The following is a 54,799-nucleotide window of genomic DNA, read 5'->3' as shown; positions in this document are numbered from 1 at the left end:
AACACCCAGGTGCGGGCGGGCAGTGGTCCCTCCGCGATCGAGCGGTTCCTGAAGCAGAAGGAAGGGTTCTGCGTCCACTTCTCCTTCGCGATGGCCTCCATGGCGCGGACCCTGGGGATCCCGGCGCGGGTCGCGGTGGGCTTCACGCCGGGCACCGCGCGGGGGGACGGTTCGATGTCGGTCGGGCTGCGGGACGCGCACGCCTGGCCCGAGCTGTACTTCGAGGGCGTGGGCTGGACCCGTTTCGAGCCGACACCGAGCCGGGGCACGGTGCCCGAGTACACCCGCTCGGACGTCCCTTCGGGCGACGCCGGCGACCCGGACTCCCCGGAGCCCACCGAGTCCGCCGAGCCGTCCACGGCGCCTTCCGCGTCGGACACCTGCCCGCCCGACATGAAGAAGCAGGGCGGCTGCTCAAGCGCTGCCCCGCAGGTCGCGGCCGGGTCGGGCGGTGAAGGACCGCCCCTCGGGATGATCGTGGGCATCGGTCTGGCGGCGCTGCTCGTCCTCGGGGTGCCGCTGCTGCCCCTGCTGTGGCGGACCCGGACGCGGGCGGTCCGGCTGGGAGCCGGCGGCCGCACCGAGGCGGAGGCGGCGGCGCGGACGCTGGCGGCCTGGCTCGAAGTGACCGATACGGCCTGGGACCACGGCATCGCCCCGGACGAGTCGCTGACTCCCCGGAAGGCGGCGGCACGCATCGTCCGTGTCGGTCAGCTGACCGCGGGTCCCGCGGAGGCCGTCCAGCGGGTGGCGGCCGCGGTGGAACAGGTGCTCTACGCCCCGCGCCCGCAGCCCGCAACCGGACTGGCCGAGGACGTCCGGCGGGTCCGGGACGGTTTGAACGTCTCGGTGGGCCGGGCCACCCGGCTGCGCGTGACGCTCGCGCCGCGTTCGGCCGCCCGGGTGGTGTGGGCGGTCTCGGACCGGTGGACGGCGTTCGGCGCGCGCTGGCGGGAGCGGGCCGCCGAGCGGTGGGCGGCGGTCGCGCGGAAGCTGCCGCGGCGGGCCGGTCAGCAGGGCTGAGCGCGGGGCGGGGACGGGGGCGCGGCCGGTGGCGGTGCCTCCGCTTCGCCCCGGGGAGCCTCGTCAGCGGGTGCGCACACATGTGTGAGGGGTGACCGCCCCACCGGGCGGTCACCCCTCACACATTGCTGCAAGTCTGCTCGGTCAGCTCTGAGCGGCTTCGCTCACTGACCGCCCTGCTGTTCGTCGCGGCGGCGCTGCCACCGCTGCTCGATGCGGTCCATCACGGAGCGGCGCTGCCTCGCCTGCCGTGGGGCCGCGGCCCCGCCCGGCGCGGCGGCCGTACCCGAAGGTTGTTCGCCCGGCTTCGGCGCTTTGCGCCAACCGGTGACGGCGAGCACCGCGCAGCCCAGCATGACGAGGAACCCCACCACGCTGATCCAGATCTGCTGGGCGACCATTCCGGCCATGAGAAGGGCGATACCCACCAGGAAGCCCGCGACCGCTTGGTAGACCCGCTTCCGGGTGTACGTACGCAGCCCGCTTCCCTCAAGCGCTGTCGCGAACTTGGGATCTTCGGCGTACAGCGCTCGCTCCATCTGCTCGAGCATGCGCTGCTCGTGCTCCGAGAGCGGCACGGAGTCCTCCTCATCGTGCAGTCGCCGGGGCGACCGGGGGTCCCCTTCAGGATAGGCAGGGAATCGCCCCCGTGAAACCCGCCCCTCTGCGCCAACTTCGCCAAACCGGACCTTCACACCGATCCGGCTCGCTGAAGCGTGCATTCCCCAGCGGCCGAACCCTCATGCAGAACGGTGTCCCTCGATCATACGGCGCCCGTAGCCCGTTCGGGGGGCCTGTGGCGTACTCCATGTGCGGCTGCGGCCCTGATCAGCCGGTCAGCCGCCGGAGCGCCTCAGGTGCCGGTCGCGTCCCGCGCCTCGCCGAGCACGTGCAGCTGGGTGGCCACGGCGTGGAAGGCGGGCAGCTCCGCGGCGGCGGCCTCCAGCTTGAGGAGGGCGTCCAGGGCGCCCGGCTCGGTGTCGACGAGGACGCCGGGGACCAGGTCGGCGAAGACCCGGACGCCGTGCACCGCGTCAACGCGCACGCCCGCGGCCTCGACGAGCCCGGTGAGCTGCTCGGCGGTGAAGCGCCGCGGCACGGGGTCGCCCGCGCCCCAGCGGCCCGCCGGGTCGGTGAGCGCGGTCTGCGCCTCCGTGAAGTGCCCGGCGAGGGCCCGCGCGAGCACGGCGCCGCCGAGGCCCGCGCCGAGCAGGCTGAGGATGCCGGCGGGGCGCAGCGCGTCCACGGCGAGGCGCACGCCCTCGGCGGGGTCGTCCACGTACTCCAGGACGCCGTGGCACAGGACCGCGTCGAAGCCGCCGCGCTCGACGACGTCGAAGAGGCCGAGCACATCGCCCTGGACGCCGCGCACACGGTCGGCGACGCCGGCCTCGGCGGCCCGGCGCTCCAGCGCGAACAGGGCGTTCGGACTGGGGTCGACGACAGTGACGCGGTGACCCAGGCGGGCGACCGGCACCGCGAAGTTGCCGCTGCCGCCGCCGGTGTCGAGCACGTCCAGTTCGGTGCGGGACTCCCGGCCGGTGACCTTGACGCGGCGGTCGAGGGCGTCCTTCAGGACGTCCCAGACCACCGCTGTGCGAAGAGAAGCGCGCGGACGAGGGGGGTCGGAGCGCAGCGACGCCTGTTCAGCGTGGTGGTGGGAGACGGGCGGGCGCATCGGGTCCGACACGGCAGTTGACTCCTCGGCGCGTGGGGTGCGAACGACTCCACCCTATTGCCTGCGGAACCGTGCCCCGGCCATGCCTCCCGGGGCCCGGGAGCCGCCGGTCAGCCCGCGTCCGGCGGCTCCCGGCCCGCGTCCTGCGGCTCCTGCCGGGGCTGGGGCAGCACGGGCTGGAGCACGAGCATCCGCTCGACGAGGCGCAGGAACATCGCGACGTCGCGGAGCAGGTCGTCGGCGTCGCGGGCGGTGGCGGCGGCCGCTATGCCGGCCTCGGCGCGGGCCCGCTTGGCGGCGCCGGAGGCGAACAGGGCGCTCCACTCGGTGAGTTCGGGAGCTATTTCGGGGAGGACTTCCCAGGCGCTGCGGATGCGCTGCCTGCGGCGCGGTGTCGGCTCGGGGCGGCCGCGCGCGGCGAGGACGGCGGCGGCGGTGCGCAGGGCGGCGAGGTGGGCGGTGGCATAGCGCTCGTGCGGGGCGTCGAGGCGGGTGGCCTCGTCGATTCCGGCGCGGGCCTGGGCGAGCAGTTCGAGAGCGGCGGGCGGGGCGGTCGCGCGGCGCAGGACGGGGTGGACATCGCTCGCCGGGCCGGTCAGTGAGGGAGCAGGGCCGACGGCGCGGTGCCGGCGGGCGGCTGCTGCGGAAGTGCTGGCCATGACGAACCTCCTGTCGTCGTGTGACGGCGCAGTGGCCGTATGTGCCCATCGTGGGGTACGCCACTGACAATCGGCGCTGACCTGGGGCTTTGCCTCGATCGCCGGTTCGGGCTTACTTTTGTACTGACCAGTCAGTTCAAAAGCCGGTCCGTTGTCGGCCGGCTCGATGGAGGGGCAGGGGGGACTGTGGACGGTTCGACCGACGGCGCGCGCGGAGCCGCCGTCACCGCCGAGGAGTTCGGGCTCGAGGGACCGCGGGGCTGGGCGTTCCGCGGCATCGGGATCGATGCGGGGCCCGGGGCGCTGATCGCGCTGGAGGGCCCGTCCGGTTCCGGCCGCACCTGTCTTCTGCTCGCGCTCACGGGACGTATGCGTGCCACCGAGGGCCACGCGTCCGTGGGCCGCTTCCGCCTGCCCGGGCAGTTGGCCGCAGTGCGCCGGATCAGCGGGCTCGGGCCCGTGCCCGGCGTCACCGACCTGGACCCGGCCCTGACCGTCGCCGAGCACCTGCACGAACGGGCGCTCCTGGAGCGGCGGTTCGGCGGGTCGCTGCGCGGTCTGCTGCGGCCCCGCGCCGAGCGGGCGGCAGAGACGCGGCTGCGCGTCGAGACCGCGCTGGCCGCCGCCGGGCTCGACACGGAGAGCCTGCCCAAGGGGCGGCGGACCTCCGTGCGCGACTTGGAGCGGCTCGAGGCCCTGCGGCTCTCCGTGGCCCTGGCCCTGATCGGCCGGCCGCGCGTGCTCGGGGTCGACGACACCGACCTGAAGCTCTCGGACGCCGAACGGGCCGAGGCGTGGGGGATGTTGCAGTCCCTCACGGAGCGCGGCACGACCGTCATCGCGGTGTGCAGCGAGGCTCCCGAGGGCGCGGTCGTGGTCCGCACCGACACCACCCGCCGTACCGACGACGACAAGGAGACGGCGGATGCGCTCCCCGAAACTGGCCGCGCTTGAGCTCAGGCGCTTCGGCAGGGGGAAGCTGCCGCGGGCCGCGCTCGGCGCCCTCCTGCTGCTCCCCCTGCTCTACGGCGCGCTGTACCTGTGGTCGTTCTGGGATCCGTACGGCCACCTGAACCGCATCCCCGTGGCGCTCGTCAACGACGACAAGGGAGCCACCGCGCAGGGCAAGAAGCTCGCGGCGGGCGACAACATCGTCGAGGGGCTGCGCGACAGCAAGACCTTCGAGTGGCACGAGGTGAGTGACGCCGAGGCGCGCAAGGGCGTGGAGGACGGGACGTACTACCTGTCGCTGACCATGCCCACGGACTTCAGCAAGCGCATCGCGTCGAGTTCGGGGGACTCTCCGGAGACGGGCGCCCTGCGGGTGCGCACGAACGACGCCAACAACTACATCGTCGGGCAGATCTCCCGGACGGTCTTCTCCGAGGTGCGCTCCGCCGCGTCCACGAAGGCGTCGCGTTCCTTCCTCGACAAGATCTTCATCTCGTTCTCCGACATCCACGGAGCGACGCAGAAGGCCGCCGACGGCGCCGACAAGCTGGACGACGGCATCGGCAAGGCGAAGAAGGGCACCAAGGACCTCGCGAACGGCCTGAAGGACGCCAAGAAGGGCAGCGGGGACCTCGCCGGGGGTGTGAAGAAGCTCCACACGGGCGCGGGCAAGCTCGAGGACGGCTCGAAGAAGGTCGCGGACGGCACGCAGAAGTTGGCCGACCGGGTCAACGGCGCGGCGGACAAGGTGCGGCCCTTCCTGAAGGACAACGGCAGGAGCATCGGCCACACGGCCCAGCTCGTCGCCGACTCCTCCAAGGCGATGCGCCGCCACCTGGGCACCTGGGTCAAGGTCGCGCCCGGCGCGGCCGAGGGCGCCGAGAAGGCCTCGCGGGTCATGGACGACTTCTATACGAAGCAGTGCGTCAAGGCCCCTGTTCCCGACCCCGGCTGCCCGGCGTTCAAGGAGGCCAAGAAGGCCGCGGAGAACGTGTCGACCATCGCGGACGACATGAACGCCGTGATCAAGGACCAGAACAGCGACGTCAAGAAGCTCGACAGGCACCTGGCCACGCTGCAGAAGAAGTCCCAGGACCTCGCCGACCGCGCCCCGCACCTCGACGAGGACCTGAACACCGCCGTCACACAGATCAACGACCTCAACAAGGGCGCGGGCAAGGTCGCCAAGGGCGCCAAGAAGCTCCACACCGGCCTCGGCACCGCCAAGACCGGCGCGGACGACCTCGACACGGGCATCGGCAAGCTGGAGACGGGCGCGGGCGATCTCAAGGGCGGCATGTTCAAGCTGGCCGACGGCTCCGCGAAGCTGTCCGGCGGGCTGCACGACGGCGTCAAGAAGATCCCGGACTACGACAAGAAGGACCGTGACGAGCGCACCGGAGTCATGTCCGACCCCGTCCAGCTCGCCTCCCAGTCGATGCACAAGGCCCCCAACTACGGCACGGGCTTCGCGCCGTACTTCATCCCGCTGTCCCTGTGGGTCGGCGCGATGGTGGCGTACATGCTGATCCAGCCGCTCAACCGGCGCGCGCTCGCGGCGGGCGCCTCCGCGTGGCGCATCGCCATCGCGGGCTGGCTGCCGGTGGCCGCCCTCGGCGTGCTCCAGACCGCGGCCCTGCTCTCGGTCCTGCACTGGGGGCTCGGCCTGGAGATGGCCAGGGCGGCCGGGACGGTGGGCTTCCTCTGCCTGGTGACCGCGTGCTTCGCGGCGATCGTGCAGTGGCTCAACGCCCGCTTCGGAGCGGCCGGGCGGATCCTCGTCCTCGCCGCGCTGATGCTGCAGCTGACGTCGGCGGGCGGCACGTACCCCGTGCAGACGAGCCCCGGCTTCTTCGGCGCGATCCACCCCTTCTTGCCGATGAGTTACGTCGTCGAGGCTCTCCGGAGACTCATCACGGGCGGTGGCCTCGGCCCCGTCTGGCAGGGTTGCGCGGTCCTGTCGGCCTTCACCGTGGGCGCCCTCGCGCTGACCGCCCTGTCCGCGCGCCGCAAGCAGGTGTGGACCCTGGACCGGCTGCACCCGGAGCTGACCCTGTGAGTGTGAGAATCAGGACCATGGACAGCAGTGCAGTCAGCACCCGCCGCGAGGCCACTCGGCAGAAGCTCTACGAGGCCGCCGTCACCCTCATCGCCGAGCAGGGTTTCTCGGCCACGACGGTCGACGAGATCGCCGAACGGGCCGGCGTCGCGAAGGGCACCGTCTACTACAACTTCGCGAGCAAATCGGTCCTCTTCGAAGAGTTGCTGCGGCACGGCGTCGGTCTGCTGACCGCCTCCCTGAAGGAGGCCGCGGAGGACGCCGACAGGAGCGGCGGCAGCAGGGTCGACGCCCTGGACGCGATGATCCGCGCGGGTCTGGTCTTCATCAACCGCTATCCGGCCTTCACCCAGCTGTACGTCGCCGAGCTGTGGCGCACCAACCGCGCCTGGCAGTCCACGCTGCTCGTGGTCAGGCAGCAGGCCGTCGCGGTGGTCGAGGACGTGCTGCGGGCGGGCGTGGACAACGGCGAGCTGAGCGAGGAGATCGACATCCCGCTGACGGCCGCCGCGCTCGTCGGCATGGTCCTGGTGGCCGCGCTGGACTGGCAGGCCTTCCAGCCGGAGCGCTCGCTGGACGACGTGCACGCGGCCCTTTCGCGGCTGCTGCAGGGCCGGGTCAGCGGCACGCGCGCGTAGGGACACGAAAACTCCGCACGACGGCGCCGGTCCGGTGTCCCCCCGTTCCCGGGCGGCACCGGACCGGCGCTTTCTTCGTGTCCCCCCGTGACCCCCGTGCGACCCCCGTTTGGTCGTCCCCCCGAGTCACCCCCGTACCTCGCTCCCGCCCGTTCGGCGGGAGGAGCGGCCAAGGGCGCGGCACCGTTCCGCCGCCCCGTGTCGGCGGTACCCGTACCGCGCCCTTCTCCGTGCCCCATACTCTTCCGTCTCCGCAGGTGGAGCCCCATCCGCGCACGTACTCATCTCACCCACTAGGTACGGATACTCAGGCGTACGCACTCATCTCCAGGCCGCTTCGCCCCCGACTGGTTACGATCACGTCCGTGTCCGTACTCCCCCTGGTGTTCACCAGCGGCTGGGCGAGCGGGATCAACGCGTACGCCGTTGTCCTGCTGCTCGGCGTCTTCGGCGCGACCGGAGTCAGCGACGAGGTCCCCGAGGCGCTGCAGCGGCCCGATGTGCTGATCGCGGCCGGTGTGCTCTTCGTGTGCGAGGCCGTCGCCGACAAGATCCCGTACGTCGATTCGGTCTGGGACACGGCGCACACCGTGATCCGGCCGGTCTCCGGCGCCGTGGTGGGTGCGCTCCTCGCGGGGCAGAGCGGGTCCCTGCCCGACCTGGCCGCGGGCGCGGTGGGCGGCACGACCGCGCTGGCCAGCCATGCGGTGAAGGCCGGCACCCGGATGGCGATCAACACCTCGCCGGAGCCGTTCAGCAACGTCGTGATGAGCACGGCCGAGGATCTCGGCGTCGGCGGCGTCATCAGCTTCGCGATGTTCTACCCGGAGGCCGCCGCGATCATCGCGGCCGTGCTGCTCCTGCTCGGCCTGTTCCTGCTGTTCTTCCTCGTCTCGCGGATCCGGCGGTTCCTGCGGCGCAGGGCGCAGCGGCGCGAGGAGAAGCGTCTCGCGGAGCGGACCGGGCCACCGCCGCCGTGACTGTCGGTGGCTGCCGATAAAGTCCCTGGCATGGCACGGATTGTGGTGATCGGCGCCGGTCTCGGCGCGATGACGGCGGCCGCCCGGCTGGCCGTCGCTGGCCACCGGGTGGTGGTGTACGAACGCGGTGGGACGTACGGCGGCGCGCTCGGCCGCGTCGAGCGGGACGGCTTCGCCTTCGACACCGGACCGGGACTGCTCCAGCTCCCCGCGGTCTACCGCGACTTGTTCGTCAAGACGGGCAAGGAGCCTCTGGAGAAGTGCGTCGAGCTCTCCCAGGTGGAGCCCGCCGTGCGCCACGTCTTCGCGGACGGCACCGCGGCCGACCTGCCGAACGCCTCGCGGGCGGGCGTGGGCGAGGCTCTGGACACGGCGCTCGGCGAGGGCGCGGGCGCGCGCTGGTCGGCGTTCATGAACCGCGCCAGGGAGGCCTGGGACCGCACCCGCCGCCCCCTCCTGGAAGAGCCCCTCTGGCCGAACTGGGAGGTGCTCGCCGATCGCGAGCCGTATCCCTCGGTGCCGCTCAAGCGCCTGCTGCGCCGCGAGCGCCGCGCGGTGACGCTCGGCGAGGTCGGCGAGCTGGAGCTGGGCGGCGACCCGCGGCTGATCGCGCTCCTGGAGCAGTTCGCCCTCGCGCACGGCCTGGATCCCCGCGCGACACCGGCGAGCGCGGCCGTCCTGCCCTATCTGGAGCAGACCTTCGGCACCTGGTCGGCGCGGGGCGGCATGCGCGCCCTGGCCCGTGCGGTGTACGAGCGGTGTGTGACCCGGCGGGTCGAGTTCGTGTTCGGCTCGGCGGTGACGCGGATCGTCGAGAAGGACGGTCGGGCGGCGGGCGTGGAGCTCGCGGACGGCACCGTCGTGGACGCGGACTTCGTGGTCGCCGGCGTGGCCCCCACGCTCTTGGACGGCATGCTGCCCGGCAGGGACCTGCGGGCGGCGGGCGACGTCCCCGCGCGCTCGGGCATGCCCAGCCGGCTGACGGTGCTGCTGGCGCTGTCCGGGGCGCGCCCCGAGGGCACCCCGCTGCGGACGGTGCTGCACTCGGCCGACCGGCAGGACGAGCTCGACCGCCTCTTCGGCGAGCGGCCCGGCCTCCCCGCCTCACCCACCGTCGCCGTGCTGCGCCCCGACGACCCGGAGCTGACGCCGGACGGCGCGCACGAGGCGGTGACGCTCACGGTGACGGTGCCCGCGCACCTGGAGGTCACCCCGGCGGACGTGGAGCGGGTGATATCTCGCGCCGAGACCGTGGTCCCGGACCTCCGGAGCCGCCTCCTCTGGCACGAGGTCCGCACCCCGGCCGATGTCGCAGAGGCCACCGGCGCCGACGGCGGCGCGGTCCCGGCCCCGGCGCTCGCGGCGGCCGGCGGGAAGCTGCTGCACCCCGCCAACAGCACGCGTCTCCCGGGCCTGTTCGCCGTGGGCGGCTGGGCACACCCCGGCGGCGGCCTCCCGCACGCGGGCATGTCGGGCACGCTCGTCGCGGGCCTGATCGTGGAGGGCCCGGAGTTCCGCGGCTCCCAGTGAGCCCCGCGCCTCAGTAGCGGTACTGCTGCTCGTTGTAACCCTGCCCGTCGTACCCGGCCGCTCCGTCCTGGTACGGGGGGTGCGGCTGCTCGGGCGGCAGTTCGCCGCCGTACTGGTCGTCGGTGGTGCGCTGCTGCGGCACCCAGACACCGCCGGGCGGCGTGTCCTCGTACGTACCGCCGAGGGAGCCGCTGTAGGTGTCGCCGCCGTACGGGGCGTACTGCTGCGGGTCGCCGTAGGTGTCGTAGCTCTGCCGCGCGCCGTAGGTCTGCGTGCCGATGTACGGGTCGGAGTAGGCGGCGTACTGCTGCTGGCCGGTCTCGTCGTACGCGTAATTCTGCTGGGTCTGCTGCTGGGTGTGGAGCGGGTCGAAGCCCGTGTAGGCCGCGGCGTCGTAGCCGTAGCCGTCGCTCTGGTGGGGGTCGCCCGCGCTCGGCGGGGCATAGGCCGCGTCGCTGTACACGCCGTACTGCCCGGTGTCGTCGGGCAGCGGCTCCGGTTCGTATATCCCGCCGACGGGGATGTCCGGGCCGTGCGCGGGCGGCGGCGGAACCTGGTCGTAGGCCGGGCCGGAGACGTCCGGATCGGCCGCTCCCCGGTCGGAGACCTCCAGGTCGGAGACCTGGAGCGTCGGTTCCTGCACGGCCGCCGCGGCCCGCGTCGGCCGCTTGCGGCGCTTGCTCGGGCCCGGCCGCCCGCCGAGCGCCCAGCCGGTGGAGAAGCCCTGGCGGAACGACATCGTCACGTACGTCTGGCCCGTGGCGAACGCGATGGCGCCGATCCCGATGATCCACACCTCCGGGATCAGCACACCGACGACGACGCCGAGGAAGCCCACGAAGGCGAGCAGGCGCCAGCGCAGCCTCGCCTTGTACTGCAGCAGCACCTCGCCGAGCAGCCACAGCGCGACGCATCCGAACGCGATGTAGAGGACCGTCCAGCCCATGTACGCCCCTCTCCCCTACGGCCGCCGCCCCTCGGGTGCGGGTACGACCGTTCAGGCCTGGTGGTGCAGGCCCAGATTCTCGTAGATTTCCAGCGTCGCCGTGGAGTTGTTCAGCGTGATGAAGTGCAGACCGGGCACGCCTTCGGCCAGCAATCGCGCGCAGAACTCCGTCGCGAACTCGATGCCAATGGAGCGTACAGCGGCGGGATCGTCCTTGACCGCGAGGATCCGCTCTTTCAGCTCGGCCGGGAACACGGCGTTGCTGAGCTGCGGCAGCCGGTCGAGCTGGCGGACGTTGGTGACCGGCATCATCTCGGGGATGATCGGCGTCCGGCAGCCCGCCGCCTCGACGCGGTCGCGCAGCCGCAGATATTCCTCGGGGTCGAAGAACATCTGCGTGATCGCGTAATCCGCGCCGGCCCGGCACTTGTCGATGAAGTGCCGGGTGTCGGACTCCCAGTCGGGCGAGCGCGGATGCATCGCGGGGAAGGCGGCGACGCCCACGCAGAAGTCGCCGGACTCCTTGATGAGCTCGACCAGTTCGGCGGCGTAGGTGAGGCCCTCGGGGTGCGCGATCCAGTCGCCGAGCGGGTCGCCGGGCGGGTCGCCGCGGACCGCGAGCATGTTCCGGATCCCGGCGTCCGCGTACTGCCCGATGATGTTGCGCAGCTCGGCCACGGAGTGGTCGACCGCTGTCAGGTGCGCGACGGGCGTCAGGGTCGTGTCGGCGACGATCTGCTGGGTCTCCTTGACCGTGCCGGTGCGCGTCGAGCCGCCCGCGCCGTAGGTCACGGAGACGAAGTCCGGTGCGACCGCCTCGACCCGCCGCAGCGCGTTCCAGAGGTTCCGCTCGCCCTTGGGGGTTTTCGGGGCGGAGAACTCGAACGAAAATGTCGTTTTCCCGGTCGCGAGCATGTCGCGCACCGTGCGCGCACGGTCAGTCCTGGTCGAAGCTGTGCCTGAGGCCATACGGGCAGGTTAGCCAGGCCGCGACGGTCCCCCAACCAGACCTGGGAGATTCAGCCGATTTGCCGCTTTGTTGTCCACGGATCGGACACTCCCGGGCTGTTGCTCAGACAGATGTGCGGAGCCGCTTCGCGAACTCCGCGGCGGCGGCTCCGGGGTCGTCGGCCTCGGTGATCGCCCGCACGACGACGACGCGCCGCGCACCGGCCTCCAGCACCTCGTCCAGATTGCCCGCGTCGATGCCGCCGATGGCGAACCAGGGCCGGTCCGTGCCGAGCGAGGCCGTGTACCTGACCAGGTCGAGGCCCGGGGCGTGGCGGCCCGGCTTGGTGGGCGTGGGCCAGCACGGTCCCGTGCAGAAGTAGTCCACGCCCTCCTGGACGGCGGCCGCGGCGGCCTCCGACTCGGCGTGCGTGGAGCGGCCGATGAGGACGTCCTCGCCGAGCAGGGCGCGGGCCGCAGGGACGGGCAGATCGCCCTGGCCGAGGTGCAGCACGTCGGCGCCCGCGGCGTGCGCGACGTCCGCGCGGTCGTTCACCGCGAAGAGCTTGCCGTGCCGCCGTGCGGCGTCGGCGAAGACCTGGAGGTGCGCCAGCTCCTCGCCTGCCTCCATGCCCTTGTCGCGCAGCTGCACGATGTCGACGCCGCCCGCGAGGACGGCGTCCAGGAACTCCGGGAGGTCCCCCTGGCGCCTGCGGGCGTCCGTGCAGAGATAGAGCCGGGCGTCCGCGAGCCGGGTGCGGTGGTCGACGGCCATGGAGAAGTCCCCCCGTTGTCGGTGGTGTGCCGGGCCGCCGCGTGGCGTCACGCGGCGCCCCGGCACACCGGACGGTGTGTCGTCCGGTTCACCGGACGGTTGTGCAGGTCAGACGGTCTTGCGCCTGCTCAGACGGCGAGCGCCTGGGCGCGGCGCTTCACCTCCGTGCCGCGATTCTCGCCCAGTGCCTGCACGGGGGTGCCGGGCAGGCTCGGGTCGGGGGTGAAGAGCCATTCGAGCATCTCCTCGTCGGAGAAGCCGTCGTCCCTCAGGAGCGTCAGGGTGCCGGCCAGGCCCTTGACGACCTTGTCGCCGTCGATGAAGGCGGCGGGCACCTGGAGCGCCCGGTTCTCCCCACGGCGTACGGCGATCAGCTGGCCCTCCTTGACCAGCTGGCGCACGCGGGTCACCTCGACATCGAGCATTTCCGCGATGTCGGGGAGGTGCAGCCAGGCGGGGACAAGAGCGTCAGTCTTTGCGTCAATCTCGGTCACCGTCCCAGCGTATCTCTGGCCGGTGACACGCACCGGACGGCGGCCGTCCGGCTACCGGACCGCCTTCTTCAAGGGGACCGCGGGGTCCGCCGTCAGCGTGGGGTCGAGACGGGCGCCCGACTCGATCAGCTTGCGGCCCTGGGCCAGGTCCCTGGGGCGGCCCACCGCGAGGACCGCCACCAGGGCGCCCTCCCGCAGCCAGCACACCGACCAGGCCACACCCGTCGGGTCGCCGCGCCACACCAGCTCGTCCGCCGAGGCGTGGTGGCCCGCGTACTGCACGAAGCGGCCGAACTGCTCCGACCAGAAGTACGGCACGGGGTCGTACGCCGCGGGGGTCTCACCGATGATGTTCGCCGCCACCGTCCGCGGGCCCTGCAGCGCGTTGTCCCAGTGGTGCACGAGCAGACGCTCGCCGTACCTTCCCGAAGGGAAGGAGGAGCAGTCGCCGACCGCGTACACGTCGGGCGCCGAGGTGCGCAGGCCGTCGTCGGCCACGACCTCCCTGTGGCTGCCCAGCTCGATGTCGGAGCCGGCCAGCCAGGCCGTCGCGGGCCGCGCCCCGATGCCGACGACGACGGCGCCCGCGGGCAGCCGGGTCCCGTCGGACAGGACGACCGTGCCCGGCTCGACACGCTCCACGCGCGCGTGGGTGCGCAGGACCGCTCCGGAGTCCGCGTACCAGCCCGTCATGGGGGCCGCGACCTCCTCGGGCAGCGCTCCGGCGAGCGGCCGTGCGGCGGCCTCGACCACGGTGACGGAACAGCCCGCCTCGCGCGCGGCGGTCGCGAACTCCGCGCCGATCCAGCCCGCCCCGACGACCACGACCTCCTGCTGCTCGGCGAGGACCGGGCGCAGCCGCTCGGCGTCGTCCAGGGTGCGCAGGAGGTGGACGCCTGGGACTCCCTCGGTGCCGGGCAGCCGGATCGGCTCGGCGCCGGTCGCGAGGACCAGCACGTCGTACGCGAGGGGGCCCTCTGCGGTGTCCAGCTCGTGGTCGGCGGGGCGCACGCCGGTGACCGCGCGGCCCAGGACCAGCTCGATGCCGAGCGCCTCGAAGTCGATGTCGAAGGCGGAGCCCTCCGCCTTGCCGAGCAGCACCGCCTTGGACAGCGGCGGCCTGTCGTACGGCTGGTGCGGCTCCGCCCCGACGAGGGTGACCGGGCCGGCGAACCCCTGTTCCCGCAGGGCCACCGCGGTCTGCACCCCGGCCATGCCGGCTCCGACGATGACGACGCGCCGCTCCGCGTGCCGCTGATTTCCGCTCTGCCTCTGCTGCTCGCTCACCCGATCACTGTAGGGCGGCGGCCCGTGGCGGCCTCAGATGGCTGCGGGGAGATCTCTGACACACCGTCACCGCCCATACCCGGACAGCTCCCCTACTGCCGCGCGAAGCGACGGGCTAGGGTGGCCGGTGCAGAGCACTCGCGGGAGCCCGGGCGCACCGGGCTGAGAGGGAGGCTGGGACGGCCTCCGACCGTACGAACCTGATCCGGGTCATGCCGGCGAAGGGAGGGGCTGGACGCCCATGCATCCACGTACGACACCACCATCCGCCACCTCTGACGTCCTTGTCGTCGGAGGCGGCGTCATCGGCCTGGTCACGGCCTGGCGGGCCGCCCAGCGCGGGCTTTCCGTCGCGCTCGTCGACCCCGCGCCGGGCGGGGGCGCCGCGCAGGTCGCGGCGGGCATGCTGGCCGCCGTCACCGAACTCCACTACGGCGAGCAGACGCTGCTCGGCATCAACGTCGAGTCCGCCCGCCGCTACCCCGCCTTCGCCGCCGAGCTGACCGAGGCGAGCGGCCAGGACCTCGGCTATCGCGCGTGCGGCACGCTCGCCGTCGCGCTCGACTCGGACGACCGCGCACATCTGCGCGAACTGCACGCCCTGCAGCGCCGTTCGGGGCTGGAGTCCGAGTGGCTGAGCGGCCGCGAGTGCCGCCGTCTCGAACCGATGCTCGCTCCGGGCGTACGCGGCGGGCTGCGGGTCGACGGCGACCACCAGGTCGACCCGCGCAGGCTCGCGGCGGCGCTCGTGGTGGCCTGCGAGCGGGCCGGTGTGGCCTTCCACCGCGCGTGGGCCGAGCGCCTCTCGGTCGTACGCGACCGGGCGTGCGGCGTCGTCCTCGCGGACGGCACCGAGCTGGGCGCGGGCCTGACCGTGCTCGCGGCGGGCAGCCTCAGCGGGCGCCTCGGGGGTGTCCCGGAGGACGTCCTGCCGCCCGTGCGGCCCGTGAAGGGCCAGGTTCTGCGGCTGACGGTGCCGAAGCCGTACGCGCCGTTCCTGAGCCGCACCGTGCGGGCCGTGGTGCGCGGCAGCCACGTCTACCTCGTGCCGCGCGAGAACGGCGAGCTCGTCGTCGGCGCGACCAGCGAGGAGCTCGGCTGGGACACCACGGTGACCGCCGGGGGCGTCTACGAACTCCTGCGGGACGCGCACGAACTGGTCCCCGGCATCACGGAACTGCCGCTGACCGAGACCCGCGCGGGCCTGCGCCCCGGCTCCCCCGACAACGCGCCGCTGCTCGGCCCGACGCGGCTCGCCGGACTCCACCTGGCCACCGGCCACCACCGCAACGGCGTCCTGCTGACGCCCCTCACGGGGGACGTCATGGCGCACGCCCTGACCACCGGTGAACTGCCGGACGTGGCGCGTCCGTTCACCCCGCGCCGCTTCGCCGGGCCCGCCCCCGTACCCCCTCCCGCCACGCCGCACTTCACGGAGCAGCACGCATGAGCACGCCCTTCGCCGTTTCCGTCAATGGGGAAGCACGCGACGTGGCCTCGGGCACCACGCTCGAAGCCGTCGTGGCCACCCTCTCCTCGGCGCACTCCGGTGTCGCCGCCGCCGTCAACGAAACCGTCGTCCCGCGCGCGCAGTGGTCCACCACGACGCTCGCCGCGGGCGACCGCGTCGAAATTCTCACCGCCGTCCAGGGAGGCTGAACCACCATGGCAGACGACCCCTTCGTCATCGGCGGGCTCACCCTCTCCGCGCGCCTGATCATGGGCACGGGAGGGGCGCCCAGCCTCGACGTCCTGGAGCGGTCCCTGATCGCGTCCGGCACGGAGCTGACCACCGTCGCGATGCGCCGCCTCGACCCGGGCGTCCAGGGCTCCGTGCTCTCCGTCCTCGACCGGCTCGGCATCCGCGTCCTGCCCAACACGGCGGGCTGCTTCACGGCCGGCGAGGCCGTCCTCACCGCCCGGCTTGCCCGCGAGGCGCTCGGCACCGACCTGGTGAAGCTGGAGGTGATCGCCGACGAGCGCACCCTGCTGCCCGATCCGATCGAGCTCCTGGACGCCGCCGAGACCCTGGTGGACGACGGTTTCACCGTCCTGCCCTACACGAACGACGACCCGGTGCTCGCGCGGAAGCTGGAGGACGTGGGGTGTGCGGCGATCATGCCGCTCGGCTCGCCCATCGGCTCCGGGCTCGGCATCCGCAACCCGCACAACTTCCAGCTGATCGTGGAGCACGCGCGCGTGCCGGTGATCCTCGACGCGGGGGCGGGCACGGCGTCCGACGCGGCGATCGCGATGGAGCTGGGGTGTGCGGGCGTGATGCTCGCCTCCGCGGTGACGCGGGCGCAGGAGCCGGTCCTGATGGCCGAGGCGATGCGGCACGGCGTCGAGGCCGGGCGGCTCGCGCACCGGGCCGGGCGGATTCCGCGGCGGCACTTCGCGGAGGCGTCCTCTCCCTCGGAGGGCATGGCCCGGCTCGATCCGGAGCGGCCCGCGTTCTGACGTCCTTGCCGTGCCAGGGAGGGCCTGTTCGCTCGCAGCTGTCCGCCGGTGGGGGCTTGTCGCGCAGTTCCCCGCGCCCCTTACGGGGCACGGTCGCCCCGTCACCTGTCACAGCTCGGCTGCAGTAGTGCCGTGTACGCGCCCGTCCGGCCGGGGTGTCGGTGCCTGCTCGTAGACTCCCTCTGTGGACACGACCCTTCAGGACCCGCTCGTCGGGCAGCTGCTCGACGGCCGTTACCGGATCGACGGGCGCATCGCGGTCGGCGGGATGGCCACGGTCTACCGGGCCGTGGACACCCGCCTCGACCGCGTGCTCGCGCTCAAGGTGATGCATCCGACGCTGGCGGCCGACGCCTCCTTCGTCGACCGCTTCATCCGCGAGGCCAAGTCGGTGGCCCGCCTCTCGCATCCGAACGTGGTCGGTGTGTTCGACCAGGGCACCGACGGGTCGTACGTCTATCTCGCGATGGAGTACATCGCGGGCTGCACCCTGCGCGACGTCCTGCGCGAGCGCGGCGCCCTGCAGCCGCGGGCCGCCCTCGACATCCTGGAGCCGGTCCTCGCCGCGCTCGGCGCCGCGCACCGCGCCGGGTTCGTGCACCGCGACATGAAGCCGGAGAACGTCCTCATAGGGGACGACGGCCGGGTGAAGGTCGCCGACTTCGGGCTCGTCCGCGCGGTGGACACCGTCACGAACACCACGGGCACCGTCCTCGGCACCGTCTCGTACCTCGCCCCCGAGCAGATCGAGCACGGCACGGCGGACACCCGCGTGGACGTGTACGCGTGCGGCGTCGTGCTCTACGAGATGCTGACCGGCGCCAAGCCGCACTCCGGGGACTCCCCCGCCCAGGTCCTCTACCAGCACCTCAACGAAGACGTGCCGCCCCCGTCGGCGGCCGTCCCCGGACTCCCCTTCGCGCTCGACGAGCTGGTCGCTTCCGCCACCGCGCGCACCCCTGACATCCGTCCGTACGACGCGGTGGCGCTCCTCGCGCAGCTCAGGGAGGCGCGGGCCGGCCTGACCGAGGAGCAGCTCGACGCCGTGCCGCCGCAGGCGCACCCGACGGACGACGAGCACCGCGACACCTCCGGGGACCGCACGAGCGTGATCCCGCGCGCGGCGCGCTCCGTGCAGCTCTCGCTGCCCGCGGAGGGCGAGCCGGAGGCCCAGCGCGGTGCGGACGCGCTGAACCGCACCAGTGTTCTCACGACTCCGCCGCCAGGACCGCCAGGACCGCCCGCCGCCGCCCCGGCCTCCCGGCGGCGGTTCGACCCGCGCCGCCGCACGATCGCGGTCATAGCCGGTGTCCTGCTGGTCCTGGGCCTCGGCACGGGCATCTGGTACATCAATTCCGGCCAGTTCACGGAGGTCCCGCCGCTCCTGGCGAAGACCGAGGCGCAGGCGAAGAAGCGGCTCGACGAGGCCGGGCTCGAAGTGAAGGACGTCGAGCGCAAGTACAGCGACACGGACAAGCGCGGCACGGTCATGGACAGCGACCCCTCGGCGGGCGACCGCATCCGGCAGAACGACGGGGTGACGCTGACCATCTCGCTGGGCCCCGAGACCGTGAAGGTCCCGAACGTGAAGAGCCTCCCGCTGGCCACGGCGAAGAAGGAGCTCAAGAACTCCGGACTCGCGCCGGGCATGGTCACCAAGCGTTTCAGCGAGACCGTCGACAAGGGCTCCGTGATCGGCACGGACCCGCGGGCGGGCTTCACCCGCAAGGCGGGTTCCGCCGTCGCCCTGGTCGTCAGCAAGGGCCGCCCGGTCGAGATCCCCGACGTGCGGGGCGATTCCCAGGCCGACGCCACCGAGGATCTGGAGGACGCCGGGCTCAAGGTCGAGATCGCCCCGTCGCGGATCCACTCGGACGAGGACAAGGGCGACGTCGTCAGGCAGTCCCCCGCCCAGGACGAGACGGTCGCCGAGGGTGACACGGTCACGCTGACGATCTCCAAGGGCCCGCCGATGGTCGAGGTGCCGGACGTCACCGGCATGAGCGTCGACGAGGCCAGGGAGGCCCTTGAGGGCGCGGGCTTCGAGGTCGACGAGGACCGCGGCCTGCTGGGCATCTTCGGGGACACCGTGAAGAAGCAGTCGGTGGACGGCGGCGACAAGGCGCCGAAGAACTCGACGATCACCATCACGATCCGCTGAGCCGGGCGCCGGGCCCCCGGGCCCGGCCCCCCGCCCTGCCCCTCGCCCCGCTCCCCGGACCGTTCGGGAGCATCCACGCGCGCGTGCCACCCTTGACGTCGTGAGCAGCAACAAGTCCCCCAACGCAGTGTCCCGCAATCCCGTCGGCGGCCATGTCCCGGTGGCCGGCGGACTCGCCTCCGTCGGTCTGTCGTACGCCCGTGACCTCGGCGCCGAAGCCGTGCAGGTCTTCGTCGCCAACCCGCGGGGCTGGGCCACCCCGCCCGGCAACCCGAAGCAGGACGAGGCGTTCCGCGCGGCCTGCGCCGCCGAGAACATCCCGGCGTACGTCCACGCGCCCTACCTCATCAACTTCGGCTCGCACACCGAGGCCACCGTCGAGAAGTCCGTGGAGTCCCTGCGCCACTCGCTGCGCAGGGCCCGCGAGATCGGGGCGCTCGGCGTCGTCGTGCACACCGGCTCGGCGACCGGCGGCCGGGACCGTGCCGTCGCCCTGCAGCAGGTGCGCGACCGGATGCTGCCGCTCCTCGACGAGCTGACGCACGACGACGACCCGTTCCTGCTCCTGGAGTCGACCGCGGGCCAGGGCGCCTCGCTCTGCTCCCGCACCTGGGACTTCGGCCCGTACTTCGAGGCGCTGGACGCCCACCCCAAGCTCGGCATCTGCCTGGACACCTGCCACATCTACGCGGCGGGCCACGACCTGGCGGGCCCGGGCGGCATGAAGCAGACCCTGGACCTCCTCGTGGACACGGTCGGCGAGGGCCGTCTGAAGCTCGTGCACGCCAACGACTCCAAGGACGTCGTCGGCGCCCACAAGGACCGCCACGAGAACATCGGCACCGGCCACATCGGCGAGGAGCCCTTCCGCGAGCTGATGGTCCACCCGGCCACCGACGGCGTACCGCTGGTCATCGAGACGCCCGGCGGCAAGGAGGGACACGCGGCGGACGTGGCGCGCCTGAAGGGGCTCAGGAGCCTGTAAGAAGCACCTGTGAGCGGGGGGCGGGCCCTAGAACTCGGGGCCGTCCCCGGGCTCCTCCTGGTACGAGTAGCGCTGTTCACGCCAGGGGTCGCCGAGGTTGTGATAGCCGCGCTCCTCCCAGAAGCCGCGGCGGTCGGCGGTCATGTACTCGATGCCGCGGACCCACTTGGGGCCCTTCCACGCGTACAGATGGGGCACCACGAGCCGGAGCGGGAAACCGTGCTCCGCGGTGAGCAGTTCGCCGCCTTTGTGCGTGGCGAAAATCGTGCGGTCGGAGGCGAAGTCCGCCATCCGCAGATTCGAGCTGAAGCCGTACTCGGCCCAGACCATCACATGGGTGGCGTTCGGCGCGGGCGGGGCGATCTCCAGGAGCGTGCGGGCCGGCACGCCGCCCCATTCGGCGCCGAGCATGCTGAACTTCGTGACGCAGTGCAGGTCGGCGACCACGGTGTCGTACGGCAGTGCGGAGAATTCCTCGTGCGTCCAGCAGTGCTTCGCACCGTCGGCGGTGGCGCCGAAAACCCTGAACTCCCAGCGCTCCGGCCGGAACTTCGGCACCGGTCCGTAGTGCGTTACCGGCCAGCCGCGCTGCAGCCGCTGACCCGGCGGAAGCTCCGGCTCCGCCGCCTGTCGAGATGCGCGTTCCGCCGGCTGACCCATGCCTCCATCCTGACAGACCCGGGGCGGTGGACGTGACCAGACGAAGTCTGACAGATACGGATTCGGGCAACTCCTACTAAGCGTGCACTTACTGGACGCCCTCCGAACACCGGTGCAAAGATGCGCGCACCTGCCCAGTCAACCGCGTGGAAGGAGCCTCTGCGATGCAGGGCGACCCCGAGGTCATTGAATTTCTCAACGAGCAGCTGACCGCCGAACTGACGGCGATCAACCAGTACTTTCTCCACGCCAAGATGCAGGAGAACTTCGGCTGGACGAAGCTCGCGAAGTACACCCGGTCCGAGTCGTTCGACGAGATGAAGCACGCGGAGGTGCTGACCGACCGGATTCTGTTCCTCGACGGTCTGCCCAACTACCAGCGGCTCTTCCACGTCCGGGTGGGCCAGACGGTCACCGAGATGTTCCAGGCGGACCGCCAGGTCGAGGTGGAGGCGATCGACCGCCTCAGGCGCGGCATCGAGGTGATGCGCGCCAAGGGCGACATCACGTCCGCGAACATCTTCGAGTCGATCCTCGCCGACGAGGAGCACCACATCGACTATCTGGACACCCAGCTGGAACTCGTCGAGAAGCTGGGCGAGCCGCTCTACCTCGCGCAGCTCATCGAGCAGCCGGAGAGCTAGGGCCCGGAGAGCTGGGGCTAGGCGGCCTGCTGGGCGGTCTCGTCCAGTCCGGAGAGCACCGGCTCTCCCTGGTCCGCCAGCTCACGGCGGGGGCAGGCGCCCCGGCCGAGCAGGGCCTGGATGCGCCGCACGCACGAACCACAGTCCGTGCCCGCCTTGCAGGCCGACGCTATCTGGCGGGGGGTGCAGGCCCCGTCCGCCGCGTGCTTCTTCACCTGCGCCTCGGTGACCCCGAAGCAGTTGCAGACGTACACGCGGTTCACCTCCCGGACAGGACTCATCGGTAGCGCCGTCCCGATTGATCGGTGAGGCTAACCTAACCTTACCCGCGACGTCGGGTCCACAAAAGCCCGGGATACGCCGGTGGGGCGCGGATCACATGGATCCGCGCCCCACGCGCACGTACGGAATCGGACTACTGGTCGCGGTACATCTCCGCCACCAGGAACGCCAGGTCCAGGGACTGGCTGCGGTTGAGCCGCGGATCGCAGGCCGTCTCGTAGCGCTGGTGGAGGTCGTCGACGAAGATCTCGTCGCCGCCGCCCACGCACTCGGTGACGTCGTCACCGGTGAGCTCGACGTGGATGCCGCCCGGGTGGGTGCCGAGGGCCTTGTGGACCTCGAAGAAGCCCTTGACCTCGTCGAGCACGTCGTCGAAGCGGCGGGTCTTGTGACCGGATGCCGCCTCGTACGTGTTGCCGTGCATCGGGTCGGTGATCCAGGCGACGGTCGCGCCGGAGGCGGTGACCTTCTCGACCAGCTCGGGCAGCTTGTCGCGGACCTTGTCGGCGCCCATGCGGACGATGAAGGTCAGCCGGCCGGGCTCGCGGTCGGGGTCGAGGCGCTCGATGTACTGCAGCGCCTCCTCGGCCGTCGTGGTCGGGCCGAGCTTGACGCCGATGGGGTTGCGCACCTGGGAGGCGAACTCGATGTGCGCGTGGTCCAGTTGACGGGTGCGCTCACCGATCCAGACCATGTGGCCCGAGGTGTCGTACAGCCGGCCGGTACGGGAGTCGACGCGGGTCAGCGCCGATTCGTAGTCGAGGAGCAGCGCCTCGTGGGAGGCGTAGAACTCGACGGTCTTGAACTCCTCGGGGTCCGTCCCGCAGGCCTTCATGAAGTTGAGCGCGTTGTCGATCTCGCGGGCCAGCTGCTCGTACCGCTGGCCGGAGGGGGACGACTTCACGAAGTCCTGATTCCAGGCGTGCACCTGGTGCAGGTCCGCGTAGCCACCCGTGGTGAAGGCGCGCACCAGGTTGAGCGTGGAGGCGGACGCGTTGTACATCCGCTTCAGGCGCTCGGGGTCCGGGACGCGGGCCTTCTCGTTGAAGTCGAAGCCGTTGACGGAGTCGCCGCGGTACGTCGGCAGGGTCACGCCGTCGCGGGTCTCGGTGCCCTTGGAGCGCGGCTTGGAGTACTGCCCCGCGATGCGGCCGACCTTCACTACGGGCACGGATGCCGCGTACGTGAGGACGGCGCCCATCTGGAGCAGCGTCTTCAGCTTGTTCCGGATGTGGTCGGCGGAGACGGCGTCGAAGGCCTCGGCGCAGTCGCCGCCCTGGAGCAGGAACGCCTCTCCCTTGGCGACGGAGGCCAGTCGGGCGCGCAGCTGGTCGCACTCGCCCGCGAAGACGAGCGGCGGATAGGACTCGAGGTCCGCGATCACATCGCGCAGAGCCTCGGCATCGGGGTACTCGGGCTGCTGCGCCGCGGGCAGGTTTCGCCAGGTGTTGCCACCGGTAGCGGTGGTCTTAGCGTTCACGGTCACCTCGTCAACATTACGTGGTGCGGCGTGCCGTCCATTCATCCGCTCACGAAGTGAGACGGAGCAGACACGGCGGAGTGATCGGTTCCCGTCGCCCGCTCGCCGGCGCTCGGTGCCGCGAGGGCGAGCCTGCGGTGGGCGCGGCGGAGCATCGCGCGGGCCATGAAGGGGTGCACCGGCCGCACGGCGGCCCAGTAGAGCCTGGCGCGCCAGGTGTCCGCCCGGACGGCCGTGCTGAGGGTGACGTGCCGATCGTCGACCAGGATCGAGGCGCGGGCCGTCAGTCCTGCCGTGTTCACGTCCATCAGCAGCTCGCCGCCCTCGCGGGCGAGGACGGGGAAGGCGTCGCGCAGGACGCCGGTCCAGGCCGCGGGGTCGCGGGGCAGCCCGGCGCGCAGGTCCATGCGGTACGCGTCCCGGTAGCCGGGCCGGTCCACGGAGGCCCGGAGCAGGCGGGCCTCCGTCGGCACCGCCACCGCCAGCGGCCTGGGCCACCACAGCCGGTTGAGCAGCCGCAGCCGGGGCGACCAGCGGACGGGCCTGGCGCAGCCGCCCGCCGCCGCGCGCTCGATGTTGTCGAAGAGCTCTTCGAGCATCGTGTCGTGCACGGGCCGGACGGCCGTGGGCCACAGCAGGCGGTCCAGGCCGGACTGCCGCATCTCCAGGACGTGCCGCACGAGGCAGCGCCCCTCTCCCCGCGGCTCGACCGTCAGCTCGTGGAAGCCGTCGCCCGGCGGGGTGAAGGCGAAGCGGACGCGGCGGCCCGACTCGTGGGCCGTGACCGAGTACCGGATCGGGCCGTGGCCGCCGGTCGCGCCGACGCCGAGGGGGCGGTCGAAGGTCATCGGCGCCCAGGCGGGGACGGGGAAGACCGGGTCGTCCTCGGCCGAGAGGCGGTCGAGGAGCGCTCCCACCACCTCCGCCGGCGCCTCGACGACCCGCTCGTGCTCGTTGCGTACGACTCCCATGCCGCACCTCCATACGCTGGCGTATGGTCACCGTACGGTAGCGTATGGACATGGCGCAACGGCAGCAGAAGAAGACCGCGGCGAAGCCCCGGCTGACCGCCGACGACTGGGCGGACGCCGCCCTGACGGCGATCGGCGACGGCGGGCTCGCGGCCGTCGCCGTGGAACCCCTCGCGGTCCGCCTCGGCACCACCAAGGGCAGCTTCTACTGGCACTTCGCGAACCGCGACGCGCTCATCGACGCCGCCCTCGACCGCTGGGCCGCCCTCCACACGGAGGGGATGATCAGCCACGTCGAGACCGAGCCGGACCCCCGCAAGCGCATCCGGCTGCTCTTCGCCGAGGCCATCACCGCCGCCGCCTCGGGCCCGCTGGAGGTCTCCCTGCTGGCGACGGCCGAGCATCCGCGGGTGGCGGCAGCCCTGCGGAAGGTGACCGAGCGCCGCCTGGCGTACGTCGCCGAGCTCTTCGCGGGCCTCGGCTTCCCCGAGGCGGAGGCGCGCCGGCGCGGACTGCTCGCGTACAGCGTCTATCTGGGCCACACCCAGCTCGGCCACGCGGTGCCCTCGGCCGTGCCGTCCGGCGCGCACCTCGGCGCGTACCTCGACGAGAGCCTCGATCTCCTGATGACCAGGCCCTCGGTCTCCTGATGATGCGCTAAGGTGCGGGACATGCACGCGCAGACGACGACTCGTAACTGGTGGTGGCCCGCTCATCCGGCGGCCCACTGACTGCGCGTAGCCACAGACTCGCGAAGGCCGCCCGAGGGGCGGCCTTCAGTGTTTTCCGGACTTCCCGGGGCCGGGCCGTTCCTCTCCGAGTGAGAAGGAACCAGTCCCATGCACCTCACGCACCCCACGCACCTCACCGACCTCCTGTCCGACGACCGCCCCTTCGCCCTGCTGCGCCGCCGCACGCCGGGCCGCGACCACGACACGGTCGAGGTCCTGATCGGCCCGACGGGCACGTACGACCGCCTCGCGGACATCCCCGAGGGCCTCGCGCTCGTGCCCTTCCGGCAGATCAGGGAGCGCGGCTTCGACGTCCGCGACGACGGCACGCCGCTGACCGTCCTCACTCCCGAGGAGACGTACGAACTCCCGCTCGACGCGGCTCTCTCCGCGCTGCCCGCGCACGACGTGCGGGTCGAGGGCGGCGCCTTCGACGTGGCCGACGACGCCTACGCGGACATCGTGGGGCGCGTCCTGCGCGAGGAGATCGGCCGGGGCGAGGGCGCCAACTTCGTCATCCGCCGTACGTACGAGGGCGAGATCCCGGGCTTCGGGCGTGCGGACGCCCTCGCGCTCTTCCGGCGGCTGCTCGTGGGCGAGCGGGGCGCGTACTGGACGTACGTCGTGCACACCGGGGACCGCACGCTCGTCGGGGCCAGCCCCGAGGTGCACGTGCGGATGTCCGGCGGGACCGTCGTCATGAACCCCATCAGCGGCACCTACCGCTACCCCGCCGGCGGGCCCACCCCCGAGGACCTGCTCGCCTTCCTCTCCGACGGCAAGGAGATCGAGGAGCTCTCGATGGTCGTCGACGAGGAGCTCAAGATGATGTGCACCGTCGGCGACATGGGCGGCGTCGTGATCGGGCCGCGCCTGAAGGAGATGGCCCACCTCGCGCACACCGAGTACGAGCTGCGCGGCAAGTCGTCGCTGGACGTGCGGGAGGTCCTGAAGGAGACGATGTTCGCGGCGACCGTCACCGGGTCGCCCGTGCAGAACGCCTGCCGGGTCATCGAGCGGCACGAAGCCGGTGGCCGCGGCTATTACGCGGGCGCCCTCGCGCTCATCGGCAGGGACGCGGGCGGCGCGCAGACCCTGGACTCCCCCATCCTGATCCGCACCGCCGACATCTCCCCGGCCGGGCGGCTGCGGGTGCCGGTGGGCGCCACGCTGGTGCGCGGCTCCGACCCCGCGGGCGAGGTCGCGGAGACGCACGCGAAGGCCGCCGGAGTGCTGGCCGCCCTGGGTGTGCGCCCCGGGCGCCCGCACGAGGAGAGCGCGCGGCCCGCCCTCGCCGACGATCCGCGGGTGCGGGCGGCCCTCGACGGCCGGCGTGCCTCGCTCGCGCCGTTCTGGCTGCGGATGCAGGCGCAGGCGAGCGCACTCACCGGCCACGCGCTCGTCGTGGACGGCGAGGACACCTTCACCGCGATGCTCGCGCACGTCCTGCGCTCCGCCGGCCTGCGGGTGTCGGTGCGGCGGTACGACGAGGAGGGGCTGCGGGAGACGGTGCTCGCGCACGAGGGGCCCGTCGTGCTCGGCCCGGGTCCCGGCGACCCGTCCGACCTCACCGACCCGAAGATGCGGTTCCTGCGCTCGCTGGCGGCCGAGGTGATCCGCGGCCACCGGTACGGCGTGCTCGGCGTCTGTCTCGGGCACGAGCTGATCGCGGCCGAGCTGGGCCTGGAGATCGTACGGAAGGAAGTGCCGTACCAGGGCGCGCAGACGGGCATCGACCTGTTCGGGCGGCCCGAGACCGTCGGCTTCTACAACAGCTTCGTGGCGTCCTGCGACGACGAGTCGGCGGCGGAGCTGGCCGCGCACGGCGTGGAGGTCAGCAGGGACGGGGCGAGCGGCGAGGTGCACGCGCTGCGCGGGGCGGGCTTCGCGGGGGTGCAGTTCCACCCGGAGTCGGTGCTGACGCTGCGCGGCACCGCGATCGTGCGGGAGCTGCTCGGTCAGCTGCTTGCCGCCGCGGGGACCAGCACGTTCTCGGAGCGGCGGCCCGCCAGGTAGTCCAGGACGTTGTGCACCGTGGTGTCGATGATCTGGCCCACCGCGTCCACGGTGTAGTACGCCTGGTGGGAGGTGACCACGACGTTCGGGAACGTGACGAGGCGGGCCAGCGTGTCGTCCTCGACGACCTCCAGGGACTTGTCGAGGAAGAAGAGTCCCGCCTCCGCCTCGTACACGTCGAGGCCGACGCCCGTGAAGCGTCCCGCGCGCAGCTCCCGGACCAGGGCGTCGGTGTCGATCAGGCCGCCGCGGCTGGAGTTCACCAGGATCGCGTCGTCCTTCATCGTGCGCAGCGCCGCGGCGTCGATGATGTGCTGGGTGGCCGGGAGCAGCGGCACGTGCAGGCTGACGAGGTCGGCCTCGGCGAGGAGTTCGTCCTTCGTCACGTACTTCATGCCGAGCTCGACGCAGGCGGGGTTCTCGGCGACGTCCCAGCCGAGCAGCCGCATGCCGAAGCCGTGCGCGATGCGGGTGAACGCCTCACCGATCCTGCCGGTGCCGAGCACGCCGACCGTGCGGCCCCGCAGGTCGCGTCCCATCAGGCCGTCGAGGCGGAAGTCGAAGTCGCGGGTGCGGTTGCTCGCGCGGACGATGCGGCGGTTGACGGCCATCGCCAGGGTCCAGGCGAACTCGGCCACGGAGTAGGGCGAGTAGGACGAGACGCGGGCGACGGTCAGGCCGAGGCGCTCGGCGACCGGCAGGTCGATGTTGTTGAACCCGGTGGAGCGCTGGGCGATCATCCGGGTGCCGCCGGCGGCGAGGGTCTGGAGCACCCGGTTGTCGAGGGTGGCGTTGACGCTGGAGGAGATGATCTCGTACCCGGCGGCGATCGGGGCGGTGTCCTCGTTCAGGAACACGTCGAGGCAGCGGATGTCGTGGTGGCCCTCGAAGGCTTTCTCGATCAGCGGCTTTTCGTCGGACTGCACGCCGAATGCGAGGATCTCCATGGCGTGAGTCTATGTACCGCCTCCCGGGACGGCACCCGGAGCGTTGGCCGGGGCCGTCCCTCGTGCGTCTTCGTCTGCGGGCCGTCGTGGGCTGGTCGCGCAGTTCCCCGCGCCCCTTACGGGGCGCTCCACTTCAGCCGAAGAAGACCCCGACCTCCGCGTACAGCGCCGGGTCCACCGTTTTGAGGCGGGCCGTGGCCTCCGCGATCGGGACGCGGACGATGTCCGTGCCCTTGAGGGCGACCATCTTGCCGAAGTCCCCGTCGCGCACCGCCTCGATCGCGTGCAGGCCGAAGCGGGTGGCGAGCCAGCGGTCGAAGGCGCTCGGGGTGCCGCCGCGCTGGACGTGGCCGAGGACCGTGGTGCGCGCCTCCTTGCCGGTGCGCCCCTCGATCTCCTTGGCCAGCCACTCGCCGACCCCGGAGAGCCGGACGTGCCCGAAGGAGTCCTGCGTCCCGTCCTTGAGGACCATCTCGCCGTCCCTGGGCATCGCGCCCTCCGCGACGACGACGATGGGGGCGTACGACGCCTTGAACCGCGAGGTCACCCACGCGCAGACCTGGTCGACGTCGAAGCGCTGCTCGGGGATGAGGATGACGTTGGCGCCGCCCGCGAGGCCGGAGTGCAGGGCGATCCAGCCCGCGTGGCGGCCCATGACCTCGACGACGAGGACGCGCATGTGCGACTCGGCGGTGGTGTGCAGGCGGTCGATCGCCTCGGTCGCGATGCCGACGGCCGTGTCGAAGCCGAAGGTGTAGTCGGTGGCGGAGAGGTCGTTGTCGATGGTCTTCGGGACGCCGACGACCGGGATCCCGTACTCGTCGGTGAGGCGCGCGGCGACGCCGAGCGTGTCCTCGCCGCCGATCGCGATGAGGGAGTCGACCTCCTGCTTGGCGAGGTTCTCCTTGATGCGGCGCACGCCGTTCTCCACCTTGAACGGGTTGGTGCGCGAGGAGCCGAGGATGGTGCCGCCGCGCGGCAGGATGCCGCGGACCGCCGGGATGTCGAGCCGGACGGTGTCGCCCTCCAGCGGCCCGCGCCAGCCGTCCCGGAAACCGACGAAGTCGTAGTCGTACTCCTGCACGCCCTTGCGGACGACGCCCCGGATGACCGCGTTGAGCCCGGGGCAGTCGCCGCCTCCGGTCAGTACGCCAATTTTCTTGGCCCCCATGGAACAGTCCCTTCGCCTCAGTGACCTGATGCGAGTCACGCTAATGGTGATCCAGGTCACTCAGGGACGGTGCGAATGGTCAATTCCTGTGCTGTGCAGGGGAGTTGATCAAGCGCTTTCACCCGTACGAGGGGTCATGCGTCGTCGGGCCTGTCGATGCCGCGCTCTATCGCGTACCGCACGAGCTCCACCCTGTTGTGCAGCTGGAGCTTGCCCAGGGTGTTCTGGACGTGGTTCTGCACGGTGCGGTGCGAGATGACCAGGCGCTCGGCGATCTGCTTGTAGCTCAGGCCCTTGGCGACCAGGCGCAGGACCTCCGTCTCGCGGTCGGTGAGCTGCGGGGCCTTCGGGTCGTCCGGGGTGCCGGCCGCGGGCTCGGTGGCCAGCCGGCGGTACTCGCCGAGGACCAGGCCCGCGAGACCGGGGGTGAAGACCGCGTCGCCGACGGCCGTGCGGCGCACCGCGTCGATCAGCTCCTCCGTGGACGCCGACTTCAGGAGATAGCCGGTGGCGCCGGACTTGACCGCCTCCAGGACGTCCGCGTGCTCGCCGCTCGCGGAGAGGACGAGGACGCGCAGCGCCGGGTTGGCGCCGACCAGCTCCTTGCAGACCTGTACGCCCGGCTTCAGCGGCAGGTTCAGGTCGAGGACCAGGACGTCGGGCGCCACCGCCTGGGCGCGCCGGACGGCCTGCTCGCCGTCGCCCGCGGTGGCGACCACGTCGAGGCCGGCCTCCGCGAGGTCGCGGGCGACGGCGTCGCGCCACATGGGGTGGTCGTCGACGACCATGACCTTGTTCGTGCCGACCGCCGTCGCGTCCCCCGCGGTGGCCGGTTCCTGCCGTTGCTGCTGCTCGTTCATCTCGCCTTTCCTGCCTTCCCCCGTGTGTCCCGTGCCTCTTCGCGCGGCACTTTCAGTTCCACTTCCGTCCCCTGGCCCGGCACCGAGATCAGCTCGGCCGTGCCTCCGATGTCCCGCAGCCGCCCCCGGATCGACAGGGCCACGCCCATGCGCCCCTCCCCCTCGGCCTCCGCGAGTCGGCCCTCCGGGATGCCCGGGCCGTCGTCCCTGACGGTCACGATCACCCCGTCCGGCTCGTCCTCGACCAGGATCCAGGCGTGCGCGTCCGGCCCCGCGTGCCTGCGGACATTGTCCAGGGCGGCCCCGACGGCGGCGGCCAGCTCCCGCGCGGCCGACGGCCCGAGGAGCACCGGCGCCCCTGGCTCGGCGAGCGTCACCTTCGCCCCCGCGTGCCGGGCGAGGAGCGAGCGCAGATCGCGGGGCTCGTCGTCGTCCGGCTCGTCGGGCACCTCGACGGCGCGGACGACGGCGCCCTGCGCGATGTCCTCCGACACGTGCGAGGCGGGGACCATGCCGCCGGCGACCAGGGTCCGCAGGGCGACCTCCTGCTCCCCCGCGAGACGGCCGAGCTCCGCGGCCTCGCCGCCGATGGCGGTGCCGCGCCGCTGCACCATGGCGAGGACCTGGAGGACGCTGTCGTGGATGTCGCGGGCGAGCCGCTCGCGCTCGCGGGTCGCGGCCTCTATCTCCAGGGCCCGGGCCAGGGTGCGCTCGGAGGCGCGGGCCAGCTCCACGACGTAGCCGATGGCGATGGAGGCGATGCAGACGAGCAGGACGTTGTGCAGGGTGTCGCGGCTGAACGCGCCGCGCTGCACCACGTTGGCGACGCCGACGAGCAGGGACGCCGAGGCCGCCCAGCGCCAGCCGCCCTTGATCGCGAAGGCGAGGACGGAGCCCGCCGTCCATATGGAGGGCAGCGTCGGGCCGCCGTCGACGATCCGCTGCTGCGAGTCGGCGAGCGGCGTGAGCAGGATGCCCACGATCGCGATGGTCAGGTCCGCGACGAGGAACCGCTTGGTGCAGCTCGCCGCGTTCGCGACGCGGGGCAGGGTGGCGAGGGTCCAGGGGGCGAGCACCGCGTAGTAGGCGATGGCCAGCCAGGGCCGGTCCAGCTTCTCGTGTGCCGTGGTGAAGAGGCCGATCGCGTACAGCATCGTCAGGACGCGGTACGCGGTGAGCGCGCGCCACAGCGGCTGCTCGACCGACATCCTCATGACTTTCTCGCGCTCGGCCATGTCCCCCGACCCCCGCCCCCCGTGTGCCTCACCCCTGAACGGACGCGGCTAGGAGCCGGACCGCTCCTTGTTCCCGCCGTGCCCGCCGTGCCCGCCCTTTGTCGCGCCCTTGTGGCCGTCCGCCGCCTTGGCGGCCTTGGCCGCGTCGGAGATCTGGCGCTTCGCGGCCGTCGCGTACATGTCGACGTACTCCTGGCCGGAGAGCTTCATGATCTCGTACATGACCTCGTCGGTCAGCGCGCGCAGCACGAAGCGGTCCTGCTCCATGCCCTGGTAGCGCCGGAAGTCGAGGGGCTTGCCGATGCGGATGCCGGGCCGCATCAGCTTGGGCATCACCTTGCCGGGCGGCTGGATCTTCTCCGTGTCGATCATCGCGACGGGGAGGACGGGCGCGCCGGTGGCGAGGGCCACGCGCGCGAGGCCGCCCGGCTTGCCGCGGTAGAGGCGCCCGTCGGGCGAGCGGGTGCCTTCGGGGTAGATGCCGAAGAGCTCACCGCGCTCCAGGACCTCGATGCCGCTCTTGATGGCCGCCTCGCCCGCGCCGCGCGCGCCGGAGCGGTCCACCGGGAGCTGGCCCACGCCCTTGAAGAAGGCCGCGGTGAGCTTGCCCTTCACGCCGGGCGAGGTGAAGTACTCCGCCTTGGCGATGAAGGTGACCTTGCGGTCGAGGACCGCGGGAAGGAAGAAGGAGTCCGAGAACGAGAGGTGGTTGCTCGCCAGAATCGCGGGGCCTTCGGCGGGAACGTTCTCAAGGCCCTCCACCCAGGGCCTGAAGCCGAGCTTCAGCGGCCCTCCGATGGCAACCTTCATTGCGCCGTAGATCAAACCGAGTGCCTCCTGTTTCTGTGGATCAGACCTTAACCCGGGGTACGGCCAATGGGCCCGACGACCCTGGTCGGTGTCAGTCCGGTCGCGTACGGTGAAGTACTCCTCGAAACCCCCTGATCCCGTCGTCACCTCTCACGAAGGAGACCGAAGGTGCCGGTCCTCCCCGGAGCCGAGCCGTACCGCCACGAAGGCGGCGAGACCGGCGTCCTCCTCTGCCACGGCTTCACCGGATCCCCGCAGTCGCTGCGCCCGTGGGCCGAGTATCTGGCGGAGCGCGGCCTCACCGTCTCGCTGCCGCTGCTGCCCGGGCACGGCACCCGCTGGGAGGACATGCAGGTCACCGGCTGGCAGGACTGGTACGCCGAGGTGGAGCGCGAGCTGCGCGGCCTCCTCGACCGGTGCGAGCGGGTCTTCGTCTTCGGGCTCTCCATGGGCGGCGCGCTCGCGCTGCGCCTCGCGGCCAAGCACGGGGACGCGATCAGCGGCCTCGTCCTGGTCAACCCGGGGAACAAGGTGCACGGCGTCGCGGCCCACGCCCTCCCGGTCGTGCGGCACTTCGTGACGACGACCAACGGCATCGCGAGCGACATCGCCAAGCCCGGCTCCGTCGAGATCGGCTACGACAAGGTCCCGCTGCACGCCGCGCACTCCCTGCGCCGCTTCTTCCGCCTGGTCGACGCGGAACTGCCGCAGGTGACCCAGCCGTTGGTGGTGCTGCACAGCCCCCGCGACCACGTGGTGCCGCCCGCCGACTCGGCCCGCATCCTCGGCCGCGTCTCGTCCACGGACGTCAAGGAGATCCTGCTGGAACAGAGCTACCACGTCGCGACGTTGGACTTCGACGCGGACCGGATCTTCGACGAGAGTTACGCGTTCATCGCCCGGCTCGCCCCCAGCGTCGGCAAGGAAGGGACGGCCACCGGTGGCTGAGCACGAGGCGGCGGACCGCGACGAGAGTCGCGAGCCGGAGAAGAGCCCGGAGAAGAGCAGAGTCCCCGGCGACGGGGTGCCGCTGGACGAGGACGCCGCCTGGCAGGCGATCGTCGCGGGGTACGGCGAGGAGCCCGCGGACCCGCCGGGCGCCAAGCCCTTCAAGTCGGTCGAGGACCTGGCACTCCTGGAGACGGAGACGAACGGCCCCGCGGACGGCCCCGGCGGCCCCGGCCCGCTGAAGAGCCCCGCCGAGCCCGGCGCGGACGACAAGTCCGGCACCGACAAGCCGCTCGGCAGCTCCGTCTCGTTCGCGCCCGGAGTCGGGCCGATGGGCGGCGGGCCGGCGGGCGGCGGGCCGCGCGACTACAGCACGCCCGAGCCCTCCGAGAAGGACTTCGACGCCGACGACGAGGGCCACTTCGTGCCGCCCGAGCCGCCGCCGCTGCCGGAGGCCGATGTGACGGCCAAGTTCGCCTGGCTCGCGGTGCTCGGCGGCCCGCTGCTCATCCTGCTCGCCGTGCTGCTCGGCTGGCAGATGACGTGGTGGCTGACCACGCTCGGCATCGGCGGCTTCCTGGGTGGCTTCGCGACGCTGGTGATGCGGATGAACAGCGGCGACGACGAGGAGGACGACGACCCGGGACGCGGCGCGGTCGTCTGAACCACCCAGCCCGTGCGAGGCCCGTCCGGAAGTGTTCCGGACGGGCCTTCCGCATGTCACGACGCGCATGCACGGCACGACGCGGCAGGCAGGTCGCGACGCCGATGGAACCCGATCCCGCCCACCGGCGAAGAAGAGGTGAACCACCGAACGAGCCCAAGCCTTCGAGGCGTATCGACGAACGAAAGGAGCCCCGATGACCGTCGAACCCGGCGTCCCCCTTCGAACGGGGCAGCACGAGCAGAGTGACGCCTGGTCCATCGAGCGGTCCCGGGACGAGCCCGAGCGGTTCGCCGTCCTCTTCGACCGGCACGCCGACTCCGTGTACCGGTACGCGGCCCGCCGGCTCGGCCCCGAGGCGGCGGAAGACCTGATGGCGGAGACCTTCACCACCGCCTTCAAGCAGCGCCACCGGTACGACCCGGCGCGGGCCGACGCCCGCCCCTGGCTGTTCGGTATCGCGACCAACCTCATCGGCCGGCACCGCAGGGCCGAGGCGCGCCGCTTCAAGGCGCTCGCCCGGGTGCCCGCGCCTGTGCCCCACGAGGAGCCGGTCGCCGACCGCGTGATCGCCCGCGCGGGCGCCGAGGGGGTGCGCGGTGATCTGGCGCGGGCCCTGGCGGGGCTCTCCGCACGCCATCGCGACGTGGTGCTGCTCGTGGCGTGGGCCGACCTCGGCTACGAGGAGGCGGCCCAGGCGCTGGGGGTGCCCGTCGGCACCGTCAGGTCACGGCTGCACCGGGCTCGCAGCACACTGCGCGAAGCACTGGGCGGATCCGATCCGACAGCTTTCCAGGAGGCACACGCCCATGAATGAACTCGACGAACTGCGCGGCTGGGAGGCGGGGGCGCCCCCGCTGGACGACGAGACACGGCACCGCGCGCGGGTGCGCCTGTTCGCCGCGATGAACGAACCGCCCGCAGCGGTACGGCCGCCCGGACGCCGGCGCGTGCTGCGCATCGCCCTCACCGGCCTCGTGACGGCGGCGGTGGCCGCGACCGTCCTGGTCACCGTCGACGGCGCGAAGGAAGGACAGCAGGCCAAGCCGCCCGCCACCGACTCCCCGAACGTGGCCAACGTCGCCGCGCCGAAGGTGCTCAACGGCGCGGCCGCCTGGGAGCGCAGGCACGAGCGGCGGACCGTGGTGCCTCGCGACGACCAGTTCATCTACTCCAAGCGGATCATCAGGGAGACGGAGCAGAGGACCGGCGAGGTCAGGACGTACACCGACGAGATGTGGGACTCGGTGGACGGCTCACAGCGCTCCTTGAGCATGGAGCTCGGCAAGATCATGTGGGAGGAGCCCCTGGGCGAGAACGAGGGCGTGTGGCCGCCCCGCAGGTGGGACGAGCTGAAGCAGCTGCCCACCGACCCCGAGAAGCTCGTCCCTGCCATCGTCTCCATGGGCGACTCCGGCGGGTCGATCAGCGACCTCACCGAGGACGACCGGTGGCAGGCCTACTTCCTGCTGGGCGAGCTCCTGAAGGCGCCGATGCTGCCCGAAGGCCTGCGCGCCGCAGCCTACGAAGGGCTGGCGCTCGTGCCCGGCGTCAAGACGGTCGAAGGGATCAAGGACTCCGCCGGGCGTACCGGTGTGGGGATCGCCTACCCCGGCCAGTTCAAGGGCCGGTACCTCATCTTCGACGCGGAGTCCTACGAATTCCTGGGCTTCCGCGACGAGCGGGTCTCGCGCGACGGAAAGAAGACGTACGTCCAGCTGTCGCACACGGTCGAGTGGGCGATCGTCGACAAGGTGAGGCAGCGCCCGTAGGTCATGGCGAGCGCTCGCCTCGTGGGCCTCACCGGGAGGGGGGAACCCTGAGGGCGGCCAGGACCGGCAGGTGGTCCGTGGCCGCCCTCAGGTCCGCCTCGCTCACCCCGGGCAGGTCCGACGGCACGCCGCAGCCCAGGACCTCGATGCCGGAGGTCGCGAAGATCGCGTCGATGCGCTGGTGCGGGTCGTCAGGGGTCGAGGTGTTCTCGCCGCCCCACGGCTCGGCGGTCCAGCAGTCCTGGAGTCCCCCGGCGAGCCTGCGGAACGTCCGGCCGCCCGGCCGCTCGTTGAGGTCGCCGCCCGCGACCGCGTGGTCCACGCCCATCCCGGCGAGCCGGTCGAGCAGCATCCCGCCCTGCGCGTACCGCTCGTCGGTCTGCAGGCTGAGGTGGCAGCTCAGGACGCCGAGGCGGGCGCCGCCGAAGCGCACGACGGCGGTCGCGAAGCCGCGCCGGTGCAGCCCGGGGGTGAGCGGCAGCAGCACGTCCTCGGTGCGCTCGACCGTGGCGCGCAGGGAGCAGAGCAGCGCGGGTCCTGCCGCGCTGCCGCCGCCGGAGAGGATGACCAGGTCGGCGGCGCGGGCGAGGCGGGCCAGCTTCTTGCGCCAGCGGAAGAACCGCGGCGCCTCCTGGATCAGGACGAGGTCGGGGGCGCAGGCGGCGATGGTCCGGGCGAGCGCGGCGGTGTCGTCGCGCATCGAGCGGATGTTGTAGCTGAGCACCCGGATGACGGCCGAACCGTCGGATTCGGTGCGCGAGTCGGGGAGCGTGGAGCTCGGGCTCGTCGGCATGGCGATCAAGATACGCGAACGCCGGACGGGCCGGGGAGATCCGGCCCGTCCGGCGTTTGCGGACGGGTGCGCGGCGCGGTCGGCGCCCCGCCACGGGGTCACATGACGGGATCCGGCTCCCGCGCCAGGTCCGCCGCGCCGACGAGCCCCGCCTTGTTGCCCAGCTGGGCGGCGATGACCTGGGCCTCGGGGCGCCAGGCGGCGCCGACGAGCCAGCGCTTGAAGGACTTGCGGATCGGGTCGAGGACCAGCTCGCCCTCGTCCGAGAGGCCACCGCCGACGATGAACGCGGACGGGTCGAAGAGCGACGCCAGGTCGGCGAGGCCGGCGCCCGCCCAGCGGGCCAGCTCGCGGTACGAGTCGATGGCGACGGCGTCGCCCTGCCGGGCGGCCATCGAGATGTGCTTGCCCTCGATGCCGTCGGGGGTGCCGTCGCCGAGCGAGAGGAGGTACTCGGCGTTCTCCGGGGTGGCGTTGGCGCGCTGCTTGGCGTACCGCACGAGGGCGCGTCCCGAGGCGTACTGCTCCCAGCAGCCCTGGCTGCCGCAGCCGCAGAGGAGACCGTCCGGCACCATCCGGATGTGGCCGAACTCGGCGGCCACGCCGAAGTGGCCGCGGCGCAGCTTGTTGCCGAGGATGATGCCGCCGCCGAGGCCGGTGCCGAGCGTGATGCAGATGACGTTGCGGTGGCCCTTGCCGCCGCCGAAGCGGTACTCGCCCCATGCCGCGGCGTTGGCGTCGTTCTCGACGACTACGGGCAGGCCGACGCGCTTCTCGACCTCGTCCTTGAGCGGCTCCTGCCGCCAGTCGATGTTCGGCGCGAAGTAGACCGTGGAGCGCTGGCGGTTGACGTATCCGGCGGCGCCGATGCCGACGCCGACGATCTCGTGTCCGGCCCGTGCGCCCGCCACCGCGGAGGCGATCGCGTCGACGATGGCCTCGGAAGTACCAGGGGTCGGCACCTTGAAGGTCGAGAGGATGTTGCCGTCCTCGTCGACCACTCCGGCCGCGATCTTGGTGCCGCCGATGTCGACGCCGATGGTGAGTCCCATGAATCCCTCAGTTCGATCGAGCCCCGCTACGGCCCACCGTACCCGAGGGGGGTCAGTCGAGATCGATGTGTTCGCCCGCCGCGGGACCGTCGTCCTTGCGCTCCTCGCCGCGGGTCCAGCGGCTCTCCTGGCCCTCGACCGCGGAGCGGTAGGCGGCGAGCAGCTCGGAGCCGGCGGCCGCGAGGTGGTCGAAGACGTCGGGGTTGCGCTCGATGACCGGTTCGACGACGGCCTTCGCCTCCCTGACGACCTGCTTCAGGGTCTGCTCGACGGCGCCCTGCGCGACCGCGCCGAGCAGCGGGGTCTGCAGTCCCGAGAGCTTCTCCGAGACCGCGTCGACGAGCTTGCGCAGCTCCTCGGCCGCGGAGCCGGGCTGCGGACCGTACTGCGCGCGGCGGCGGGCCTGCTCCGCCGCGAGATCCTCGGCGCACGCCTGCTCCCAGGCGTCGGCGTCGGCTTCGGGGGCTTCGTGCCCGGTGGCATCGCTCATGCCACTCGACGTTACCCGAATGGCGGTAGGGCGTTCACCGTCCGGACGGCCACAGGTCCGGGTCCGGCGTGAACCGGACCCGCAGCTCGCCCTCGTGCAGCCCGGCGCCCGCGACGGTGCAGCGGCGCAGCGCGGAAGGGAGGGGGACGATGCGGCGGTAGGGGCCCGCGGTGACGACGAGTTCGTCGCCGCGCCGGACGAGGCCGAGCTCGTCGCGTGTGACGCCGGGCAGCGGGACGTGCCACACGTAGACGCGGCTGCCGTCGTCGGCGGTGGTGTCGGTGACGGGCCAGGGAGCCGGGTCCGGGGTGCCGGGCGCGGGCGCGGTGAGGCCGAGGGCGGCGAGGTCGTCGGCGCCGCGCGGGTCGTGGCCGAGGTGGGGGACCCGGCCGACACGGTCGTACGCCGACTCCCACTCGGTGAGCGTCTTGTGCTGCTGGGCGCAGAGGCCGGCCAGCCAGGTGTCGGAGGTCGGGTCCGGCAGGACGCGGTTGGCGACCAGGAGGTCGGTGCGCAGGCCGTGCAGGGCGAGGCCGGTGGCGGCGGTGCGGACGGCGTCGGCGCCCGCGGGGCCGGGTTCGGCGACCAGGCGGACGGTGGTGGTCGGGGCCTCGATCACGCGCTGGACGGCGGCGAGGTCGTCCTCCCTGCGGGCCGCGGTCTCGTACAGCCAGGCGGCGGGCATCGGGACGCCCGCGAGGCGGCCGAGCATGGGGCGCAGGGCGCGGGCCGCCTGCCGCTCGGGCGGGAGCAGCCGGCGCAGGTAGCGGCGGAGCTGCTCGGGGAGCGCGAGGGTCGCGAGGGCCTTGGCGGTGGGCGGCAGGTCGACGACGACGGTGTCGTACGTGTCGTCGCGGGCGGCGTCGCGCAGGGCGCGCAGCAGGGCCAGCTCCTCGGCTCCCGGCAGCGGGGTCAGCTCCTCGCCGTCGAGCCGTTCGGCGCCGAGCAGGTCGAGGGCGGAGGCGGCACGTTCCTGCAGGGCGAGCAGGTCGTCACGGAAGCGGTCTTCGGCGTCGGGCCGGTGGGTGGTGAGCCCGGGGTGCGCGTCCGGTGCGCCGAGCGCCGTGCGCAGCGCCGTGCCGAGGGTGTCGGCGCGGTCGGCGGAGATCACGAGGGTCCGGTGGCCTGCGCGGGCCGCGGCGAGCGCGGTGGCGGCGGCGATGGTGGTTCGGCCGGAGCCGCCGGGGCCGGTGACGAGGAGGGTGCGCATAAGGGGGAACGGTACGGGAGCGCGGGGCGCGGGTTGCGGGGCGCCCACTCGCCGTGGGGGGCGGGGTGCTTGGGCGGCTGCCGGTTGTGGGTGGTTGCTCGCGCCGTTCCCCGCGCCCCTGGAAGCGAGGGCTTCGCCCTGCTTCCCCTCGTTACGCCGTGCCTGATTCCACGCGCTTCTTCAGGCCCGCCAGTGCGCGGTCGATGATGACCTTCTCGGCCTTGCGCTTGATCATGCCGAGCATGGGGATCTTGACGTCGACGGTGAGCTGGTAGGTGACCTCGGTGCCGGTGCCGACGGGCTTGAGGAGGTACGAGCCCTCCAGCGAGCGGAGCATCTGGGACTTGACGAGGGTCCAGCTGACTTCGTTGTCGCCGGTCCAGGTGTAGCCGAGGGTCTGGTCGTCCTTGATCGCGCCGGCGTCCATGACGAGGCGGACCTGCTGTGCGCGGCCCCGCTCGTCGGTGGCGAGCACCTCGGCCTCCTTCACCTCCCCGGTCCAGTCCGGATAGCGGGCGAAGTCGGCGATCACTCCCATGACCTCGGCCGGTGCCGCCTCGATCGTGATGCTCGAGCTGGTGTGTTCCGCCATCGCTGTGGCTCCTCCAGATGCGGTCCGGGACAGAGGGGTGTGTACCGCGTGAAGGCTACCGCGCGCCGCGTGGTCACCACTCCAGGGCCCAGGGCCTGGACGACCCGGCGAAATGGCCGACGTTCACGCACTCCGTCGCGCCGACGCGCATGCGCCGGACCAGCGGCTGGTGGACGTGGCCGAAGAGGGCGTACCGCGGACGGGTCCTGCGGATCGCTTCGAGCAGCGCCCGGCTGCCCCGCTCGAAGCGGCGGGCCACGGTGTCGTAGAGGAGCTCGGGCACGTCCGGCGGGATGTGCGTGCACAGGACGTCGACCTCACCGACGGCCTCGATCTTCGCGGCGTACTCCTCGTCGCTGATCTCGTAGGGCGTACGCATCGGGGTGCGCAGGCCGCCGCCGACGAAGCCGAAGACGCGGCCGCCGATCTCGGCCCGCTCGCCGTCGAGGACGGTGGTGCCGGGGCGCGCATACTCCGGCCAGAGGGTCGGGATGTCGACATTGCCGTAGGTGGCGTAGGTCGGGGTGGGGAAGGCCGCGAACATTTCGGCGTACTGCTTGCGGACGGCGTGCTCGATCGCCGTCTTCCGGTCGGTGTCGATGCCGGCCCACAGTTTCCGGCCGAATTCCCTGGCCTCGTCGAAGCGGCGGGCGGTGCGCAGCTCGACGAGCCGGCTGGCGTTCGCCGGGCCGAAGAGGTCGGGGAAGATGCCGCGCGAGTGGTCGGCGTAGTCGAGGAAGAGCACGAGGTCGCCCAGGCAGACGAGCGCGTCCGCGCCGTCGCCCGCGCGGGCGAGGCCCTCGGCGTTGCCGTGCACGTCACTGACCACGTTGACCCGGAAAGCTGGCATGCCGATCACCCTAGGACGGTCGCCCGACGGGCGGTAGGGGCTCTTGACAGTGTGCGACCTGCGGTTACTTCCGAGTCAGGAAGACCGTGGCGTACTGTGCGATTCAGACCAGAACGACGTGTGACGCACCGAACATCTGGCCCTGCCCCCCTACCGAACCAGCCATACCGATGGGTAACGTCCGGGCAGTCCAGTAGTGCTCAGCCCCCACTCGACTGAGCACCTGCCCGATCTTGGACCGCACCGTCGCAGCACACAACGTCGTGGCGCCGGCGCCCTATGTAGGAGCAGCAGTCTTGCGCGAGTTCAGCCTTCCGGCCCTGTACGAGGTCCCTGCGGACGGCAATCTGACCGACATCGTCCGTAGAAATGCCGCGCAGCACCCGGATGTCGCCGTCATCGGCCGCAAGGTCGACGGCCGCTGGCAGGACGTCACCGCCAAGGCTTTCCTCGCCGATGTGCGGGCCACCGCCAAGGGTCTGATCGCCGCCGGGGTGCGCCCCGGCGACCGGGTCGGCCTGATGTCCCGCACCCGGTACGAGTGGACGCTCTTCGACTTCGCCATCTGGAGCGCGGGCGCGGTCACCGTGCCGGTGTACGAGACGAGCTCCGCCGAGCAGATCCAGTGGATACTGGGCGACTCCGGCGCCGTGGCCTGCGTCGTCGAACTGGACGTGCACGCCGCCGCCGTCGAGTCCGTGCGCGACCGGCTGCCCGCCCTCGACACGGTCTGGCAGATCGACAAGGGCGGCGTCGAGGAGCTGCACCGCACCGGCGCCGACGTGCCGGACGCGACCGTCGACGAGCGCGGCGCGGTGGCCGGCGCCGACGACCCGGCCACGATCGTCTACACCTCCGGCACCACCGGGCGCCCCAAGGGCTGCGTCCTCACGCACCGCAGCTTCTTCGCCGAGTGCGGCAACGTGGTGGAGCGCCTGAAGCCCCTCTTCCGTACGGGCGAGTGTTCGGTTCTCCTCTTCCTGCCCGTCGCGCACGTGTTCGGGCGGCTCGTCGAGGTCGCCGCGCTGATGGCACCGATCAAGCTCGGCCACGCGCCGGACGTCAAGAACCTCACGGACGAGCTGGCCTCCTTCCGGCCGACCATGATCCTGGGCGTCCCGCGCGTCTTCGAGAAGGTCTACAACTCGGCGCGCGCCAAGGCGCAGGCCGACGGCAAGGGCAAGATCTTCGACAAGGCCGCGGACACGGCCATCGCGTACAGCCGTGCGCTCGACACGTCGTCGGGTCCGTCCCTCGGCCTGCGGATCAAGCACAAGATCTTCGACAAGCTGGTCTTCAGCAAGCTGCGCGCGGTCCTCGGCGGCCGCGGGGAGTACGCGATCTCGGGTGGCGCCCCGCTCGGTGAGCGCCTCGGTCACTTCTTCCGCGGCATCGGCTTCACGGTCCTGGAGGGCTACGGCCTCACCGAGTCCTGCGCGGCCACGGCCTTCAACCCGTGGGACCGCCAGAAGATCGGCACGGTCGGGCAGCCGCTGCCCGGCTCGGTCGTCCGGATCGCCGACGACGGCGAGGTCCTGCTCCACGGCGAGCACCTGTTCTCGCGGTACTGGAACAACGAGGGCGCCACCGAGGAGGCCCTCGCCGACGGCTGGTTCCACACCGGTGACATCGGCACGCTCGACGAGGACGGCTATCTGCGCATCACCGGGCGCAAGAAGGAGATCATCGTCACCGCGGGCGGCAAGAACGTCGCCCCTGCCGTGATCGAGGACCGCATCCGCGCGCACGCGCTGGTCGCCGAGTGCATGGTCGTCGGCGACGGCCGCCCGTTCGTGGGGGCGCTGGTGACGGTGGACGACGAGTTCCTGGGGCGCTGGGCGTCGGACCACGGGAAGCCCGCCGGTTCGACGGCGGCCTCTCTCCGTGACGATCCGGATCTCCTCGCCGCGATCCAGAGCGCGGTGGACGACGGCAACGCGGCGGTCTCCAAGGCGGAGTCCGTACGCAAGTTCCGTGTGCTGTCCTCCCAGTTCACGGAGGAGTCGGGGCATCTGACGCCGTCGCTGAAGCTGAAGCGGAATGTCGTGGCGAAGGATTACGCGGACGAGATCGAGGCAATTTACCGCGGGTAGCGTGAACAGTGCCGCCCACTCGCCGTGGGGGGCTCTTGCCTCGCGACACCCGGTCTCTCGTGGTGGCTGCGCCCACTCGCCGTGACGGGGGCGCTTGGTGGGCGGCTTTCGGTCTCTTGTGGTTGCTCGCGCAGTTCCCCGCGCCCCTGGAAAGCCGGGCTGCGCCCGCTTTCAGGGGCGCGGTGCGGGTGGTGGGGGAAGCGGGGCGCAGCCCCGGCTTCCAGGGGCGCGGGGAACTGCGCGACCAGCCCAAGACAACCGCCAGACGCCGACGAACCGCCAGGGGGCACCCCCTGGGCGCGCCACGAAAGCGGGCGCAGCCCGGCTTTCAGGGGCGCGGGGAACTGCGCGGCCAGCCCAAGACAACCGCCAGACGCCGACGGGCCGCCAGGGGGCAACCCCTGAGGCGCTACAGGAGTTGTTGAAGGTGGGTTGCCAGGAGGTCCCAGCGCCACTTCTCCTCGACCCAGGCGCGGCCCCGCTCCCCCATGCGCGCCCGCAACTCCGCATCCGCCAGCAACGCGGTGATCCGATCCGCCGCCTCCTCGGGGGCACCGCCCCGGACGACCCACCCCGTCTCCCCGTCGAGCACCGCGTCCGGCGCCCCGCCGGAGTCCCCTGCGACGACCGGCAGCCCCGTCGCGGACGCCTCCAGGTAGACGATGCCGAGGCCCTCCACGTCGAGGCCCCCGCGCCGGGTCCGGCAGGGCATGGCGAAGACGTCCCCCGCGCCGTAGTGGGCGGGCAGTTCCGACCAGGGAACGGAACCCGTGAAGCGGACGGAGTCCGCGACCCCCGTCTCGGCCGCGAGCTTGCGCAGCTCCGCCTCGTACGGACCGCCCCCGACGATCAGCAGCACCGCCTCCGGCTCCGCGGAGAGAATCCTCGGCATGGCGAGGATCAGCGTGTCCTGGCCCTTGCGCGGCACCAGCCGCGAGACGCAGACCACCACGGGCCGGTCCGTCAGCCCGAGCCGCGCCCGCACCGCGTCGCCGCCGGACCCCGGATGGAACGTCTTCTCGTCGACCCCGGGCGGCAGTTGCACCATCCGCCCGGCGGCCGCGGGCGTCAGCGCGGCCGCGATCCGCGAGCGCGTGTACTCGCCGAGATAGGTGATCGTGTCCGTCGACTCACCGATCCGGCGCAGAAGTTGACGTGAGGCGGGCAGCTGGGCCCAGCCGGCCTCGTGGCCGTGCGTCGTGGCGACGAGCCGCTCCGCCCCGGCCTTCCGCAGCGCGGGCGCCATGAGCCCCAGCGGGGCGGCCGCCCCGAACCACACCGACGTACAGCCGTGTTCCCGCAGGAGCGAGACCGCGCGACGGGTGACGCGCGGCGTCGGCAGCAGCATCGTCGTGGGGTCGCGTACGACCTTGAAGGGCTGCTCGGCGTCGAAGGCGGCCGTCGCCTCGGCGCCCTCGTGGCCGCGCTTCCAGGTGGAGGCGTAGACGACGAGCTGCTCGGGATCCAGGCGCAGCGCCATGTTGTGCAGGAACGCCTGGATGCCACCGGGCCTGGGCGGGAAGTCGTTCGTGACGATCAGGGTCTTGTGCATCGCGCACGACAGTACCGAACGGCCCAGCCTCTTCGCCCTCGCCCGGCCCCGCCCGGCATCATGACTCCCCTAATCACAATGAAGTATCAGAAAAGGGGCGAGGGCGTTCATGGGGCGCATCCTGACCGTCTGGGTCCTGACCAGGACCGTCCTGCTGCTCTGCGTCTGCCGTGTGCTCACCGCCCCAGGACCGGACGTGACCAGCGACGTCACCGTCATCTACCAGGGCTGGTACGAGGTGCTGCGCACCGGCACCTTCCCGCTCGACGACGTCACCTGGCAGTACCCGCCCGCCGCCGCCCTCGCGATCCTCTCCCCCGCGCTGCTGCCCTTCCTCGACTACGCGTCGGCCTTCTTCGTCCTCGCCCTCCTCTGCGACGCGGCGGTGTGCGCGCTGCTCCTGTACGCGGGAGGACGGCCCGGCAAGTCGCCGCGGGGCGCCTGGGTGTGGGTGGTGGGCGTGGCCCTGCTCGGCCCCACCGTGTACGCCCGCTACGACGTGATGGTGGCCGCCGTCGCGGTCGCCGCGCTGCTCGCCGGGGCGCGGCACCCGCGCGTCCTGGGGGTGCTCGCCGGGTTCGGGGCGCTGCTCAAGGTGTGGCCTGCGCTGCTGCTCGTGGGCACGCCGCGCGGCCGGTCGACCCTGCGGGCCTGGCGGGCGGCCGCGGGCACGGCCGCCGTCCTCACGCTGGCGTTCCTGGTGGCGATGCCGGGCGCGCTCGCGTTCCTCACCTTCCAGCGCGACCGCGGCACCGAGGTGGAGTCGCTCGGCGCCCTCGTGTTCCACGTCGGGCGGTACGTCGGCTGGCGGGGCGAGGTGCGGCTCAACTACGGCTCGGTGGAATTCCTCGGCCCGTACGTCCCGCTGGTGAGCACGGTGGCGCAGGCCCTGTCGGTGGCGGCCCTCTGCTGGCTCCTGGTGTGGCGGCTGCGCGCCCGGGTCCGGTCGGCGAGCACGCCCGCGGACGCGGCGTTCGTGGCGGTGCTGCTCTTCACCGCCACGAGCCGGGTGATCAGCCCGCAGTACATGCTCTGGCTGGTCGGGATCGCCGCCGTCTGCCTGGTGTTCCGCGGCAGCCGGATGGAGGTGCCCGCCCGTCTGGTCCTGGGCGCCACGTTCGTGACGTTCCTGGAGTTCCCCGTCTGGTTCTCGCACGTGGTCGTCAGCGACCCGCTGGGCGTGTCCCTGCTGCTCGTCCGCAACGGCCTGCTGGTCGTCGCCGCCCTGCTGGCCTGCCGGAACCTGTGGCGGGAGACCGTGTCGGAACCGCGCAAGGAGCCGCAGCCGGTGCCCGGGCAGATCAGCCGAGCTCCGCACGCAGATACGTACGCCAGCGCGCCGTGAAGTCCCCGGGCGTCGTGTCCAGGACGTCCCGCAGCGCGTCCTCGACCGCGCCCGCCCGCTTCGTGCGGTCGCCCACCGCACGGTAGAAGTCCGTCAGCTTCCGCTCGCCCCACTGCTCCGCGATCATCCGGCAGGCCAGCCATGCGCCCTCGTACGCCCCCGCGAGCCTCGCGGCGTCCCCGCCGAAGCCGAAGTCGGCGTCCTCGGGGAGCGCGCCGGGCAGCTGCCCGCGCTGCACCGCGCGCCGCAGTTCGGGCGCGGCCTGCGCCGGGGTGCGCCCCGTGTCGCGGTATCCCACCCAGTCGGCGAAGCCCTCGGAGAGCCACAGCGGGGTGGCCGCGGAGGTCTGTCTGCGGGTCGCGACGTGGGTCGCCTCGTGGGTGAGGACGACCTGCTTGCCGAACGTGCCGAGCACGCCGTACGCCTCGGGGTTGACGATGATCCGGTCGGCCGGCGCCCGCCCAGAGCCGCCCGTCTCGCCCGTGGTGACCGCCGCGATCCCCCGGTACCCGGAGGCGGGCGCCCCGAGCAGCCCCGCCATGCCGTCCAGGGACCGGGGCACGAGGACGACGATCCGCTCCGGCCACTTCCCCGGCCAGGCGTCCCGCACCGCGGGCACCGCCCGGTCGGCGAGTTCACGGTGGGCGCGCAGCTCCGCGGGGCTCTGGCCGATGCCGAGGACGAGGCTGCGCCTGCCGCGTTCGGCCGTCACACGCCCCTGGTCCCAGAGCTGTTGGCCGGACTTCTTCGCGGGCCATTCCGCGGTGACGTACCACCGGCCGCCGTCGCGCTTCAGCGACAGCGTGCGTTCGGCGGTGACCGGCGCGCGGTCGTAGCCCTTGACGCGGTAGTGGAGTTCGGCGGTTGCCGTGGCCTCGGCGCCGGTGCGGTCGAGGCGGGTCAGCCGGTACTCCCAGGACTCCAGCGGGACGCCGCTGACGTGCTCGAAGAGGTCCCGCGCACCCTTCGCGGGCCGCTCGGTCCCGTCGTACGCCTTCTCGTCCCCGTCGAGGACGGCCCGCGCCCGCCGCTCCAGGAGTACGCGCACCTCGCCGGCGGCGGCGTCAGGGACCGGGTCGCGGCCGCAGCCGGCCAGCAGGGCGAGGCAGAGCGCGACGCACAGCGCCACCATCCACGACCCACGTCTGTGACCAGCCACCTTCCCGATCGTACGGTGTGCGGGCGGCGGGCCGCCGGTCAGATCCGCGTCACTCCGGAGACCGGCATCATGCCGACGGGGTCGTAGCGGACCGGGGCGCCGGGGTACGGGGCGTGCACCACCTGGCCGTTGCCCACGTACATCCCGACGTGGCTGGCGTCGGAGCGGTAGGTCACCAGGTCGCCGGGTTGCGCCTCGGAGAGGGAGACCTGGCGGCCCGCGTTCCGCTGGGCCTGCGAGGTGCGCGGCAGACCGACACCGGCCTGGGCGTACGACCACTGCATGAGGCCCGAACAGTCGAAGCCGGACGGACCGTTGGCTCCCCACACGTAGGGGCGGCCCAGCGCGGACCGGGCGGCGGCGATGGCGGCGGCGGCCCGCGAGGAGGCCGGGGCGCCCCCGGCCTTCGGCAGCTCGCCGCGCCCGCCGGTGCGCGAGGACCTGTCGTACGCGGCGCGCTCGTCGCTCGTCAGCGAGTTGAGGAGCTGTCTGGCCTTGGCCAGTTTGTGCTCGACGGTGCGCTTGTGGCGGGCGACGAGGGTGCGGCTCTTCTCCAGCTCGGCCAGTTTGCGGCCCGCCTCGGCGCGCTCCTGGGCGAGGCCGCGCTGGGCCCGCTGCAGGTCGGCGAGCTCGCCCGCCTGCCGGGAGCTGACGCGGTCCAGGACCGAGGCCCTTTCCAGATAGCCCTCCGGGTCGGAGGAGAGCAGCAGGGCCAGCGAGGGGTCGATGCCGCCGGAGCGGTACTGCGCGCCGGCCAGCGAACCGAGCGCGCCGCGCATCCGGTTGATGCGCTCCTGGCCGCGCGCGACGCTGTCCTTGACCCGCTCGACCTGCGCGCGCAGCTTGTCCGTGCGCTCGTCGGCCTTGTTGTACAGCTCGGTCGCGTGCTCGGCCTGCTCGTACAGCCGGTCCACCTTGGCGCGCGTGTCGGACGGCTTGTCCTGCGGCGCGGCACCTGCGGGTGCGGCGGCGAGGGCCGCCGCGGCGGTGGCCGCTGCCGCTGAAAGGACGGTCACGCGTGTGCTCCGGTCGAGACCGGACTGTGCGGGACGGCGATGGAACCCCACGGGAAGCCGCTCTCCCTTCCGCTGACGAACCCCCGGCTGTCCCGGGGGAATGCGCGCCGACAGTAGTCGTGCGGCCACGGCGGGCCAAAGACCCGTACGGGTGGGGAAAGGGGGCGGACAGCCCGACGCCCCGCTTCAGACGCAGGTCATCAACGGGGCGTGGGGTCAGCGTGAGTTACCGGAATTCGCCCGTTCGGGCGGTGTGGGCAGCCGTGTCGAGGTCAGGCGACGCGGACGCCGAACTGGAAGTTGCCGAGGTACTCCATCGCCTCGTAGCGCACCACGGCGCCGGGCTTCGGGGCGTGCAGCACCTGGCCGTTGCCGGCGTAGAGCCCGACGTGCGCGAGGTTGTTGAAGAACACCAGGTCGCCGGGCTTGAGCTCGCCGCGGCCGAGCCGCGTGCCGTCGTTCTGCTGCGTGTAGGTGGTCCGCGTGATGGAGACGCCGGCCTGGTTGTACGCCCACTGGGTGAGCCCGGAGCAGTCGAAGGAGTTGGGGCCCGTGCCGCCGGAGACGTACGGCTTGCCGAGCTGGGTGGCCGCGGCGTTCAGGGCGGCGGCGCCGCGGCCGGAGGCGGGGGCCTCGTCGCCGAGGTCCGCGCGCTTGTCGGCGGCGCGGCTCGCGCGCTGCTCCTCCTTGGCGGCCATGGCCGCCTTCTCCTTGGCGCTGAGGGTGTTGAGGAGCTTCTGCGCCTCGCCCAGCTTGCCCTGGACTTCCTTCTTCTTCTTGCCGAGCTCGGTGCGGGTGGCGGCGAGGTCGTCGAGCTTGCCCGCGGCCTCCTTGCGCTGCTGCGCGAGGTCCCGCTGCTTCTTCTGGATCTTCTTGAGCGAGTCGACCTGCTGGCTGCTCAGCTGGTCCAGGGTGGACGCCTTGTCGAGGTAGTTGTCCGGGTCGGAGGAGAGGAAGAGCTGCAGGGAGGGGTCGATGCCGCCGGAGCGGTACTGGGCGCTGGCCATCGAACCGAGGCCGTCGCGCAGGTCGTTGAGTTCTTCCTGGCCGTCGGCGACCTTGTCCTGGAGAGCGCCGATCTGCTTCTCCAGCTTCTCCTGCTTCTCCTTGGCGCCGTTGTACTTGTCGGTGGCACGCTCCGCGTCTTCGTAGAGCTTGTCGACCTTGGACTTGACCTCGTCCTTGCTCGGCTTCGGCGCGGCCTGGGCGGCGCCCTGCGAGGTGAGGGCCACGGCAGCGGCGGCGGTCGCGGTGAGCACGGTCACGCGGGTGCGGCTCGGCTGCTTGGGTCGACGGTGGGACGCCACGCGGGCGGCTCCTTCTTCCTCCGGCCGCCTACCGGGACGCGGCGGGCGGGTACCACCGCCGCCACCCCGGATGGGTGATCAACCGAGCGGGGGTTCGAGGGCTGACCCTAGTGACCTTCTTGTGATCAGTTCAAATCACACCAGCAAAAAATCGGTCGCGGGAAACATTCTTTACCGATAACGCACAGCCCGTAATGATCTTCTGACGCTATGTCGCGCGCGACGGCTCCCAATTCGGGCATACGTCCCAGGAGTTGCCGAGTACCGCTTTAGCCCCGCGAAAGCCTCTTCAGGAGCACCGCCGAAGCCACCGGCCGCGCACCCGCCTTGGCGATTCCGTCGGCCACCTCGCGGTCGGTCGAGACGACGACCACGGGCCGGCCCGGCGGCTCCGCGCGCACCAGCTGACGGATCAACTCGTCAGCGGTGACACCGGGCTTGGAGAACAGCACCCGCACCCCGCGCGGCGGCGCGAGCAGCACGGGCGCGGCCAGCTCCGCGCCGTCGAAGACACAGGTGACCTCGGCGCCCGACTGCAGCGCGAGCTGCGAGAGCGAACCGAGCAGGCGCAGCCGCTGCTTGTCCAGGGGCATGGTCGGATAGCCGGTCTTGGTGACGTTGTAGCCGTCGACGACCAGGTGCGCCTGCGGGAGAGCGAGCAGCTGGTCGAGAATGGCCGGGTCGTTCTCGGAGAGGGCGCGGGCGGCGATGTCCTTGGGCGACATCCGCCCCGGCTCGACGGCGTCCACGGTCTCCGCGGGCCGCACGGACACGGGCGGCAGCGCCAGCTCGCGCCGCAGCCCCTGGGCCGCGTCGAGGACCGTGTCGAGCAGCAGCCGCAGCCGCATGTCCTCGACGCTGCGCCCCTCGCGCGCCGCCCGGCGGCTGGCCTCCAGGGCGGCCTCCGTCTCGCCGAGCCGCGCCTTGAGCCGCCGCGTCTCGCTCTCGGCGGCGGACACCTGTGCCTGGCCCTCGGCGCGCGCGGCCTCGACCTCGGCGGCGGCCTTGCGCAGCGCGGCCTCGCCACGCTTGACGTCGCTGAGCGCGCCGCGCAGCTTGCGGTGCATCGATTCGGCTTCCCTGCGCGCCGCCTCGAGCTCCGCGCGCAGCCGCTCGGTCTCCGCCCTGGTCTGGCCGCGGGCGGCGGCGAGCTCCTCGCGCAGCCGCTCCAGCTCGGCGCGTGTCTCGTCGTCGACGCGCTCGGCGTCGGCGCGCTGGGCCTCCTCGCCCGCGGCGGTGACCAGCTTCACCCACCCCGCGGGGCGCAGCACGTAGGCCGCGGCCGCCACGTCCAGGGGGTCGGCGGCGGGCGGCGGCGAGCCCGCGTCCAGGGCGCCCGCGAGCTCGGGCTGGACCTCTCTGAGGCGTTCGCCGATGCGCTGCCGGAAGAGCGTGTCGTTCTCCAGCGCGGCCGCCATGGCGTTGGCCGCGAACTTCGCGCGCCGGGTGGGCGTGAAGCGCGCGTACTGCCGCAGCTGGGCGGGCAGTTCGCCGAGGGTGAGGCCGCCGAAGCCGTCCGAGACGAGCCGGACGACCCGCCTGCGCACCCCGTCGGGCAGCGGACGGTCGAGCACCTCAGCGGTGCCGTCGTCCGGCTCCCCGCCTGCGCTCTCCACCATCCGTCACCCCACTAGCTGTGCGGGCCCGCTCCCTCAGGAGCCGGTGCCCGGCCTGTCCACGAGTTCCACCTGATCCACCGCGTTGCACCAGCGGCAGCGCACCGACTCGATGCTCTCACTGACCACCTCGCGTTCCTCGACGTTCGCCTCTCCGGCCAGGTCGAGATGCACATACTCGACGACCTTGGAGGTGCGGGTCACGTCGAAACGCGTGAGGTTGCCGCACAGCGTGCAGCGCCACCGGGTGGTGGCGGTCGGCAGGGGAACCGTCATCGTGGCTGCTTTCCCTCGTTCTCCATGGTGCGTATTGCCCGTAACCCTAAGGCCTGTAAGGGGCACCTCGCGGCGGCGAGGCGGTCTGTACGGTTTCCTGGCGTTACGTCATGCTCTGTCCATGATCCACGCATGGGGTACGAAGGCGGGCCGGCTGCTCTCGGGAGGGTCCGCCCCGGTGACGTACGGACTGATCGCCGTCTGCTGCGCGGTCTTCCTCGTCTCCCCGGTGTCCGGGTTCAACCCGGGCTACGGCACCGGCGACCAGCTGCTCGGCGCGCAGCAGGTCTACTTCGAGCGGTGGGGCGTGGTCCCCGTCGAACTGTTCAGCGGCGCCCCGCGCGCCGCCCTCGGACCGTTCACCGCCCTGTTCGTGCACGGCACCTGGCTCCATCTGCTCGGGAACATGCTGTTTCTGTACGTGTTCGGGGCCATGGTCGAGGAACGCATGGGGCACCTCCTGTACGCGCTCTTCTACGTCTGCTGCGGATATCTCGCCCTGCTCGCCTACGCGGCCGCGCACGCGGGCTCCGACCAGACGCTCGTGGGGGCCTCAGGGGCGATCTCCGCCGTCCTCGGCGCTTTCCTGTATCTCTTCCCTCGGGCGCGTGTCACCAGCCTCTTCCCGTTCCTCTTCTTCCTGCCGCTGCGCTTCCCCGCGTGGGTGGTGCTGCCGTTCTGGGTGGCGCTGCAGTGGCTTGCGGCGGGGCAGGGCGGGAAGGGCACGGGGGTGGCCTATCTGGCGCACCTGGTGGGCTTCTCGCTCGGGTTCGTCTTCGCGTGGGGGTGGAGTGTGCGGAGGGCTAGAGTGCAGGGACAAGGCAGCGCACCGGCCATCGAGGGAGACAGCCAGCCGTGATCACCGCGATCGTGCTCATCAAGACCAGCGTGGACCGGATTCCGGAGATCGCCGAGTCGATCGCCGCGCTCGACTCCGTGAGCGAGGTCTTCTCCGTGACCGGTACGTACGACCTGATCGCGATGGTGCGGGTGCCGCGCCACGACGACCTGGCCGACGTCATCCCCGGCCGGATCAGCAAGATCCCCGGTGTCGAGGCGACCGACACGCACGTGGCGTTCCGCACGTACTCGCAGCACGACCTGGAAGCCGCCTTCGCGATCGGTCTCGACTCCTAGGCACGCCCCGGCCGGGCGCCGCCCTCCGACTGCGCGGGTTCATGAAGGTTTCTTCATCCGCGCCTCATCCTGGCGGTGCGGCTCGGCGGCCACCCTCGCAGTCATGGTCTTCTCCCACCGCATGGCCGCCCTGGCCGCCGTCGTCGCGATCCCGCTCGGCATCGCCGCGACCAGCTACGTCCTGACGGACAACCCCGAGCAGCCCAAGGCCCCGCCGAAGGTGGAGCTGCAGAGCGACCCGCCGTCCACGGAGCCGGCCTCTCCACGGCCCACCCCGAGCGACGAGAAGGTCTCCCCGCCACCGGTGAGCGAGCACACCGGCGAGAAGCCCGGCGAGAAGCCCGGTGAAAAGTCCGGTGAGAAGCCCGGCGGACATCCCTCGAACGACGACAGGGGCAGCCACGACGCGGGCAACAGCGACGACTCCGACGACGACGGCCGGGGCGACCTCGACGACGACGGCCCCGGTGACGACGGCTGAGCCCCGGCGCCACTGGATATCAGCTCGTGTCCGCATCCTGCTGTGGCTGCTCGTCGTGATGACCGTCGCGCTCACCGCGGTGGCGGCCACCACCCGCTCGGTCCTGCTCCGCGACGTCGACCACCGCATCGACCGGCTCCTCGCCCAGGAGACCGCCGAGTTCACCAACCTCGCGCGCGAGGGCGTCGACCCGCACACCGGCGAGCGGTTCACCGCCCCCGACCCGCTCCTGCGGCTCTTCCTCTCCCGGCAGTACGCCGACCCCGACGAGGAGCTCCTCGGGCTGGTCGGCCGTACGGGCAGGGCGCCCGCCAAGAAGGAGCAGGCCCGCGAACCGCGGATCGACCACCCGCTGGCCGAGGACCCCGCCGCGCTGAAGGCCGTCTTCGACTCGCCCGACGCCACCGGTACGCTCCACCGCGACCGGGGCGAGGTCCGCTGGGCGAAGGTGGAGATCGAGGCGAGCGCGGGCCACCCGGCCGCGGCGTTCGTCGTGGCCTTCCACCCGGCGCGCGAACAGGCCAAGGCGGGCGACGTGTTCGCCATGCTGCTCGCCATCTCCGGCGTGGCGCTCCTGATGACGACCGGCATCGGCTGGGCGGTCGCGGGCCGCATCCTCAAACCGGTGCGGCTGGTGCGCACGACCGCGGCGCAGCTCACCGAGCAGGATCTGACCCGGCGCATCCCGGTCCAGGGCAGGGACGACATCGCGGCCCTGGCCGAGACGTTCAACGGCATGCTGGACCGGCTGGAGGGGGCCTTCGCCGCCCAGCGCGAGTTCGTCGACGACGCGGGCCACGAGCTGCGCACCCCCATCACCATCGTCCGCGGCCACCTGGAGCTGATGGGCGATGAGCCCGGCGAACGCGAGGAGACCGTCCGCATCGTGACGGAGGAGCTGGACCGGATGAGCCGCATCGTCGAGGACCTGCTGCTGCTCGCCAAGGCCGAGCGCCCCGACTTCGTCACCCCCGAGCCGGTGCAGCTCGCCGAGCTGACGGCCGACGTCTTCGTCAAGGCACGGGCGATCGGCGACCGCGACTGGCACCTCACCGAGGTCACCGACACCGAGACCGGCCTCGACCCCCAGCGCATCACCCAGGCGATGGTGCAGCTGGCGCAGAACGCCGTCCAGCACACCGGCCCCGGGCAGCGGGTCGGCATCGGCTCGCGGCTGTGCGCGGGACGCATCGAGCTGTACGTCGCCGACAGCGGCCCCGGCGTGCAGGCGCAGGACGCCGAGGTGATCTTCGAGCGGTTCCGGCGCGGCACCGCGCGGCGCGGCTCCCGCGCCACCGGGGCGGGTCTCGGCCTCGCCATCGTGAAGGCCATCGCCGAGGGCCACGGAGGGCGCGTCGAGCTGCGCCCCACGGACGGCGGAGGCGCCACCTTCGTACTCGTACTCCCGCAGGGGCAGCCGGAAGGGGCGGAGCGGCAGTGAACCGGATACTGATCGTCGAGGACGAGGAGCGCATCGCCTCCTTCGTCGAGAAGGGCCTGCGCGCCAACGGCTTCACGACCACCGTGGTCGGCGACGGCGAGAGTGCCTACGACTACGCCCTGACCGGCGGCTTCGACCTGATCGTCCTGGACATCGGCCTGCCGGGACAGGACGGCTTCACGGTCCTGCGCCGGCTGCGCGAGGCCCGCGTGACCACGCCCGTCATCGTGCTGACCGCGCGGGACTCGGTGCGGGACACGGTGGCGGGTCTGGAGGGCGGCGCCGACGACTGGATGACCAAGCCGTTCCGCTTCGAGGAGCTGCTCGCCCGGGTGCGGCTGCGGCTGCGCACGGCGGCCGGTGCGCCCGAGGTGACGGTGCTGCGCAGCGGGGAGCTCACGCTGGATCTGCGGACGCGCAGGGCGCGTTCGGCGGAGCGTACGGTGGATCTGACGGCGCGTGAGTTCGTCCTCCTGGAGCTTTTCCTGCGCCATCCCGGGCAGGTGCTCTCCCGGGAGCAGATCCTGTCCCACGTGTGGGGTTACGACTTCGACCCGGGCTCCAACATCGTGGACGTCTACGTCCGCGCGCTGCGCAAGAAGCTGGGCTCGGAGCGGGTGGAGACGGTGCGCGGGATGGGGTACCGGCTGCCGGAGTGACCGGAGTGAACCGTGCGCCCTGACTCACCGACCTCAGCGTCGGCTCGGTGAAACTCCTTTCATCTTCGCCTCATTGAGGGCTCACGGCACCGCACCACGCTGAACGCGTGACCTTGAACCTGCGGCAGGCCGTGACCCTCTGCGCGGCGCTCAGCGTCTGCGCCCTCCTCGCGGTCCCCGGCAACTTCCCGGGGCTCGGCGCCGACGCCCGCCTCACCCTCGCCGTCTTCGCCCTCGCGACCTGCGCCTGGATCGGCACGCCGATCGACGACACGTACATCGCGCTCGGTGCGGGGCTCGCGCTCACCGCGACCGGCGTGATCAGCAGCGACACCCTGTTCGGCACCCTCGGCGACGAGACGGTGTGGCTGCTGATCTGCGCCTTCGTGCTGGCGGCGGCCGTGGCGCGCAGCGGGCTCGCCGGGCGCGCCGCGGCCTTTCTGGTCAGCGGGGCGCGCAGCGTACGGCAGTTGACCCATCTGACGACGGCGGCGCTGGTCGTGACCGCCTTCGCGGTGCCGGCGACGTCGGGGCGCGCCGCGCTCGCGCTGCCCGTCTTCCTCGCGCTCGCCAAGGTCCTCGCCGACCGGAAGCGACTGGTCGTGATGCTCGCGCTGCTCTTTCCGACCGTCATTCTTCTCTCCGCGGTCGCGACTCTGATCGGTGCGGGAGCACATCTGATCACGGTGTCGGTGCTGTGGGAGGCGACCGGTGAGCGGATCGGCTTCACTCAGTGGCTGCTGCTCGGCCTGCCGCTCGCCATGACGTCATCCCATCTGGCGGCGGAGGTCGTCCTGTTGACGACCACCCGGCGCGCCGACCGCCGCGGCCCGGTCCACATCACCCTCGACCAGCTCCAGGAGCACAGCGAACAGCCCGTCACCGGCCCCTGGGAGGCGGCCGAGACGCGCTGCGCCCTGCTGCTCGCCACCGTCGTCGTCCTGTGGTGCAGCGAACCGCTGCAC

56 protein-coding genes and 1 riboswitch (2 of these 57 only partly in view) are annotated in these 54,799 nt (G+C 72.2%); of the genes, 27 read left to right on the top strand and 29 right to left on the bottom strand.

The genetic code is table 11. From position 1 onward, the window contains the following. Window positions 1-1,023: the final stretch of a transglutaminase TgpA family protein gene (locus tag ACZ56E_RS19470; RefSeq protein WP_471215609.1), read on the top strand. It extends 1,404 nt beyond the left edge of the window; 1,023 of the gene's 2,427 nt are visible here — the last part of the coding sequence; its start codon lies off the left edge, out of view; the stop codon is at window positions 1,021-1,023. Between the two features lie 164 nt (window positions 1,024-1,187). Here ACZ56E_RS19470 and ACZ56E_RS19465 read toward each other — a convergent pair whose 3' ends face one another. The 3 genes from ACZ56E_RS19465 to ACZ56E_RS19455 form a co-directional block, all read right to left on the bottom strand. Beyond that, window positions 1,188-1,601 carry a DUF3040 domain-containing protein gene (locus ACZ56E_RS19465; RefSeq protein WP_398307182.1) on the bottom strand — a complete coding sequence of 138 codons (414 nt, stop codon included), beginning with the start codon at window positions 1,599-1,601 and terminating at the stop codon, window positions 1,188-1,190. A gap of 275 nt (window positions 1,602-1,876) precedes the next feature. Next, on the bottom strand, window positions 1,877-2,713 hold the full coding sequence (locus ACZ56E_RS19460; protein ID WP_468609920.1) for a methyltransferase: 837 nt from the start codon (window positions 2,711-2,713) through the stop codon (window positions 1,877-1,879). Window positions 2,714-2,811: 98 nt separating this feature from the next. Then, complete coding sequence (locus ACZ56E_RS19455; RefSeq protein WP_471215607.1) at window positions 2,812-3,360, bottom strand: SAV_6107 family HEPN domain-containing protein; 549 nt, start codon at window positions 3,358-3,360, stop codon at window positions 2,812-2,814. A 186-nt stretch (window positions 3,361-3,546) separates the two neighbouring features. Here ACZ56E_RS19455 and ACZ56E_RS19450 point away from each other — a divergent pair, with 186 nt between their 5' ends. The 5 genes from ACZ56E_RS19450 to ACZ56E_RS19430 all read left to right on the top strand — a co-directional run bounded on the left by ACZ56E_RS19450 (window position 3,547) and on the right by ACZ56E_RS19430 (window position 9,518). Then, window positions 3,547-4,314: an ATP-binding cassette domain-containing protein gene (locus tag ACZ56E_RS19450; RefSeq protein ID WP_471215605.1), complete on the top strand. Its 768-nt coding sequence runs from the start codon at window positions 3,547-3,549 to the stop codon at window positions 4,312-4,314. Next, window positions 4,286-6,370 carry a YhgE/Pip family protein gene (locus tag ACZ56E_RS19445; RefSeq protein ID WP_471215603.1) on the top strand — a complete coding sequence of 695 codons (2,085 nt, stop codon included), beginning with the start codon at window positions 4,286-4,288 and terminating at the stop codon, window positions 6,368-6,370. Before ACZ56E_RS19450 ends, ACZ56E_RS19445 begins: the two co-directional genes overlap by 29 nt. Before the next feature lie 17 nt (window positions 6,371-6,387). Continuing rightward, the gene (locus ACZ56E_RS19440; protein ID WP_468609927.1) at window positions 6,388-7,008 is read left to right on the top strand and encodes a TetR/AcrR family transcriptional regulator; all 621 of its coding nucleotides are present in this window, start codon (window positions 6,388-6,390) and stop codon (window positions 7,006-7,008) included. A 365-nt stretch (window positions 7,009-7,373) separates the two neighbouring features. Further along, entirely contained in the window at window positions 7,374-7,988 is a 615-nt protein-coding gene (locus ACZ56E_RS19435) for a DUF4126 domain-containing protein (protein WP_398307172.1), read from the top strand. Between the two features lie 30 nt (window positions 7,989-8,018). Beyond that, entirely contained in the window at window positions 8,019-9,518 is a 1,500-nt protein-coding gene (locus ACZ56E_RS19430; protein WP_471215601.1) for a phytoene desaturase family protein, read from the top strand. 10 nt (window positions 9,519-9,528) lie between these two features. On the opposite strand, the gene ACZ56E_RS19425 is transcribed toward ACZ56E_RS19430, so the two are convergent. From ACZ56E_RS19425 to ACZ56E_RS19405, 5 genes are all read right to left on the bottom strand, one after another. Then, entirely contained in the window at window positions 9,529-10,464 is a 936-nt protein-coding gene (locus ACZ56E_RS19425) for a hypothetical protein (RefSeq protein WP_471215599.1), read from the bottom strand. Window positions 10,465-10,515: 51 nt separating this feature from the next. Next, complete coding sequence (metF, locus tag ACZ56E_RS19420) at window positions 10,516-11,433, bottom strand: methylenetetrahydrofolate reductase [NAD(P)H] (RefSeq protein WP_468609935.1); 918 nt, start codon at window positions 11,431-11,433, stop codon at window positions 10,516-10,518. Between the two features lie 103 nt (window positions 11,434-11,536). Continuing rightward, window positions 11,537-12,187 (bottom strand): thiamine phosphate synthase, encoded by a 651-nt coding sequence (thiE, locus tag ACZ56E_RS19415; protein WP_468609936.1) that lies wholly within the window; start codon window positions 12,185-12,187, stop codon window positions 11,537-11,539. 128 nt (window positions 12,188-12,315) lie between these two features. Further along, entirely contained in the window at window positions 12,316-12,681 is a 366-nt protein-coding gene (locus tag ACZ56E_RS19410; RefSeq protein WP_468609938.1) for an Rv2175c family DNA-binding protein, read from the bottom strand. Window positions 12,682-12,732: 51 nt separating this feature from the next. Further along, window positions 12,733-13,968, bottom strand: a complete 1,236-nt coding sequence (locus ACZ56E_RS19405) for an NAD(P)/FAD-dependent oxidoreductase (protein WP_471215596.1) — start codon at window positions 13,966-13,968, stop codon at window positions 12,733-12,735. A gap of 130 nt (window positions 13,969-14,098) precedes the next feature. Then, window positions 14,099-14,212, top strand: a riboswitch (TPP riboswitch). Between ACZ56E_RS19405 and thiO the strand changes: the two genes are divergently transcribed. From thiO to ACZ56E_RS19380, 5 genes are all read left to right on the top strand, one after another. Beyond that, window positions 14,210-15,418, top strand: a complete 1,209-nt coding sequence (gene thiO / locus ACZ56E_RS19400; protein ID WP_471215594.1) for a glycine oxidase ThiO — start codon at window positions 14,210-14,212, stop codon at window positions 15,416-15,418. (Overlaps the previous riboswitch by 3 nt.) Next, window positions 15,415-15,627 carry a sulfur carrier protein ThiS gene (gene thiS / locus ACZ56E_RS19395; protein ID WP_398307159.1) on the top strand — a complete coding sequence of 71 codons (213 nt, stop codon included), beginning with the start codon at window positions 15,415-15,417 and terminating at the stop codon, window positions 15,625-15,627. The genes thiO and thiS overlap by 4 nt, the downstream gene beginning before the upstream one ends. A gap of 6 nt (window positions 15,628-15,633) precedes the next feature. Beyond that, on the top strand, window positions 15,634-16,428 hold the full coding sequence (locus ACZ56E_RS19390) for a thiazole synthase (protein WP_471215592.1): 795 nt from the start codon (window positions 15,634-15,636) through the stop codon (window positions 16,426-16,428). 184 nt (window positions 16,429-16,612) lie between these two features. Beyond that, window positions 16,613-18,589 carry a Stk1 family PASTA domain-containing Ser/Thr kinase gene (gene pknB / locus ACZ56E_RS19385; RefSeq protein ID WP_471215590.1) on the top strand — a complete coding sequence of 659 codons (1,977 nt, stop codon included), beginning with the start codon at window positions 16,613-16,615 and terminating at the stop codon, window positions 18,587-18,589. Window positions 18,590-18,689: 100 nt separating this feature from the next. Next, on the top strand, window positions 18,690-19,574 hold the full coding sequence (locus ACZ56E_RS19380; RefSeq protein WP_471215588.1) for a deoxyribonuclease IV: 885 nt from the start codon (window positions 18,690-18,692) through the stop codon (window positions 19,572-19,574). A gap of 27 nt (window positions 19,575-19,601) precedes the next feature. Here the strand turns inward: ACZ56E_RS19380 and ACZ56E_RS19375 are convergent, their stop codons facing one another. Continuing rightward, window positions 19,602-20,234, bottom strand: a complete 633-nt coding sequence (locus ACZ56E_RS19375; protein WP_398307152.1) for a sulfite oxidase-like oxidoreductase — start codon at window positions 20,232-20,234, stop codon at window positions 19,602-19,604. A 164-nt stretch (window positions 20,235-20,398) separates the two neighbouring features. On the opposite strand from ACZ56E_RS19375, the gene bfr reads away from it, so the two are divergent. Next, the gene (bfr, locus tag ACZ56E_RS19370; protein WP_365356464.1) at window positions 20,399-20,878 is read left to right on the top strand and encodes a bacterioferritin; all 480 of its coding nucleotides are present in this window, start codon (window positions 20,399-20,401) and stop codon (window positions 20,876-20,878) included. 17 nt (window positions 20,879-20,895) lie between these two features. On the opposite strand, the gene ACZ56E_RS19365 is transcribed toward bfr, so the two are convergent. The 3 genes from ACZ56E_RS19365 to ACZ56E_RS19355 all read right to left on the bottom strand — a co-directional run bounded on the left by ACZ56E_RS19365 (window position 20,896) and on the right by ACZ56E_RS19355 (window position 23,611). Then, the gene (locus tag ACZ56E_RS19365; RefSeq protein ID WP_471215585.1) at window positions 20,896-21,159 is read right to left on the bottom strand and encodes a (2Fe-2S)-binding protein; all 264 of its coding nucleotides are present in this window, start codon (window positions 21,157-21,159) and stop codon (window positions 20,896-20,898) included. Window positions 21,160-21,293: 134 nt separating this feature from the next. After that, a complete protein-coding gene (locus ACZ56E_RS19360) occupies window positions 21,294-22,646 on the bottom strand; it encodes a class II 3-deoxy-7-phosphoheptulonate synthase (RefSeq protein WP_468609955.1) in 1,353 nt (450 codons plus the stop codon). 35 nt (window positions 22,647-22,681) lie between these two features. Then, entirely contained in the window at window positions 22,682-23,611 is a 930-nt protein-coding gene (locus tag ACZ56E_RS19355) for a DUF2867 domain-containing protein (RefSeq protein WP_471215583.1), read from the bottom strand. Window positions 23,612-23,655: 44 nt separating this feature from the next. Here ACZ56E_RS19355 and ACZ56E_RS19350 point away from each other — a divergent pair, with 44 nt between their 5' ends. The 3 genes from ACZ56E_RS19350 (at window position 23,656) to ACZ56E_RS19340 (ending at window position 26,358) form a co-directional block, all read left to right on the top strand. Continuing rightward, window positions 23,656-24,261, top strand: coding sequence for a TetR/AcrR family transcriptional regulator (locus ACZ56E_RS19350; RefSeq protein ID WP_471215581.1), 606 nt, complete (start codon window positions 23,656-23,658; stop codon window positions 24,259-24,261). Window positions 24,262-24,282: 21 nt separating this feature from the next. Beyond that, on the top strand, window positions 24,283-24,342 hold the full coding sequence (locus ACZ56E_RS19345) for a trp operon leader peptide (protein WP_106977022.1): 60 nt from the start codon (window positions 24,283-24,285) through the stop codon (window positions 24,340-24,342). Window positions 24,343-24,450: 108 nt separating this feature from the next. Then, the gene (locus ACZ56E_RS19340; protein ID WP_471215579.1) at window positions 24,451-26,358 is read left to right on the top strand and encodes an anthranilate synthase family protein; all 1,908 of its coding nucleotides are present in this window, start codon (window positions 24,451-24,453) and stop codon (window positions 26,356-26,358) included. Here the strand turns inward: ACZ56E_RS19340 and ACZ56E_RS19335 are convergent. The 5 genes from ACZ56E_RS19335 to ACZ56E_RS19315 form a co-directional block, all read right to left on the bottom strand. Next, window positions 26,301-27,305 (bottom strand): 2-hydroxyacid dehydrogenase, encoded by a 1,005-nt coding sequence (locus ACZ56E_RS19335; protein WP_471215577.1) that lies wholly within the window; start codon window positions 27,303-27,305, stop codon window positions 26,301-26,303. The two genes, ACZ56E_RS19340 and ACZ56E_RS19335, sit on opposite strands and share 58 nt — an antisense overlap. Window positions 27,306-27,438: 133 nt before the next feature. Further along, on the bottom strand, window positions 27,439-28,476 hold the full coding sequence (locus ACZ56E_RS19330) for a 6-phosphofructokinase (protein ID WP_471215575.1): 1,038 nt from the start codon (window positions 28,474-28,476) through the stop codon (window positions 27,439-27,441). Between the two features lie 134 nt (window positions 28,477-28,610). Continuing rightward, window positions 28,611-29,264 (bottom strand): response regulator, encoded by a 654-nt coding sequence (locus ACZ56E_RS19325; RefSeq protein ID WP_398307793.1) that lies wholly within the window; start codon window positions 29,262-29,264, stop codon window positions 28,611-28,613. Between the two features lie 68 nt (window positions 29,265-29,332). Next, window positions 29,333-30,571, bottom strand: a complete 1,239-nt coding sequence (gene macS, locus ACZ56E_RS19320) for a MacS family sensor histidine kinase (RefSeq protein WP_471215573.1) — start codon at window positions 30,569-30,571, stop codon at window positions 29,333-29,335. 48 nt (window positions 30,572-30,619) lie between these two features. Beyond that, window positions 30,620-31,396 carry a lysophospholipid acyltransferase family protein gene (locus ACZ56E_RS19315; protein ID WP_471215571.1) on the bottom strand — a complete coding sequence of 259 codons (777 nt, stop codon included), beginning with the start codon at window positions 31,394-31,396 and terminating at the stop codon, window positions 30,620-30,622. A 153-nt stretch (window positions 31,397-31,549) separates the two neighbouring features. On the opposite strand from ACZ56E_RS19315, the gene ACZ56E_RS19310 reads away from it, so the two are divergent. The 4 genes from ACZ56E_RS19310 (at window position 31,550) to ACZ56E_RS19295 (ending at window position 34,765) form a co-directional block, all read left to right on the top strand. Further along, complete coding sequence (locus ACZ56E_RS19310) at window positions 31,550-32,329, top strand: alpha/beta hydrolase (RefSeq protein ID WP_471215569.1); 780 nt, start codon at window positions 31,550-31,552, stop codon at window positions 32,327-32,329. Next, window positions 32,322-32,993, top strand: coding sequence for a hypothetical protein (locus tag ACZ56E_RS19305; RefSeq protein ID WP_471215567.1), 672 nt, complete (start codon window positions 32,322-32,324; stop codon window positions 32,991-32,993). Before ACZ56E_RS19310 ends, ACZ56E_RS19305 begins: the two co-directional genes overlap by 8 nt. Window positions 32,994-33,189: 196 nt before the next feature. Beyond that, window positions 33,190-33,810, top strand: a complete 621-nt coding sequence (locus ACZ56E_RS19300) for an RNA polymerase sigma factor (RefSeq protein ID WP_471215565.1) — start codon at window positions 33,190-33,192, stop codon at window positions 33,808-33,810. Continuing rightward, window positions 33,803-34,765 carry a CU044_5270 family protein gene (locus tag ACZ56E_RS19295; RefSeq protein ID WP_471215562.1) on the top strand — a complete coding sequence of 321 codons (963 nt, stop codon included), beginning with the start codon at window positions 33,803-33,805 and terminating at the stop codon, window positions 34,763-34,765. Before ACZ56E_RS19300 ends, ACZ56E_RS19295 begins: the two co-directional genes overlap by 8 nt. 28 nt (window positions 34,766-34,793) lie before the next feature. Here ACZ56E_RS19295 and ACZ56E_RS19290 read toward each other — a convergent pair whose 3' ends face one another. The 6 genes from ACZ56E_RS19290 to ACZ56E_RS19265 all read right to left on the bottom strand — a co-directional run bounded on the left by ACZ56E_RS19290 (window position 34,794) and on the right by ACZ56E_RS19265 (window position 39,752). Then, a complete protein-coding gene (locus ACZ56E_RS19290; RefSeq protein ID WP_471215559.1) occupies window positions 34,794-35,558 on the bottom strand; it encodes an endonuclease/exonuclease/phosphatase family protein in 765 nt (254 codons plus the stop codon). A gap of 98 nt (window positions 35,559-35,656) precedes the next feature. Continuing rightward, window positions 35,657-36,610 carry an ROK family glucokinase gene (locus ACZ56E_RS19285; protein WP_471215557.1) on the bottom strand — a complete coding sequence of 318 codons (954 nt, stop codon included), beginning with the start codon at window positions 36,608-36,610 and terminating at the stop codon, window positions 35,657-35,659. 52 nt (window positions 36,611-36,662) lie between these two features. Then, complete coding sequence (locus ACZ56E_RS19280; protein WP_471215554.1) at window positions 36,663-37,100, bottom strand: DUF5304 domain-containing protein; 438 nt, start codon at window positions 37,098-37,100, stop codon at window positions 36,663-36,665. 34 nt (window positions 37,101-37,134) lie between these two features. Then, window positions 37,135-38,310, bottom strand: a complete 1,176-nt coding sequence (locus tag ACZ56E_RS19275) for an ArsA family ATPase (RefSeq protein ID WP_471215552.1) — start codon at window positions 38,308-38,310, stop codon at window positions 37,135-37,137. Window positions 38,311-38,461: 151 nt separating this feature from the next. Beyond that, window positions 38,462-38,902 (bottom strand): SRPBCC family protein, encoded by a 441-nt coding sequence (locus ACZ56E_RS19270; protein ID WP_468609985.1) that lies wholly within the window; start codon window positions 38,900-38,902, stop codon window positions 38,462-38,464. A 73-nt stretch (window positions 38,903-38,975) separates the two neighbouring features. Beyond that, a complete protein-coding gene (locus tag ACZ56E_RS19265) occupies window positions 38,976-39,752 on the bottom strand; it encodes a metallophosphoesterase family protein (protein WP_471215549.1) in 777 nt (258 codons plus the stop codon). 296 nt (window positions 39,753-40,048) lie between these two features. Here ACZ56E_RS19265 and ACZ56E_RS19260 point away from each other — a divergent pair, with 296 nt between their 5' ends. Further along, on the top strand, window positions 40,049-41,845 hold the full coding sequence (locus ACZ56E_RS19260) for an AMP-dependent synthetase/ligase (RefSeq protein WP_471215547.1): 1,797 nt from the start codon (window positions 40,049-40,051) through the stop codon (window positions 41,843-41,845). 409 nt (window positions 41,846-42,254) lie between these two features. Here ACZ56E_RS19260 and ACZ56E_RS19255 read toward each other — a convergent pair whose 3' ends face one another. Further along, a complete protein-coding gene (locus ACZ56E_RS19255; RefSeq protein ID WP_471215545.1) occupies window positions 42,255-43,397 on the bottom strand; it encodes a glycosyltransferase family 4 protein in 1,143 nt (380 codons plus the stop codon). A gap of 109 nt (window positions 43,398-43,506) precedes the next feature. On the opposite strand from ACZ56E_RS19255, the gene ACZ56E_RS19250 reads away from it, so the two are divergent. After that, complete coding sequence (locus ACZ56E_RS19250; protein WP_471215543.1) at window positions 43,507-44,742, top strand: glycosyltransferase 87 family protein; 1,236 nt, start codon at window positions 43,507-43,509, stop codon at window positions 44,740-44,742. Here ACZ56E_RS19250 and ACZ56E_RS19245 read toward each other — a convergent pair. From ACZ56E_RS19245 to ACZ56E_RS19225, 5 genes are all read right to left on the bottom strand, one after another. Further along, a complete protein-coding gene (locus ACZ56E_RS19245) occupies window positions 44,699-45,901 on the bottom strand; it encodes a hypothetical protein (RefSeq protein WP_471215540.1) in 1,203 nt (400 codons plus the stop codon). The two genes, ACZ56E_RS19250 and ACZ56E_RS19245, sit on opposite strands and share 44 nt — an antisense overlap. Window positions 45,902-45,939: 38 nt before the next feature. Beyond that, entirely contained in the window at window positions 45,940-46,968 is a 1,029-nt protein-coding gene (locus ACZ56E_RS19240; protein ID WP_471215538.1) for a C40 family peptidase, read from the bottom strand. A gap of 221 nt (window positions 46,969-47,189) precedes the next feature. Continuing rightward, window positions 47,190-48,224 carry a C40 family peptidase gene (locus tag ACZ56E_RS19235; RefSeq protein ID WP_468609996.1) on the bottom strand — a complete coding sequence of 345 codons (1,035 nt, stop codon included), beginning with the start codon at window positions 48,222-48,224 and terminating at the stop codon, window positions 47,190-47,192. A 269-nt stretch (window positions 48,225-48,493) separates the two neighbouring features. Further along, window positions 48,494-49,843 carry an NYN domain-containing protein gene (locus ACZ56E_RS19230; RefSeq protein ID WP_471215535.1) on the bottom strand — a complete coding sequence of 450 codons (1,350 nt, stop codon included), beginning with the start codon at window positions 49,841-49,843 and terminating at the stop codon, window positions 48,494-48,496. A 33-nt stretch (window positions 49,844-49,876) separates the two neighbouring features. Beyond that, on the bottom strand, window positions 49,877-50,116 hold the full coding sequence (locus tag ACZ56E_RS19225) for a hypothetical protein (protein ID WP_362997643.1): 240 nt from the start codon (window positions 50,114-50,116) through the stop codon (window positions 49,877-49,879). Between the two features lie 121 nt (window positions 50,117-50,237). Between ACZ56E_RS19225 and ACZ56E_RS19220 the strand changes: the two genes are divergently transcribed. The 6 genes from ACZ56E_RS19220 to ACZ56E_RS19195 form a co-directional block, all read left to right on the top strand. Further along, window positions 50,238-50,975, top strand: a complete 738-nt coding sequence (locus ACZ56E_RS19220) for a rhomboid family intramembrane serine protease (RefSeq protein WP_468610002.1) — start codon at window positions 50,238-50,240, stop codon at window positions 50,973-50,975. Continuing rightward, window positions 50,972-51,253 (top strand): Lrp/AsnC family transcriptional regulator, encoded by a 282-nt coding sequence (locus tag ACZ56E_RS19215; RefSeq protein ID WP_125512351.1) that lies wholly within the window; start codon window positions 50,972-50,974, stop codon window positions 51,251-51,253. Before ACZ56E_RS19220 ends, ACZ56E_RS19215 begins: the two co-directional genes overlap by 4 nt. Before the next feature lie 103 nt (window positions 51,254-51,356). Next, a complete protein-coding gene (locus ACZ56E_RS19210) occupies window positions 51,357-51,734 on the top strand; it encodes a small secreted hydrophilic protein (protein WP_471215532.1) in 378 nt (125 codons plus the stop codon). Next, window positions 51,721-53,175, top strand: a complete 1,455-nt coding sequence (locus ACZ56E_RS19205) for a sensor histidine kinase (RefSeq protein WP_471215528.1) — start codon at window positions 51,721-51,723, stop codon at window positions 53,173-53,175. The genes ACZ56E_RS19210 and ACZ56E_RS19205 overlap by 14 nt, the downstream gene beginning before the upstream one ends. Beyond that, the gene (locus tag ACZ56E_RS19200; protein ID WP_362997651.1) at window positions 53,172-53,834 is read left to right on the top strand and encodes a response regulator transcription factor; all 663 of its coding nucleotides are present in this window, start codon (window positions 53,172-53,174) and stop codon (window positions 53,832-53,834) included. The genes ACZ56E_RS19205 and ACZ56E_RS19200 overlap by 4 nt, the downstream gene beginning before the upstream one ends. Before the next feature lie 107 nt (window positions 53,835-53,941). Further along, window positions 53,942-54,799 carry the 5' portion of an SLC13 family permease gene (locus ACZ56E_RS19195; RefSeq protein WP_471215525.1) on the top strand. 555 nt of this gene lie beyond the right edge of the window, so the window shows 858 of its 1,413 coding nt (coding positions 1-858); the start codon lies at window positions 53,942-53,944; its stop codon lies off the right edge, out of view.

This window comes from Streptomyces sp. NPDC039480 (assembly GCF_055597165.1).
This window is presented reverse-complemented; position numbering and strand designations above follow the sequence as displayed.

Excerpts from the sequence above, each read along its gene's own strand:
- ACZ56E_RS19455 (WP_471215607.1), bottom strand. The coding sequence starts at position 3,360 with ATGGCCAGCACTTCCGCAGCAGCCGCCCGCCGGCACCGCGCCGTCGGC.
- ACZ56E_RS19445 (WP_471215603.1), top strand. The coding sequence starts at position 4,286 with ATGCGCTCCCCGAAACTGGCCGCGCTTGAGCTCAGGCGCTTCGGCAGG.
- ACZ56E_RS19440 (WP_468609927.1), top strand. The coding sequence starts at position 6,388 with ATGGACAGCAGTGCAGTCAGCACCCGCCGCGAGGCCACTCGGCAGAAG.
- ACZ56E_RS19430 (WP_471215601.1), top strand. The coding sequence starts at position 8,019 with ATGGCACGGATTGTGGTGATCGGCGCCGGTCTCGGCGCGATGACGGCG.
- ACZ56E_RS19425 (WP_471215599.1), bottom strand. The coding sequence starts at position 10,464 with ATGGGCTGGACGGTCCTCTACATCGCGTTCGGATGCGTCGCGCTGTGG.
- metF (WP_468609935.1), bottom strand. The coding sequence starts at position 11,433 with ATGGCCTCAGGCACAGCTTCGACCAGGACTGACCGTGCGCGCACGGTG.
- thiE (WP_468609936.1), bottom strand. The coding sequence starts at position 12,187 with ATGGCCGTCGACCACCGCACCCGGCTCGCGGACGCCCGGCTCTATCTC.
- thiO (WP_471215594.1), top strand. The coding sequence starts at position 14,210 with ATGCATCCACGTACGACACCACCATCCGCCACCTCTGACGTCCTTGTC.
- thiS (WP_398307159.1), top strand. The coding sequence starts at position 15,415 with ATGAGCACGCCCTTCGCCGTTTCCGTCAATGGGGAAGCACGCGACGTG.
- ACZ56E_RS19390 (WP_471215592.1), top strand. The coding sequence starts at position 15,634 with ATGGCAGACGACCCCTTCGTCATCGGCGGGCTCACCCTCTCCGCGCGC.
- ACZ56E_RS19375 (WP_398307152.1), bottom strand. The coding sequence starts at position 20,234 with ATGGGTCAGCCGGCGGAACGCGCATCTCGACAGGCGGCGGAGCCGGAG.
- bfr (WP_365356464.1), top strand. The coding sequence starts at position 20,399 with ATGCAGGGCGACCCCGAGGTCATTGAATTTCTCAACGAGCAGCTGACC.
- ACZ56E_RS19365 (WP_471215585.1), bottom strand. The coding sequence starts at position 21,159 with ATGAGTCCTGTCCGGGAGGTGAACCGCGTGTACGTCTGCAACTGCTTC.
- ACZ56E_RS19355 (WP_471215583.1), bottom strand. The coding sequence starts at position 23,611 with ATGGGAGTCGTACGCAACGAGCACGAGCGGGTCGTCGAGGCGCCGGCG.
- ACZ56E_RS19350 (WP_471215581.1), top strand. The coding sequence starts at position 23,656 with ATGGACATGGCGCAACGGCAGCAGAAGAAGACCGCGGCGAAGCCCCGG.
- ACZ56E_RS19340 (WP_471215579.1), top strand. The coding sequence starts at position 24,451 with ATGCACCTCACGCACCCCACGCACCTCACCGACCTCCTGTCCGACGAC.
- ACZ56E_RS19335 (WP_471215577.1), bottom strand. The coding sequence starts at position 27,305 with ATGGAGATCCTCGCATTCGGCGTGCAGTCCGACGAAAAGCCGCTGATC.
- ACZ56E_RS19330 (WP_471215575.1), bottom strand. The coding sequence starts at position 28,476 with ATGGGGGCCAAGAAAATTGGCGTACTGACCGGAGGCGGCGACTGCCCC.
- ACZ56E_RS19325 (WP_398307793.1), bottom strand. The coding sequence starts at position 29,264 with ATGGTCGTCGACGACCACCCCATGTGGCGCGACGCCGTCGCCCGCGAC.
- macS (WP_471215573.1), bottom strand. The coding sequence starts at position 30,571 with ATGGCCGAGCGCGAGAAAGTCATGAGGATGTCGGTCGAGCAGCCGCTG.
- ACZ56E_RS19300 (WP_471215565.1), top strand. The coding sequence starts at position 33,190 with ATGACCGTCGAACCCGGCGTCCCCCTTCGAACGGGGCAGCACGAGCAG.
- ACZ56E_RS19295 (WP_471215562.1), top strand. The coding sequence starts at position 33,803 with ATGAATGAACTCGACGAACTGCGCGGCTGGGAGGCGGGGGCGCCCCCG.
- ACZ56E_RS19290 (WP_471215559.1), bottom strand. The coding sequence starts at position 35,558 with ATGCCGACGAGCCCGAGCTCCACGCTCCCCGACTCGCGCACCGAATCC.
- ACZ56E_RS19285 (WP_471215557.1), bottom strand. The coding sequence starts at position 36,610 with ATGGGACTCACCATCGGCGTCGACATCGGCGGCACCAAGATCGCGGCC.
- ACZ56E_RS19280 (WP_471215554.1), bottom strand. The coding sequence starts at position 37,100 with ATGAGCGATGCCACCGGGCACGAAGCCCCCGAAGCCGACGCCGACGCC.
- ACZ56E_RS19275 (WP_471215552.1), bottom strand. The coding sequence starts at position 38,310 with ATGCGCACCCTCCTCGTCACCGGCCCCGGCGGCTCCGGCCGAACCACC.
- ACZ56E_RS19270 (WP_468609985.1), bottom strand. The coding sequence starts at position 38,902 with ATGGCGGAACACACCAGCTCGAGCATCACGATCGAGGCGGCACCGGCC.
- ACZ56E_RS19265 (WP_471215549.1), bottom strand. The coding sequence starts at position 39,752 with ATGCCAGCTTTCCGGGTCAACGTGGTCAGTGACGTGCACGGCAACGCC.
- ACZ56E_RS19255 (WP_471215545.1), bottom strand. The coding sequence starts at position 43,397 with ATGCACAAGACCCTGATCGTCACGAACGACTTCCCGCCCAGGCCCGGT.
- ACZ56E_RS19250 (WP_471215543.1), top strand. The coding sequence starts at position 43,507 with ATGGGGCGCATCCTGACCGTCTGGGTCCTGACCAGGACCGTCCTGCTG.
- ACZ56E_RS19230 (WP_471215535.1), bottom strand. The coding sequence starts at position 49,843 with ATGGTGGAGAGCGCAGGCGGGGAGCCGGACGACGGCACCGCTGAGGTG.
- ACZ56E_RS19225 (WP_362997643.1), bottom strand. The coding sequence starts at position 50,116 with ATGACGGTTCCCCTGCCGACCGCCACCACCCGGTGGCGCTGCACGCTG.
- ACZ56E_RS19220 (WP_468610002.1), top strand. The coding sequence starts at position 50,238 with ATGATCCACGCATGGGGTACGAAGGCGGGCCGGCTGCTCTCGGGAGGG.
- ACZ56E_RS19210 (WP_471215532.1), top strand. The coding sequence starts at position 51,357 with ATGGTCTTCTCCCACCGCATGGCCGCCCTGGCCGCCGTCGTCGCGATC.